This window comes from Neomoorella stamsii (assembly GCF_002995805.1).
In the GTDB taxonomy this organism is placed as follows: domain Bacteria; phylum Bacillota; class DSM-521; order Neomoorellales; family Neomoorellaceae; genus Neomoorella; species Neomoorella stamsii.
In genome coordinates, this window is the sequence record NZ_PVXL01000040.1 from 57,672 (window position 1) to 114,980 (window position 57,309).

Genomic DNA, 57,309 nt, shown 5'->3' on the forward strand with positions numbered 1-57,309 from the left:
TTTACCAGCCCCATTAGAACCGATTAAAGCCACAATTTCCTGGGGATAAAGTTCCAGTGAAACATCCCACAGGGCCTGGGCTATCCCGTAACCTGTAGAAGCATTAGTCAGGGTTACAATAGGTTTTAACTCTGTCTTAGCTGCAATCGCCATATTTCACCTTGCCTCCTTGAGCAACCCTTTATGCCGTCGTTTGCCAAGATAAGCTTCGATAACTTTAGGATCCTGGCTTATCACTTCAGGCGGCCCCTGGGCGATTAAACTGCCATGATGCATGACCAGGACCCGGTTGGAGAGCCCCATTACTGCCTTCATTACGTGTTCAATTACCAGGATGGTAACTCCACGGGCATTTAACTTTTTGACCAGTTCCATCAACCGTTCAATCTCTCTCAGGTTTAAGCCGGCCATAACCTCATCTAATAATAATAACTTCGGCCCCATGGCCATGGCCCGGGCAAGTTCAAGGTGTTTCCTCTGGGCCAGGTTTAACTCTTCTACAGGCGAATCCGCCCTGCTGTCAAGCTCTAACAAGCGGAGGGCTTCATCAACAATAGGCTTTATCGCCGAACCTTTTAAACCCTTGATGTCTGAACGAAATAATGCGCCCATCATTACATTCTCGCGTACTGTCATTCCCTGAAACGGTTTAACGATCTGGAAAGTCCGGGCAATCCCCTTGCGGGCAATGGTATGGGGTTTGAGACCTGTTATACGCTCTCCTTGAAAACGAATTTCTCCTGTGTCATTTTTAATGAGGCCTGAAATCAAATTCATTACTGTTGTTTTACCGGCACCATTGGGTCCGATAAGACCTACTATCTCTCCCTCATTAACCTCAAAGGAAACGTCACTTACTGCCTGTACGCCACCAAAAGACCGACTTACATTTTTTACTTCTAGAAGTGCCATAAAATCCATCTCCTCCATTTATCCCCTACCGGCTACCCGGGGAGGTCCGGACCATATTTAAAGCTTTATTCCGGCGCAGCGTCATTTGTCGCCATAGTCCCATAATCCCTGAAGGTAAAAATAGAGTTATTATTACTATTATCAATCCCAAAACACCCATGTGAATAAGGGTAAACTGGCTCCAGACTAATTCTGAAAGTAGTTTTAAGAAGAAAGCTCCTATCACGGGACCAAAAATGGTCCCCGCTCCACCTAAAAGTACCATTACAAAGGTTTCCACCGAAATCATAATATCAAAGACAAAGAGGGGTTCTAAGAAAGTTAACCAGTAGGCATTCAGTGAACCGGCTATCCCGGTAATTGCCGCGCTAATGCTCCAGGCCATAACTTTATAAAGGGTTGTATTAACCCCCATAACTTCAGCTGCTTCGGGTTCGGTTTTTATTGCCCTCAACCCGTACCCCAAGCGGCTGTTGGCAATCCAGTAAGTAATGGCAACGCTCACTATCAATAAAATAAACATGGTGTAATAAAAGAATAAGCCTTGTTTAACGATATCACCGGGATATAGGGGCAGGCTTATTCCTTTACCGCCTCCTGTAATCCCTATATAGGTCACAATTTCCATTACTGCCATATTAATACCGATTGTAGCAATGGCAAAGTAATGACCCCGCAGTCTTAAAACAGGCCACCCCAGCAGGAAAGCTATAGTTGCCGCTAAAAGGCAACTGGCCAGCATGGCCGGAAAAAAAGACCATCCCAGGCGGGTCATCAAAACAGCTGTCGTGTAGGCGCCGATACCAAAAAATACGCCATTACCAAAAGCTGCATAACCGGCATAACCGACAATGAGATTAAGGGCTTCGGCCATTGCACCGGACATAAAAAGCGTGGTCATCACTCTTATCCAATAGCCACGGATAAAAAAGGGCAATACAACGAGGACTATAACAGTCATTAGCAGGAAAACTACAGATACCGGAAAACGTTGCCTGGCCACAGCACTGTTGTTCATCAGATTTCTCCCCTTTTAACATTCCGAATTAAGCGCCGTAGAATTGCTTGCCCATAAGGCCCTGGGGCCTGAAAATCAATATAACTACCAGCAGGATAAAACTAACGGCATTCATCAGGCCGGGAGCAATATAGGAAGCAGTAAGAGCTTCCGTAATTCCCAAAATTAGTCCGCCCAGTACAGCACCGGATAAACTTCCAAATCCCCCCAAGACCGTAACTACAAAAATTTTGGTCATGAAGGTTCCTCCAAGGGATGGTGAAACGGTATATACCATGGAAATCAATGAACCGGCCATCCCCACCAGTGCCGCAGCCAGGCTGTAAGTTAAGGCATAGATAAATTCAGTGCGTACACCCACGAGGTTTGCGGCCAGCCTGTTCAAGGCCGTTGCCCTTATGGCGTTGCCCAGCCGTGTTTTATTTAGGAAAAAGGTTAGGAGGCCAACAAGCAATAAGGCGGCTATAAATAAAGCCAGGCGTATATAAGGAACATTGACACTACCAATGCTGAAGCCCGCCCCGCTATATGCCGGCGTCACGGAACGATAGTCTGCCGACCAGGCCACCAGCATGGCGTTCTGCAATAAAAGGTTAAGTCCATAAGTAACCACCAGCAGCATTACAAAGCCATAGCGTAATACCCGCTTAATAATCTGGCTTTCAATTAAAAATGCCAATCCGAATAAGATAAGTGCCGATACAGGTAAGGTAAGGAAAGGATCTATACCCCACAATTTAAAAAGCCAGAAGGTAATGTAGGCACCCAGCGTCAAATAGGCCCCCTGCGTTAAATCAACTATATTCATTACTCCCCAGATCAAAGAGAAGCCGACTGCGGCTAGGCCATATAAACCTCCCAGAAGTATTCCGTTGATAATCACTTGCCAGTCCACTTTATATAATCCCCCTTAAACCTGCTGAATGATTTTAAACATGAGGCGGCTCAGTTAGGCCGCCTCATGTTTTGATCCTAACATCCCTTTCTTTATGGTTTAGGGTAAAGGGGCTTATTTTGCTGTAATTCCTTGGGCCAGACGACTACAACCTGACCATTTTGAATCTGGCTTACCGCGGCACTGGAAGTACCTACATTAACCCCGCGCTCGTCAAAACGAATCGGACCCCAGAAGGTTTGAATATCCAGGCTACGCATAGCATTGCGTACCGCATCTGCATCCAGGCTACCAGCCTTTTCAATGGCTTTTTGCAGGATGATACCGCTCACCGAAGCGGCGGCGCTGTAATAAGCAGGTTCCTCACCATATTCGGCCTTGAACAGCTTGGCATAGTCTTCTGCCGACCCGAAAATATCGCCCTTCCACTTCATATTCGGGGTCCACCATTCGCCACCCATAACGCCTTCGGCATCAGCACCTAGGGACTTGCGGAAATCAGGAATGGAGGTAGCGATGGTGAAGGCCATTATCGCCGGTTTATAACCTAAATCCTTGGCATTCCGTACAGCCAGCACACCATCGGCCAGGTAGCCTGTCCCCAAAAAAATCTGGGCACCTGCACCCTTGATATTGGTTATCATCGAAGATAGGTCTTTCGTATCAGCTGGGTATTTGTCATAATAAACTACTTGAAAACCATTGGCCTCAGCATATTTTTTGGCTCCTTCGGCCACAGATAAGGAGAAAAGGGCATCCGGTGAAATAATGGCAACCTTCTTCAGGTTGGGATCTAACGTTTTCGCCAGGTCCAGGACGCCATTCAAATAGGTTGTCGCTAGAGGTAAAACACCAAAGAGGTTCTTATATCCGTGTTCATAGAGGGAAGGAGCATTGGCCAGGGGCACAATGGTCAGCTTATTATATTTCTCTGCTATCGCCGCCGTTGCTGCAGAAATACCGCTAGAATAGGGACCGAGTAAGAAGTTCACTCCCTCTTCCGTTATCAGCTGCTCGGTCAACTTGGCACTGCGCTGGGCTTCCGATTGGTCGTCTTTATAAACAATTTCCACTTTATATTTCTCACCGTTTACATTTATGCCGCCGGCGTTATTAACTGTCTTAACCCAGAGGTCGTAACCTTTTTTCGTCAGGTTGCCTTCACGGGAAAGCTGCCCGGTAAAAGATAAGGATGCCCCTATCTTTAGAACTTTTTCTCCCTTACCCTTATTGTCCTGGCTGGTCGTACCGCCGCTGCCTCCGCACCCTGCCAGCAACAATGTTATGCCTAATATAAGCGCTATTAAATAAATCAGCCGCTGGTGTTTCACTATTGATCCCCTCCAGTTTTTGTATACCTGTTTCTTGATGGTGCTAAAGGTTTCTTCCTTCAATCTGCTACCTTCTTCTCCTCAGCTCCGCCTTGCTCCCATCTTCCCCAATTTAAATTCATATCCACCTCCTTTCGTAAGCTCCGCTTTATTTTCTGGCCAGACCGACAATGTCAGCCAAGCTGATAAACCCATTCTCTTTCATATAACTCCTTATGCCTTCGATGATCTCAAGCATAACCATAGGATTGGTAAAATTCGCGGTCCCTACCTGAACAGCTTTGGCTCCCGCCAGGATAAATTCCAAGGCATCCGTCGCATTAGCAATCCCGCCAACGCCTATAACCGGGATACTTACTGCTCCCGCTACTTCCCACACCATTCTCAGGGCTACAGGTTTTATCGCCGGCCCGGACAGCCCACCAAAAATGTTTCCCAGTACAGGCCGCCGCCGCAGGACATCAATGGCCATACCGGTGAGCGTATTAGCAACAGTAAGGATGTCGGCACCTGCATCTTGAGCCTGCCGGCCCATTAACTTAATGTCAGCAACATTGGGAGACAGTTTAACGATTAATGGACGCGACGTTGCCTTCCGGATCTGTTTTACTGCCAGGTAAAGCAGCTCGGGGTCAGTGCCAAAAGGCATACCATCGCCCAGATTGGGGCAGGAAAAATTCAACTCATAAGCACCGATCCCGTTTTCTTCTTCCAGGCTACTGATAACCCGGGCAAAATCTGCCGGTGTTTCCCCGGCCACGCTGACAATCAGTACCGTATTGTATTGCTTTAACGCGGGTAAAGTATTGCGCCGGAATGCTTTTACCCCTTCAGAGGGTATGCCCACGGCGTTTAATAAACCGCAGGGTGTTTCATGTATCCGGGGCGGCGCATTGCCACTCCGGGGAACAGCGGATACGCTTTTTGTTACTATAGCCCCCAGCAATGAAGGATCAAAGGCATTGGCATCACCGCCGTAGTCGTAGGTGCCCGAAGCCGGCATGACAGGGTTTTTTAGTTTTAAACCCGGCACCAGTTCACTGGAAAGATCTAGCTGCTTCACCATATCACCTCGTTGACAAGGAAAACCGGGCCATCCTTGCACACTCTTTTATAGGTATAGCCTTCAGGTGTACTGGCATCTTTGACTTTGCAAACACAACCTTTACAGGAGCCAATGCCACAGGCCATAACCTCTTCCAGGAGAACATAGGCAGTAAAATTATACCTTGATTCCATTGGCAAAAGCCCCTTCGCCAGGCGCTTTGAACCACACGTAAAAACAGTTTTTATTTTCAACCCTTCTCTGGCAATCAGTTCTTCCAGAAGAACAGTTAAAAGGCGTCCCTCATTTTCTTCCCCGTCATCTGTCGATAAAATAACCTTGCTTGAATAGCAGTTAAATTCTCCCAGACCCAGAAGCAGTTCTCTATTTCCGGCCGAAAGAAAAGTATATACTTCCAGCCCCCTGTTAGAAGCAGTTTCTGCTATTGCCATTAAAGGGGCTGCTCCTATACCTCGCCCCAGAAGGGCTATATTTCCAGACTCCGGTAAGACAGCACCGTTACCGAGGGGACCGATAAGATTTACCTCTTCACCCGGTAATCGCCGGGATATTTCTAGAGTTGCTTTTCCTCTTATTTTGTAGAGAATATGCAGTTGCCCCTTTTCCGGGACAATACGGTATAAACTAAAGGGCCGGGGCACCACTATATCCCGGCGTTCCCACGCCTGTAACATTATAAATTGGCCCGGCCTTGCTTTTCGGGCAATTTCAGCCTGTTCAATAATAAGAATATTATATTCAGGTGCCACTTTTCTTTGCTCTATGATTTTGCCCTTAACATACATTGGTAAATCTACCTCAAATCAAAAAATCTTGTCTTTGATCAATAAACGCTAGGCTTCATCGTCATTGATTCCCGCTAAATAAACCTGTCTGCTATGCTCTACATGTTTTCGCATTAGAGTTTCGGCCTTCTCTTTATCACGATCCTTGATAGCATTTAAGATAGCACTATGTTCTTGCATTAGCCTGTCCCTTTTTTTATGCCAGGTAATACTCTCTGTCCGCACTATATAATCCTGGTACCGTTTCAAAAGACCAAGAAGGTGTTTATTCTTGGTACTGGCAAAGAGAGTTTCATTAAACTCCCTGTGTGCCTTTTGATATTTGGCCAGGTTATTATTATCAATAGCGGCCTGCATTTCATCCAACATCATTTCCATTTTTTCAAGCTCATTAGAAGAAATGTTTTCAGCCGCCAGGCGTGCGGCCATGCCCTCAAGGGCTACCATTATTGAATAAATTTCAAGCATATCTTTGGCGCCTAAATAGATAACTACAATTCCCTTCCCGAGCTCATAAGAAACCAGTCCTTCTTGCTCCAGCTTGCGCAGCGCTTCTCGCACCGGTGTCCTGCTGATTTTCAATTCTTTTGCTATTTCAGCCTCAGTTAACCTATCTCCTTTTTGATAACAACCGTCTAAAATACATTCTTTCAAATAATGGTAGACAGTATATCTTAAAGGCCGTTTCTGGCTTTCTAGTTGAACCTGAATTTCAGACAAATCATTCACATCCTTAAGGCCCTAGTCGGGATCCTGGATCCCTTTTCATTATTCTACAACGTTTGATAAAATCCTGCTGCTCCGTTAAAAAGATAAAAACCCGGTGATTTGTCAGAAAATCACCCGGGCTTTAAACCCCCAAATAAACTTGCCTTTCTGTATCCTTAAGGCATAACCGTTATTTGCCTGCTGCCGGGTTTGACGATGGGCAGCCCCTGCCGGCACAGGGGACAGTTCTCCGGCGTGTAGGTTTCGATATCAAAGGTAATGAGGGATTGAATAGGCAGTCCCAGGTCCACCCGGCCACCGCTGCGATCAACCAGAGCGCCGACACCTACCGGGATAGCCCCGTGCTGTTTTACTACCTCGATTACTTCCAGGGCAGAACCACCCGTGGTAATCACGTCTTCAACCACCAGAACCCGTTCGCCCGGTTCCAGGGTAAAGCTCCGCCGCAGGGTCATGACCCCGTTTTCGCGTTCGGCAAATAGTGCCCTTGTCCCCAGGTGGCGGGAAATTTCATAAGACATAATGATTGCTCCAATTGCCGGTCCAATGACAGTAGTAATCCCCTGGCCTTTAAACTTTTCAGCCAGCCCACGGCAAAGGAGGGTATTTTCCTCAGGATACTGCTGCACCCGGGCACACTGGAGATAGTGGGCACTATGCAGTCCGGAAGTCAGCACAAAATGCCCTTCCCATAAAACCCCTGTACGGCGAAAGATGGCCATGATTTCTTCGCGACTTAACATAAACTGCTCACCCCTTATAATCCTAGATTTACATTTGGCTTGCTCCGATCAATTCCTTGATATCTTCCACCCCCTCCTCGAGAAGATAATGTTCTAAGCCGGCAATAATTTCACATAAAGCCCCAGGGTTAACTAAACCGGCCGTCCCCACAGCAACAGCAGTAGCACCCGCCAGCAGAAACTCAACGGCGTCATGGGCGGTCATGATTCCCCCCATGCCAATTAAAGGTATTTTTACAACTTGAGCCACCTGCCAGACGGCATACAGGGCTATGGGTTTGATGGCCGGGCCGCTTAAGCCACCCACAACATTAGCCAGGGCGGGACGGCGGGTTTTAATATCAATGGCCATACCCCGGACGGTATTAATCAGGGAAAGGGCATCGGCGCCGGCATCCTCAACGGCCCTGGCTATTTCCGTTATATCAGTCACATTTGGTGTTAATTTAATTATTACCGGTAAATGGGTATGCCTTTTAACTACCGCCGTCACCCTGGCAGCCATATCTGGTACGGTACCAAATACAATCCCGCCCTCCTTAACATTGGGACAGGAGATATTGACTTCCAGAGCGGCAACACCATCTGCAGCACTTAAACGTTCCGCCAGCTCCGCATACTCATCAATTGTCCTGCCGGCAATATTGACAATCAGGGGCGGGGAAAACCGGCGTAGATAGGGAAGTTTATCGCGGATAAAAACCTCCAATCCCGGGTTTTGCAGGCCTACGGAATTGAGTAGCCCGCAATAGGTCTCCATTAAACGAGGTGGAGGATTACCAATAAGCGGTTGCAGGGTTATTGTCTTAACAACAATCGCTCCCAGGCTATTTAAGTCGATAAAAGGGGCATATTCCTCGCCAAAACCAAAGGTACCGGAGGCCGGCATTACTGGATTCTGTAAAGTTAAACCGGCCAGCTGAACTGCCAGGTTGACTCTAGGCACCTTCACAGTTTGTTCCATTTTACCTGGTCTCCCCAATACACGTTGGCTGCATCGAAAACAGGTCCACCCGTGCATACGTTTTCGTAATATATTTTGCCCCGGGCATCAAGAAGGGCTGTCACACAACCGCGACAAGCCCCCAGACCGCAAGCCATTCTTTCTTCTAAAGAAACTTCTGCCGCAATAGAAAATCTAGTCACCAGGCGGGCGAATTCCGCCAATTCGGCTCTTGGGCCACAGGCATAACTCCTGTCATAAGACCTTTCCTTGAGATAATGCTCCCATAGTTTGGTAACCGGCCCTTGAAAACCTGCACTACCATCATCCGTAGCCACGAACAGGTTAATCTTCATAGCCTTTAAAGTTTCTAACTGGTATAATCGTTCCCTGTCCTGGGCGCCATAAAAAAAGTCAATTTCATTCCCCGCCTCCAGCGCACGCCGGGCAAGAAAAAGCAAGGGAACAATACCTAGCCCCCCTGCTACTAAAGCAACCCTTTTATTGGCCGGTAAAGTAAAACCGCGGCCAATAGGGCCTAAAATATTAATTTTATTTCCTGCCCCCTGACTGGCCAGCCAGGCCGTCCCGCGACCCTTTATCTGGTATAGCAAAACTAATTCCCCCCTGTCGCCGACGTCATGGATGCTTAAAGGACGCCTCAACAGGGGATCCAGGGTCTCTGAACAACGAATATGGACAAATTGCCCCGGTTGCGCTGCTGCAGCAATTGCCGGGGCCTGCAGTTTTAAGAGAAAAACCTCCCGCCCCATCTGGTGCGAAGCCAGGATTTCCGCTTCCAGGTTCTGAATCAACAGGGTCACCCTTTACGCAAAAATCTCTAATATATTCGCCATGGATTTCGATTTTCCTGCATGAAAAAATTCTGTTTAAAAAATCGTAAGCGCTTCGTTAAAGCCGTCCAGGTATTAGATAAGCTCTTCCTCAATTTATTATTTGATAATTTGTCAATCGCTACCCTGCATGATGCCCAAAAGAAAAAGCCCCGTCACAACTAGCCGAGGCTTAAAAACTAATACCGGGGATATCTCTTACGCCTGGCCGCACTCGCCGGCCTCGCCCTTTAAGATGGCCAGGCCGTGGGGCAGGGCCGGTAGTATGGCCGCCAGGTTTTCCCGCACCCCTTTGGGACTGCCGGGCAGGTTGACAATCAGGGTTTTCCCCCGGATGCCGGCTATAGCCCGGGAGAGCATGGCCTGGGAGGTTAACTTCAGGCTTGCCGACCGCATGGCCTCCGGCAACCCCGGTACTTCCTTTTCTATCACATCCCGGGTGGCTTCGGGGGTAACATCCCGAGGGCTGAAGCCAGTGCCCCCGGTGGTGAGAACGAGATCGGCCCCCACCACATCGCAAAACTCGCGCAATTTGGCGGCCAGGAGCCGGCGCTCGTCGGGAACAACCTCATAGGCCACCACTTCGCCGAAACCCGCCACCATTTCCCGGATGACGGCCGCGCTCTTATCTTCCCGCTCCCCCCGGGAACCCTTGTCGCTGGCCGTAAGAATAGCTATCCGGAAGGCCGGGACCGGTGCTTCGTTAGCAATCCCCGTGTCTTTCACTAGCATTATCCCCCCACCGTCCAGGCAATACTCTCCTGGAAGGTATTATTCCAAAGTGTCTGGGTCTCACTCCGCTCCCGGATTAATCACTTCGATCCGGTCGCCCACCTGGACCGGCCCGCTCTCCAGGATGGCCACAAAGATGCCCTCGCGGGGCATGACGCAGTCGCCGGCCTGCCGGTAAATGGCGCAGCGGCTGTGGCACTGCTTACCGATCTGGGTCACCTCGGCCAGGACCCGGTCGCCGATTCTTAATTTCGTACCGACCGGCAGGGATACCAGGTCAATACCCTCCGTCGTCAGGTTTTCGGCGAAGTCGCCGGGACCAACTTTCAATCCTTTCGCCTTCATTTTGGTAATACTTTCCATGGCCAGCAGGCTTACCTGGCGGTGCCAGGGGCCGGCATGGGCATCACCCTCCAGGCCGTGGTTGGCAATAAGCATCCCCCGGCCGATATTCTTTTTACGCTCACCCTTGGCGGCCGAGGTGCAGACGGCTACGATGCGTCCCATGGCTCCTCACCTTCCCGCAAGAAGTGGCCGCTGCGGCCACCCGATTTTTCGACTAACCTGATGTTATCGATAACCATGCCCCGCTCCACAGCTTTGCACATGTCGTAAATGGTCAGGGCGGCCACGCTTACCGCCGTCAGGGCTTCCATTTCCACACCGGTCTGCCCGGTGGTCTTCACCCGGGCTTCGATTTCCAGGGCTCCCGTTTCCCGGTCAGGACGGAAATCGAGGCTTACCGCGCTAATTGTTAAGGGGTGGCAGAGGGGGATTAACGACCCCGTTTGCTTGGCGGCCATAATCCCGGCCACCCGGGCTACGGCCAGGACGTCACCCTTGGGCATCTGCCCCTCCAGGATGAGGTCCAGGGTGTTTCTGCTCATCAGTACCCGTCCCCGGGCTACGGCCACCCGTTCGGTAACGGCCTTGGCGCCCACATCTACCATTCGTGCAGCACCTTTGGCATCAAGGTGGGTCAGGGGATTACTCATACCCATGCCTCCATAATACACTGCTCGTTTACTTTATGCCTTTACAGATACTAACTTTTTTGAAGGAACGACCTGGTTCCCCCCACGGACATTAACCCCACCGGAGCTTAACCTGAACCAACTCCTACTTCCCATCTCCCACCTCTCACTTCTTAAACTTCAGCCGCCGATCTGGGACATGACCCGCGGCTGGCGCCAGCCGGTTTCCATATGATGTTTGGCCGGTTTCAGGCTGACGGCACGGGCAAAAATGGCCGCCAGTTCCGCCTCGGTGGCCCCGGCGCGTAAAGGCCCTTTGATGTCTATTTCCTCGTCCCAGTAAAGGCAGGGCCTGAGTTTCCCGTCGGACGTCAGGCGCAGGCGGTTGCAGCGTTGACAAAAGTGGCTAGACATGGCGCTGATAAAGCCGATACTACCTTTGCCGTCGGCCACCTTAAAGTTAACGGCCGGGCCGTTGGTTACCAGGTCTGCTAAAGGTTCCAGGGGATAGACCTGGCTGATCTGGTTTTTAATCTCATCCACGGGTACGTAATCGCTACCGGAAGCAGCAGCGGCACCAATGGGCATTAGTTCAATAAAACGGATGTGCAGGAGCTCTTCCTGCGCCAGCCGGGCAAAATCCAGGATCTCGTCGTCGTTAAAGCCGCGGGTAACGACAACATTGAGCTTTACCGGTGTAAGGCCCACGGCCAGGGCGGCATGGATGCCCTGCCATACGCTGCTGATATTGCCGCGGCGGGTGATATAGCGGTAGCGGTCTTTCTTCAGGGTGTCCAGGCTGATATTCACCCGGCTCAAGCCCGCTTCTTTAAGGGCCCTGGCCAGTCCACTCAAAAAGATGCCATTGGTGGTCAGGGAAACCTCTTTGATGGCCGGAAGTTTAGCCAGCTCCCGCACCAGGGTTACCACGTTTTTGCGCACCAGGGGCTCGCCCCCGGTAAGGCGGATGCGGTTTATCCCTGTCCTACCGGCCACCCGCGCCAGGGTGACGATCTCCTCCAGGCGCAAGATGTCCTGGTGACTCTTTAAGGGTACCCCGGTTGCCGGCATGCAGTAGCGGCAGCGCAGGTTGCAGCGGTCGGTTATGGCAATACGCAGGTAGTTTATCTGGCGGCGAAAGGTATCTTCCACCGGTCTCCCTCTTTTCTCCGGCAACGGCTTCTTCGTTATGCCGCTTTTTTATTTTAATTATAGCTACCCTTGATGGTCCTGGCTCCGGTGTGGAGTTCCTTCCAGAAGGGCTTCCCGCGGGCGCAGAAGATATACCGTCACTTCCTGGCCGGCGGCAAAGCCCTCGGCCAGGCGGGGTACTACCACAATACCGTCGGCCCGGGCCAGGGCCATGATGGTGCCGGCACCGCGGGAGGTCGGGATGGCCACCAGCCTGTCCCCTTCTCTTTCCAGGCGAACGCGGACAAACTCCTCCCGGCCGAGGGGGGAGTAAATTTTACGGGCTAGGACGGCCTGTACCCGTTCCCGCCGGGGCGGTTCCAGTCCCTGGCGGTAATAGATAACGGGTCTGGCAAAGAGTTCCGCGCACAGGGCGGCAGAGACCGGGTAGCCGGGTACGCCAATCACCGGCTTACCCTCGACTATGCCCAGGATTACCGGCTTGCCGGGCCGGGTGGCGACCCCATGGGTTAAAACCTGTCCCAGCTCAGCCACCAGGCGGGCGGTATAGTCCTCCCGCCCGGCCGAGGAACCGGCATTGATGAGGACCAGGTCGCTTCCCGCCAAGGCCTGCAACAGGCGTTCCTTTAAGAGCTGGTAATCATCAGGGGTAATGGGGTAAACCTGGGGCTCGCCCCCCCACCGGGTGACCAGGCCGGCCAGCATGGTACCGTTGGATTCCAGGATCTCGCCGGGGGCCGGATTGGGGTTGGGCGGCACCAGCTCAGTCCCCGTGGGCAGGATGGCTACCCGCGGCCGCGGCCGGACGGCCACCCGCGTGACCCCAGCCGCGAGCATCCCTCCCAGGTCGTAGGGGGTGAGGATATGGTTGACCGGCACCAGCAGCTCGCCGGCCGTGATGTCCTCACCCACCGGCCGGATATTCTGCCCTGGCACGGCCGGGCGCCGGATAACAGCCGTTGCCTTATCTTTAAAGGCTACCTCTTCAATCATAATAACGGCATCAAAGCCCTCGGGTAAGGGATCGCCCGTGTCGACAACCACTGCCTCGCGGTCCAGGGCCAGTTCCAGGGGTTCCCCCTCGCTGGCACCAAAGGTCTTTTCCGCCCGCACGGCTATCCCGTCCATGGCCGCCGCCGGGTAGTGGGGTGAGGAGATAGCGGCATAGACCGGTGCTGCCGTCACCCGGCCCAGGGCCTTGGTAACGTCTATTTCTTCAGCCGGCAGCCCGGCTAGGTAATTATTGGTTCTTAAAGTTCCCAGAAATTCCTCCAGGGCCTCCTGCCAGGGCCGGCTGGTGACAAAGACCTTGCGTGCCAATAACCAACCCTTCCTTCCCGGGTTTAATATAACTTAATTCAGCTTTCCGGACCCTCTCCGCTTTCTCGCCGCTTTCTCTCCGTTTTATGAACTATGGTATAATAAAGTAACACTTAAAATAATTTAACCTCTACCCTCGTACCGGCTTCCAGGCCCTCTTCCTCCAGGGGAATGGTTACCAGGCCGTCGGCCTGGACCATGGATGAGATCATACTCGATCCTCCCGGTACCGGTACGGCCAGGAACCCACCCGGGCCTGCTTCCAGGCGAACGCGGATATAGTCCTCCCGGCCGGGAATAGAAGTAACTGTCCGGCTTAAGATCGCCTCCACCGTCCTCCTCCCGGCCGGATGGTCGTAGCTCCCGTAGCGCAGCAAGGGTTCAATTAAGATACTGAAAACAACCATGGCTGAAACGGGATGGCCCGGCAGGCCCAGGATCATCTTATCGCCGGCCACTGCCGCAACGGTGGGCTTACCCGGGCGGATGGCCACACCGTGAAAGAGGATACCCGGCTGTCCCAGGCCAGCCAGGACCTGGACGGTTAAATCGCGGGTGCCGACGGAACTGCCGCCGGAAAGGAGCACCAGGTGGTTCTCCGCCAGGGCGGTTTTAACTATGGCTGTCAGGCTCTCCAGGTCATCGGGGGCAATACCGTAGAGGGTAACCTTGCCACCGCACTCCTGGACCAGTCCGGCCAGGGTGTAGGAATTAATATCTCTTACCTGGCCGGGTCCGGGGTCAGCCTCGGGAGGGACGATTTCATTGCCGGTAGCCAGGATGCCCACCCGCCAGGGCTCATATACAGTCACCCGGGTTACCCCCAGGCTGGCCAGCACTCCCAGGTCCTGGGGCCGCAAAGTATGGCCGGCAGGCAGGACGGTGGTACCGGCGCGGACGTCGGCACCCTGCCGCACCAGGTCCTGCCCCGGGGCCACGGGTTTAAAAACGGCGACCCGGCCCTCCGCGAGGACTTCCGTGTTTTCCACCATAACCACAGCATCAGCCCCTGGGGGCATCATACTTCCCGTAGCCACGGCCACCGCTTCGCCGGGGCCAACGGCAACTGCAGCCGGTTGCCCCATGGGCACCTCTCCTACCAGGTTCAAAATCACTGGCTGGCTTTCCCGGGCGCCAAAGGTATCGGCCGCCCGGACGGCATAACCGTCCATGGTGGCGCGGGTAAAACCGGGAACGTCGTCCTTCGCCGCCACCGGCCGGGCCAGTTCCCGCCCCAGGGCAGCGAGCAGGGGTAAAATCACTTCCTGCCGTCCCGGCAAGGGCCAGTAGCGGGCCAGCAGCCGGCGCGCTTCTGCTAAAGTTACCACCCGAAAGAGTTCCATCCATATCCCCCTGCTACTCGAAACACCCCAGCTGGCACTGGATAATCTTGATCTGCAAATCGTCGGCAGCCTGTCCCACCTCACGCATGGGCACCTGCAAACGGCGGGCCACTTCCTGGGCCACCGCGCAGGGCAGCTTGCCACCATGGTCAGCAGCCGCTTCTTTTACTGCTGCCCGGACGGCTTCCCGGTCAACCATGAAAATTCCCCCTCCAAAAAGTTTCATGCTCTATTCGCGTTGATTTATTATGGCCGGGCTTTATTCCTTTTTCGGAAAAATGTTACCTAAAAATGTATAGGCACCCGGAAGGGTGCCTGAAGTTACTAAAAACTCCTTTCCCATTCCGGGAGGCAGGCAGGTTTCCCCGCCTACCCCGTCGCTGCCTGGCAAGCAGGCAGGAGGCCAGCGGCCATAGCCTTAAAACCTTAGGCCCACTGGCTCGGAGGTATATGAGGTTATGTTTATTGTAGCATAACCATAAATAGGAGGCAAGCAGGAATTAAAACGCATTGAGCGTAGATGGTCCCTGACCTTTAGTTAATCATTTTAGCGAATATCTTATTGTATATATCTTCCGCCATCGCAATTGCTTTTTGGGCTTCATCGTTAGTTGCCTCTAGTGTATCACCCGGGTAACGTCCTTCGGTTACCCAATCGGCCAACCACTCCAGTTCCATTTCAGAAAACGCAGTCTGGTCTTCTGGGGGTAAAAGTTCAACTAGATAACTCAAGTCATGTTTATATGCAAACTTGATCCCCAACCGGATTAGAAGGGCTTTCAAGCTTTTTTCAGCGCACTGCTGTGACAGGTAGCAGGCCAAACCAAATTCGGGCTCCTCCTCGTCGTTGAAGGCCATCCTGGCCACACGCAAGTCCCTTCTTGCTTTATCCAGCCATCTTAATGCTTCCTGTTCCCTTTCCTCAGTGTTCATAGAGCACCAACCCTTCTTTGAGGGCGGGGTGGTAAACAGTCCACCAGGCGTCTTTATACTTGCTGATGTCCTCTAGATTGGCAACTATAATATCTTTCGGGACTTTAAATTCACGTAGCTCTTTTCTAATGGCTACTTGCATAGCCCGTTTTTGTTCACGACTGCAATCCATAACAATCAAAAAGTCTACATCGCTGTCCGGACCAGCTTCTCCCCTTGCCCATGAACCAAAAACGATTACTTTTTGGGGATGGAATTTCTCTACGATACGTTTAGCCATAGACTGTACTACTTCATGCATAAATGCCGACCCTCCTTTCCTGTATTATACCAAAAAATACCTGTAAATGTCTAATCTCAAAGGTCTACTTATCTTCCCTGCGGTTCTCCATTGCCACCAGGGCGCAGAGCTTCTCGGTGGCGTAGTAAGCTTCCGCCCCGGTTACTATCCCCTGGGGATCGCTTCCCGTTTTATCCAGGGGCAGGAGGCCCTTTGCCCCGGCCCGGGCCACGGCTGCCGCCGGGTCTAAAGCTGCCGTATCCTCGCCCAGGTAGGTAAGGAGGAGAAAGGCGGCTGCCCCCCGCGTTAAAGGTTTCCGTTCGAGATATGGCTCTAAGGCCGCTGCCCTGGCAGCAACCAGATCACCCCGGCCGGCTGCCCTTTTTAAGGCATTGGCCGTCATATAGTAAAAGCTTGCCTGGTTGACCGGGTCATCCAGCTTCCAGTCGTTATTATAACCGGCGACAATCAGGCCCCAGCGGTTGACGAACTGCAGGCCCACAAAGGCCCAGTGATCGCTCAAGGGGTTTTTGATGTGGTAGTCCTTCAGGTAAGCGCCGGCCTTCACCAGGAGATCCTGGATAGCCTTGATATCCCGGGAGCTGGCCGCCAGCTCCCGGAAATTCTTATTAACCTGCAGGGAATAAGCGGCTGCCACTCCGGCAGCGTCGCCGGTTGCCATGCCGATGGGTACCACCCGGGCGCTGCCGGCAGCCAGGTGGGTATAGCCGGCCGAGCGCCCAACTACCAGGAGGTTGTCAACCCCCTGGGGTACCAGGGAACGGAAGGGGATGCTGTAGACTTCCGGCCGGCCATAGACGTAACCCGTATCCTGGGGTGAAGTCGCCTGGACATCCACCGGGTAGGACCCCAGGGCAATGGCATCGGGGAAATAGCGGTTAAAGAGGACGTCATTCAGGTCCAGCTGGTAAAGGGCCTTGATGTGGCGGGTTTCCCGGACGTAGAGTTCCGGCGCCGCCCCCAGGAGCCTGGCCCCGGCAAAACCGGGCAGCCGGGAGCGCAAGAAGTCAGTAATAGCCGGCAGTTCTTTCCGGGCCAGTTCCATGGCTTCAGTTTTGGCAGCCTCGCTCAGTCCATCGACACCAAAGATCTGCAGGGCGTTAATGAGGATGGTGCCGTCATTCTGGCGGCCGATATTTAAGCCCCGCAGCCGCAAGCGCGAGGTGGAGGGCTGGTACGCCGCGCCAATGCTGGCAAAGCCCCAGGCAGCTCGGTCGGATATCTTAGCGTCTTTGATCCGGCCTCCTTTGACGGCCTGCTCCAGGGCCGCCCAGTCGATTCCCCCCAGGTGAAAGACCAGGGTCACAGCCTGGCGCCGGTCTTTCTCGCCCATGTCCTCGGCGCCTACCGTATAAGGAACGCCGGCCGCAGCGGCAACATCGGCATCCTGGGTGGCGTCGATGATCCGGCCGGCGTAGAAAGCCATTTCCTGGCCGTCCTTGACGGCTCTGATGCCCACCAGTTTATTGCCTTCCAGGATGGGCGCTTTAAAAGCAGTATTCAGGCTTAAAGCCAGGTTGGGGTAACGTTCAACCATGTCCAGGAAGACCTTTTTAGCCTCGGCGACATCAAAAATGCTGCCTCCTACCTGGCGGTAGAAATCAAGAAAAGTACCGCGTGTCAGCAGTTCGTGTTTCGGCCCGTAATTCATGTCAATAAAGTTCAGCCAGCCGTAAGTAAAGAGGCCGCCCAGGCCGTCGCGCCTTTCCACCAGCAGGACCTTCGCCCCCTGGCGGGCGGCAGAGATAGCCGCAGCCACTCCTTCCGGCTGCCCACCTACCACTAGTACGTCGTAACTCGCCCCGGCAACCGGCGGCGGCGCCGGCGGGAAAGTAGCCGGGTCGGGTGCCTGTTGGGCAACTACCTGCCCGGCCCAGGCCCGCCATATTGTTAAATAATACCTGGCCCGCTCAAAAGCAGCTACCCGACCTGGCCAGAGGCGCCACCCCATCAGGGCCGCTAAAAGCAAAATGAAGCTCAAAAAAAGAAACAATTTCCTTTTGCCCAGCATTAATTAAGTTCCACACCTTTTATTGGGGCTATTTTAGGTCCCGCTACTAGACAATTTAGAAATGGAACGAACGCAAACAAAGCCTGCCTACCGCGGGACCACCGCCTGGAACCGGTAGTGGGGATCCTGCAGGCCTTCCTTGTAGGCCGCCAGGCTCCGGGGCGAAGAATCCAGGTTGTAAAGCCACTTGCCGTCCACCTGGTTAAACCACACGGCAATCTTTATATTGGGGTAGCGTGTCGCTAGGCTCCGGAAACATTCCCGGATCCAGGCCGCCTTGTCGCCGCCCACTTCGTTGCTGGAGAACTCGGTAATCATGAAGGGTTTCTTCCCGAAATAATACATATACTCGCGGTACAGGGGCTCATAGATTTCATTAAACCCGCGCCAGACGTCGGCGGCATGGCTGGTGCCGTTGTTGTAGCCCGTCAGGCCGATCCAGTCGACGGTTTGATCCCCCGGGTAATAGAGCAGGTAATTATTCCATTTAAAATTGGGAAAGGAGCGGTCGTGGGGGTTAAAGACAAAAAGGACGTTATTCGCTCCCTCCGCCTTGAAGAGGCGATAGACACGCTCCCAGGCCATTTTAAAAATATCCGTATCCTTGCCGTAGTACCAGGCCGACCAGGTGGACCAGTCGCCGTTCATTTCGTTGCCAAAACGGACGAAAACAGGGTCCTCCAGGGCTTTAAACTGCCGCGCCCATTCCCGCAAAATATGGTCATACTTGCCCTGGATGAGGTCGATGAGGGAGGTATCATCCTTTTTGCCGTACCACCAGGGCTGGAGGGCAACCATCAGCACGCGGTTATCATCGTAGATTTTCTTTAATTCTTCAAAGTTGAAGCGGGTATCAAAGGCGGCATAAGTAATGAGAAATTGAAATTTAAAGTCCAGCTCTTTTTCCAGGGGCAAGAGCTTGGTAAAATACTCCAAGCGCCCCAGCTTGTGGGGGTTAAGGATGCCCCACAGGGTTTTATCTGCCGGGATCACCAGGCGGTGACGCCGGCCTTCGATTGCGATATCCCGCTGTACCGGCGGGGCTGCCGGCAGGGCAGGTACACCTTGCGGCGGCAGGGGTTTAAAGGTCTGGATAATCCGGTTTAAATCCCGCGCTGCGGCCGTAAAATTGGCCTGGTTGCTTTTGAGCATAAAAGTATAGACAGTTTTGCCGGCGACCAGGTCATACTCGAAGTAATAGTTTAAATCCCCGGCGTCCAGTTGCTGCCGCGTCCACTCAAACCGCCAGGTATGGTAGCCCCGGATATTTAACTGCTTCTGGCCCTGGAGCTTAATGCTGCCCCACCCCTCCTGGAGGCTGCGGTTGCTGTAAAGGACGTATTCCTCGGCACTGATTTTCCCTAAGGGTTGGGCGAAGATAGATAATTTGGCGTAAGCGGGTTTGGCCAGGATGGTTGCTACCCCCGGGATAATCTCCTGCTGCCAGCCGACAGGATAGTTTAAACTGAAACCATCATAAGTATTTACTAGCTCCTGCCATTCCTGAGTATCATTATCTACCGGGGTCATACTCAAGTTACCAGGAATATTGCCGGCAACCTGCGGCTGTTGCTGCAGGCGCCCGCTACCCATGGCCAGGAGAAAAAGAACCAGGAAAACAAGCCAGGTCCAGTTGCGCACCAGTTTCCTTCCTTTCGGGGAGTGTTACTCGCACCGGCCGCCAGCCCTACATATCCTCAGGGCTCAATAATTTCCGCATCGGTGATAACCATATCCACCGGCCGATCATGGGGCTCGGGATAAACGTCAGGGACAATTTGCTCGGCAAAAGCCAGGGCAATGGTTCTGGCCCCGGGCCTTAAGAATGCCAGGAAACGGTCATAATAGCCGGCGCCGTAACCCAGGCGGTTGCCGCCCCTGTCAAAGGCCACCCCTGGTACTATGACCAAGTCGATCATTTCTGGTGCCAGGGGGCGTAAGCTTTCCGGTTTGGGTTCCAGGATACCCCAGGTGCCGGGCTCCAAATCGACCGGGAAAGCCAGGACTTCCGAAGCAATAAGACGCCGCTCTTCCCGCACGCATAAGGGAACGGCCACCCGTTTTCTCCCGGCCAGGGCCGCTTTAATCAGGGGCGGGGTAGCCACTTCACTGCCAAAGGAGACATAACTCATAATTATGCCGGCCTGCTGCCAGGCAGGTAGTTCCAGGACTTTTTTAACGATAATCTCGCTTTTAGCTTCCCTGACTGTTGCTGCCAGGTCGTTACGCCTGGCTAGAATCTGCTGCCTTAACTGCTTTTTCAAGGTTACACCCCCGGCCCGGCAAGCTGGCCTTTAGATATTAGACATAAAAGCGCCAGATTCCTTCCCTGACTCTAAGAAAACAGTCCCAGGACTTCTTAATAAAAACACCGTCCCAGCCTGTATCCACAACCTTTCCACATGTTAATACCTTGAAAATCAAGCCTTTCAGCCAGTTATCCACATTCTGTGATTAACTTAGGGCCGGAATGATTTCAAATTTATCCACAGCAAGGGAGGCCTTAATTCCCGGTTAGTCACAGATTTATACACATTATCCACAGGCTAAATCATCCACAAAAACAGCCGTTCAGGTCCCAAAAAGGTCCCAGGACGGTCCCAGGAAGCTGTTAATAAAGGGGTAAATCGTGGATACCTTTAAACCTCGGAAAACGCTTTTGGTCATAAAAATTATTCTCATGCCAGTCCAGGGCCAGCCAAAAAATTGAAAAGTATCTATATTCCTTGGCTGACTGTGCGTCACCCATTTCTGCCGCCGCTTCTTGGTTTCGGGGTCACGGGGCAAGCTCCCTGGACCTCTATCTTACCGGCTTACCGAGGACCGCCGGCTTTCCAAAAACTCTCCCCCTGCTCCAAAAATATGGTATAATGGTATCAAGAAGAAGGTGATCCCTTGCCGGAAAATAAAGGGCAACCACGGTTTCCCCACCACCCCCACGACAAGGGTTACCGGCAGCTCCTGGCCGACAAGAGAGTTTTCCTGGAACTCTTAAAGACCTTCGTCCGGGAAGAATGGGTGGCGGCCATCGACGAAAACGACCTTATCCTGGTGAATAAATCCTACGTCCTTCAGGATTTCAGCGAGAAAGAAGCCGATGTCGTCTACCGGCTCAAGACCAGGGATAAAAACGTCATCTTTTACATCCTGCTGGAGCTGCAGTCAACGGTAGACTATCTGATGCCCTTCCGCCTTTTGCTATATATGGTTGAAATCTGGCGGGAAATCTACAACAACACCCCACAGGGCGAACGGGAGAGCAAAAATTTCCGCCTGCCGCCCATCATACCGGCAGTGCTCTATAACGGGGCTAATAACTGGACGGCGGAACTATCCTTCAAAGAAATGCTAGACGGTTACCAGAATTTCAGCGGGCATCTGCTGGACTTCCGCTACCTGCTGTTTGACGTCAACCGTTACAGCGAAGAAGAACTCGTCAAAGCTGCCAATGTAATCGCTAGCATATTTTTACTGGACCAAAAAGCCAAACCGGAAAAACTGATGATACGCCTCCAAAAACTAGCGGGAGCAATAAAGACCATGACGCCCGAAGAGTTCCGTCATATAACAACCTGGCTGAGGCACGTTATCAAACCTAAAATGCCAACCGGCATACAGGCAAAAGTTGATTGCATCCTGGATGCCAACAAACCCTGGGAGGTGGAACAGATGATTAGCAACCTGGAAATAGCTCTGGATGAAATGAGGCAAGAGATTTTATTGCAAGGAAAGTTAGAAGGAAAGCTGGAAGGAAAGTTGGAAGGAAAGTTGGAAGGGAAATTGGAAGGGAAACGGGAAGTGGCCCGGAACCTGCTTTTGCTTAACGTCGACATTGATACAATCATCAAAGCCACAGGGCTTGCCCCGGAAGAGATAAACGCCCTGAAGAAACAATTGGAGCAGTGATTTTTGGCTGGCCGTAAGTTCAGGAAAAAGCCCGCCTTATCCACCGGGGCGGGCCTTTTTATTATAATTTGCCGGAGCCGTGCGGCCGCTTGCCGGGAATTATGCTCACGTCTTCCTGGCCGGACACTAAGGGATATATATCTTGAGCCTGGCTCTTTTTAAAACCACTTTAGAGCCCCAGTCAGCGGCAGAGGTTCTTCGCTCTGCCTACCACCAGGAATTTCCCTAGAGTTATTTCCCGGACATTTGATTTCATTTGCTAACGGACTATTTCCCGAAGCCTTGAAATCACTAAGTTTTTAGCTGGTTTATTTTAGACTTCCTTATTTATCAAATACAGTCCAACCTGAATTTTACTAGGTTTTTGCCCCCAAACTGGCGAGACTCTTAATTAATAAGGGGTAAATCGGGGATAGCGTTTAAATCCAGGGGGGCAAAATCCCGGCGCAGGTACTGGTAGTAGGCGGCGCAGGCTATCATGGCGGCATTATCGGTGCATAAGGCAGGTGACGGACAAAACACGGGCAGACCTGCCTCCCGTCCTGCCGCCGCCAGCTCCTGGCGTAAAGAGCTATTGGCCGCCACACCCCCGGCAAGGAGGATGGAACGGGTAGCCATGCGCCTGGCTGCCTGGATGGTCTTCGTTACCAGGACCTCGACCACCGCAGCCTGGAAGCTGGCCGCTACATCGGCTAGGTTAACCTCCGTACCGGTTTGCCGGGCATGGTGGAGGTAATTGATTACCGCTGACTTCAGGCCGCTGAAGCTAAAGTCCAGGCTACCTTCTTCCAGCCAGGCCCGGGGGAAATTGATAGCCCGGGGATTGCCTTCCCGGGCCAGCTTTTCTAGCTCAGGGCCACCCGGGTAGGGCAGGCCCAGTACCCGGGCCACTTTGTCAAAGGCTTCCCCGGCGGCGTCGTCCCGGGTAGCCCCCAGGATGCGCCGGCAGGTATGGCTTTCCAGGTACACCAGGCTGGTATGGCCGCCAGATACCACCAGGCAGGCGGCCGGCAGGGGTAAATGGGGGTACTGCAAAAAGCCGGCATAGATGTGGCCCAGCAGGTGGTGGACACCGATGAGGGGTTTATCCAGGGCATAGGCCAGGCTTTTAGCGTAGGCCAGGCCCACCAGCAAAGCCCCCACCAGGCCGGGCCCATACGTAACCGCCACGGCATCCAGGCCGGTGAAGGAAAGGCCGGCGGTGGCCATGGCTTCGGCCACTACCGGGACGATATTTTCCATATGGCGGCGGGAGGCAATCTCCGGCACTACCCCGCCAAAGCGACGGTGGGTGGCAATCTGGGAAGCAATGATATTGGCCCGTACCTCAGTACCATTAATAACGATGGCTGCCGCCGTCTCGTCACAGGAAGTTTCAATGGCCAGAATAGTAGTTGCTGGTTCCAAGGCCATTCTCCTCAAAGAAATGTTTCCACATAATGATGGCGTCTTCGCGATTATCGTTATAATAACCTTTACGTACCCCGGCGCGGAAGAAGCCAAGGCGTTCATAAAGGCGCTGGGCCGGCCGGTTGGAAACCCTTACCTCCAGGGTCATCCTGTCGGCGCCCAGACGCACGGCCTCCTGCATCAGGACCTTGAGGAGCAGCTCCCCCAGGTGCCGGCCGCGGTAGTGGGGGTGAACGGCCACATTGGTAATATGGGCTTCATCAAGGATAATCCACATCCCGGCATAGCCGATAACCTGCCGGCCGGCCAGGGCTACATAATAATAGGCGAAATTGTTGTTATATATCTCATTTAAGAAGGAGTGGCGCGTCCAGGGGGTAGGAAAGGAAACCCTTTCAATGGCCAGCACCCCGTCCAGGTATTCGCTGGTCATGGGCAGGATTTGCACTTCAACTGGGCCTGCCTCTCCGCCGGTGACGGGCGGAGGTAAAGTGGCTTTAACTGGAAAAGGTCGTCCTCCTTCCCGGCCAGGAGGCGTTCCCGCCCCAACCTGGCTATCTGCGCCGCCCGCGGCAAGGTGCTGGTGGAGGGAAGAAAGCGGGCCCTGGTGCCCAGCTGCTGCCATACTTCCCAGTAGGGTGCTACCCCATCGCCTAAAAAGTAGACCGGCATAGTGGAGGATTTTAATGAGTCGACCAGCGAGTAAGGATCCAGGGCCTGATATGGCGTTAAACGGCATAATTCTCCCTCCTGCCAGCGGTAAAGGGCCGTATATACCTCCTGGCGGCGCGCATAGAGCACCGGACAAACCAGCCCCGGTACCTCCCAGGCGTTCCAGGCCAGGCCATCCAGGGTGGGGATACCGGCCACCGGTTTTTGCGCCGCGTGGGCCAGGCCTTTGACTGTAGCCAGGCCAATGCGTAAGCCTGTAAAGGACCCCGGCCCCAGGGCCACGGCCAGGCCGTCAAGATCGGCAAGTTTCACCCCGGCCTCACGGAGCAAGGTAGCGATCATGGGTAACAGGCGCTGGGAGTGGTTTTTGCGGGTATTGAAAAACAATTCGGCTACCAGCCGGTCGCCATCGATTAAAGCCACCCCGGCAACCTGGGTGGCACTGTCAAGCCCCAGGACCAGCAATTTGTTTCAACTCCTCCAGGATACGGGCATAACGCTGCCCCCTGGCCGTCAGGGTGGCGCGGCGGCCTGCCGTGGCATCATACTCCAGGCAAACCTCCAGGTACTCCGGGGGTAAAAGTTCCCCTAGGCGCTCCCCCCACTCAACCAGCGTCACTCCCTGGCCGTAAAAATATTCCTCCAGCCCCAATTCCAGGGCAGCCTCCGGGTCTTCCAGGCGGTACACATCAATATGATAAAAGGGAAGGCGGCCCTGGTGTTCCTGGATCAGGGTAAAGGTGGGACTGGTAACCGTACCGCTCACCCCCAGGCCTTGAGCCAGGCCCTGGGCCAGGGTGGTCTTGCCGGCTCCCAGTTCCCCGGTGAGGATAACAACATCTCCCGGACCTAAAAGCCTGCCCAGGACCCGGCCCAGCTCCCTGGTAGCCCCGGCATCCTTTAACCGTATTTGCACAGCAGTCACCATTCAGTCATTCTATTGCGAGTCTCGCCCGTTCACTGCTCAAACTCCAGGGACAGTTGTTCCGCCTGCAAGGCGCGGTAAACGTCCCGCAAACTTTTAAAATCCTCCCAGACTGGCCGTTTTTTTGCAGCATCCCTAAGCAGGGCTGCAGGGTGAAAGGTGGGCAGGTAACGAATACCATCCCTGGCAATCCACCGGCCCCGCAACCGGGTGATGCTGGCCCCGGGGGCAATTAAAGTCCGGGTGGCCACAGCCCCCAGGCAGACGATAATTTTAGGCTTAATAAGTTTAATCTGAGCCTCCAGGATTGGCCGGCAGGCCTGCACTTCGGAGGCATCTGGCTGGCGGTTACCCGGCGGCCGGCATTTAACGACATTGGTTATATATAATTCTTCCCGTTTAAAGCCAGCAGCAACCAGGATGCGGTCGAGAAGCTCTCCGGCAGGGCCGACAAAGGGTCGCCCCAGTTCGTCCTCCTGGGCCCCCGGGCCCTCCCCCACCAGCATTAAGCCGGCCCGGGGGTTCCCCTCACCAAAAACCACCTGCCTGGCCCCCTGCCTTAAGCTGCATCCCCGGCAAGCCAGGGCCTTCTGTCGCAGGGCTTCCAAGTCCATCAAGCAACACCCAATACCTTACTTCTATCTTTCCGGCGATAATCCTGCCACGTAATTACTATTCCTGGCTGGCCTGGCACTGCCGCACAGCATCTATATACGCTAGTGCCGGGCCCGCCTCACGGCGGCCAGCAATTCCCGGGCGGCAGCGGCCACGTCCGGGGCACCGATAACTGCCGAGACGACGGCCACGCCGTCGGCTCCAGCCGCAATAACCTCAGCAGCGTTGTTGCTATTGATGCCGCCTATGGCGACAAGTGGCACAGTGACTGCAGCCCGGATGGCCTTTAATCCCGCCAGGCCGATGGGCTCGCCGGCATCTTCTTTACTTCTAGTAGCGTAGATGCTGCCAACTCCCAGGTAATCCGCACCATCCACAACTGCCTGCCGGGCCTCAAGTACCGTCCCCGTTGATACCCCCAGGATTTTTCCCGGGCCCAAAAGCTCCCGGGCTACCTTGGCCGGCAAATCCTCCTGGCCGATATGTACGCCGTCGGCCTCTACGGCCAGGGCTACATCCAGGCGGTCGTTAACGATAAAGGTAGCCCCCGCAGCACGGGTAAGCTGCCGGATCTCCCGGCCCAGCTCTACCTGTTCCCGGGCCGGCAGGTCTTTCTCCCGCAGCTGAATGGCTGTCGCCCCGCCGGCCAGGGCTTGGCGCACCAGTTCCAGGGTTGGCCGGCCCCCGCCCAGGTTGGTAGTAATAATGACGTACAGGTCCCATGGAGCCATAATTTTGTCCTCCTCCAGGAAGTCTAAAAGCCACCTGCCGTAATACGCAGGCGGCTTTTATACTTCGTTATTACGGTGCCAATTTCCTGCAATCCGGTTCTTCCCCGGGTAAGAGTGTCCTCACCCTGGCTTTTAATTCTTCCAGGTCAAAGGGCTTGTAGATAAAATCACTGGCCCCCAGGTGCCAGACTTCCGGTAGCGTCGCTGCATCAACGTAAGCCGACATGATAATTACTGCTGTATGCGGGGCCAGGGCCTTGATCCGCGGCAGGGCTTCCAGCCCGCCCATGATGGGCATCCTGACATCCATCACCACTACATCCGGCCGCCAGCGCTCTACCTGGCGCAGGGCATCCCGCCCGTTAACGGCCGTAGCAACCTGGTAGCCTTCTTCCTGAAAAGCAAGCTGCAATAAGGTACGCACTCCGTGCTGGTCATCAACAATGAGTATCCTTGGCAAGGCCTATGCATCCTCCGGCTTACATGGAAAATTACTTCCCCTATTATTAATTTATTCGACAGGTAATGACCTATTTCCTGCAACTATGGAAAATAATGTGTTAGATGTTATTGCCCCGGGCTTGTTCGACAAAATTTTCAAACAGCTCTTTTTGCCGCCGGTCGTAACAAAATAAATCCTCAGGGTGCCACTGGACGCCAATTACCGCTACCTCCCCCTCACCTTCCAGGGCCTCGATCAGGCCATCAGGTGCCACGGCACTGACCCTTAAACCCTTACCCACCCGGCGGACTGCCTGATGGTGCAGGCTGTTGACCCGCGCCGTAGGCCCGAAAATTCCCGCCAGCCTGGTGCCTGGTATAACCTTCATATCATGGCAGGGTTGCTCTCTAGGCCCGGCCTGGTTGTGTTCCAAGGCACCTGGAACTTCGCTTTTGATATCCTGGTACAGGTCACCCCCGGCAGCTACATTAAGTACCTGGATGCCCCGGCAAATGGCGAGGATGGGCATTCCCGCCGCCAGGGCGGCACGGGTAAGGGCCAGCTCAAAGACATCCCGTTCCGGCAGGACTTTATACAGCGTGGCTTCCGGCCGGGCGTTAAAAAAAGATGGCTCAATATCCCCGCCACCCGTTAAAAGCAAGCCATCGATTATTGCCAGGTAACCTGCCGCCAGTTCCGGGTTTACCGGCGGTAAGAGCACCGGCAAGCCCCCGGCGGCAGTAATAGCCTGGAGGTAGGCCGCCCGTAAAAAAACGCGTTCTCGGTCACGCTCCAGGTCACAAGTAACCCCTATTCTCGGCGCAGCCATAAATCTTCCCCCGTAACTTCCTCTCCCCAAACTATAGCTCTATCAAACCCAGGCTGATTTCAATAGCCCGGTTGACCTTCTCCAGGGTTTCTTCATCAAGGACAGCTACCTTTTGCTTGAGGCGGCTTTTATCAATGGTGCGGATTTGTTCCAGGAGGATAACCGAATCCCGTTCTAGGCCGCTCCTGGCAGCGCTGATTTCCACGTGGGTAGGTAGTTTGGCCTTAGCAATCTGGGAAGTGATAGCGGCGACAATGGTGGTAGGGCTGTACTGATTGCCAATGTCATTCTGGATGATGAGTACCGGCCGGGTTCCTCCTTGTTCGGAACCGACCACCGGATTTAAATGGGCATAAAAGACGTCTCCACGACGAACCAACATTTTATTTACACTCCGCCAGCCTGTCATCGTAGTATCTCTGGGCTTCATTTTCTACATCATAGTTTTCCACCGCAAGGGCCAGATTGATTGACGCCATTTCCTGGTAGCCCCGTTTCATTTGCTCCCGGATATTGCGGCGTTTACGCTCGGTAATATATAGTTTCATGGCTTCGCGAATAAATTCACTCCTATTACGCCTTTCCAGGGTCGCCAGGCCGTCAACCTCGGCCAGGAGGCTTTCCGGTAGACTGATCATGATCCGCTTGACACCCGGCAAGAAAAGGCACCCCCTATATTGGATGTGAGAAATGAGAAGTTAGAGATGGAGAGGCAACTAAACTTTTCAAATAATATTGCTGTCATGATATAACCAATTATAGCGGTAAAGGATTACCAGCGCAAGGCCGGGAGAAATCATTTTAGTGGCCATTTTTTAACTTTGCTTATATACCCGCGGTACCCTCCCGGAAATCAGGCAAAGGATCTCATAGTTGATCGTTCCCATCCAGGCAGCTACTTCCTCCACCGGTAAAAGCTGCTCTCCCTGGCGGCCGAAAAGGACAACTTCATCACCGGCGCGGGCTTCTGGTATAGCCGTGACGTCTATCATACACTGGTCCATGCAGACCCGGCCAATGACCGGCGCCCGCCGGCCCCGGATTAATACTTCCGCCCGGTTGGAAAGGAGGCGCGAGTAGCCGTCAGCGTAGCCCACCGGCAAAGTCGCTACCCTGGCGGGGGCAGGCGTACAGTAGGTGCAGCCGTAGCTAATATACGTCCCGGCCGGCACCTCCTTCACCAGGACGACCCTGGTCTTCAAGGTCATGGCCGGTCGTAGAGCCAGACGCTCCCTCCGGACCTCCAGGGAAGGATAATGGCCATAAAGGATAATGCCCGCCCGCACCAGGTTGAAATGGGTTTCTGGCAGGTCGATAATGGCCCCGCTGTTGGCCGCATGGCGCCAGGGGAAGGTTATACCATGTTGCTCCAGGTCGGTAATTACCCTTTGAAACAGGGCCAGTTGCCGCCTGGTATAGGTTTTATCGGCTGCATCGGCAGCGGCAAAATGGGTAAATATGCCTTCCAGCCGGACGTGGGGCAATCCGGCTATGGCCAGAGCCGCCGCTACGGCCTGGCCGGGCAAAAAACCCAGCCGTCCCATGCCGGTATCAATTTTTAAATGCAGCCGCGCCCGGGTACCAGCAGCAGCGGCGGCTGCATCCAGGGCCCGGGCCTGTTCCAGGCTGAAGACCGTCTGGGAGAGGTCCGCGGCCACCACCCGGCTGGCATCTTCGGCCGGGGTATAGCCTAAAATAAGCAGAGGGGCTGTAATCCCATCCTCCCGTAAAGCCAGGGCTTCATCGAGCGTGGCCACTCCCAGCCAGGTGGCCCCGCTGGCCAGGGCCGTCCTGGCTACCGGTACGGCCCCGTGGCCGTAAGCGTTGGCCTTAACAATAGCCATGATCTCTGTTTGGGGGGCCAGTATTTTTTTAATGGCGCGGACATTGTGGGCGATCGCATCCAAATCAATCTCGGCCCAAACTGGCCGTGACACCAGCCTCCACCTCCAAATTGCGGAAAACCGCTGGTAAAAAGTTTAACAAATCTCCCGCCAGGAGAGCATGCTGGCCCAGGCTAGCCCGCGCCTCGTCCCCGGCCGCTCCATGCAAGAAGGCCCCCAGGGCCGCAGCCACCCCGGGCTCCAGCCCCTGGGCCATAAAGCCGGCTATAATCCCCGTCAGGACATCACCGCTGCCGGCGGTAGCCATGCCGGGATTCCCGGTAGGATTAATGTAGGCCTGCCCGTCAGGCCAGGCGATGATGGTCCGGGCGCCTTTAAGGAGGAGGATCACCTGCCATTCCCGGGCGTACTTCCTGGCTATCTCCAGGCGGTCTTCCTGGACTCTGGCTGCCGTTGTCCCCACCAAGCGGGCCATTTCCCCCGGGTGGGGTGTCAGGACCAGGGGACCGTGGTTCCCGGTAAGGATGCCGGTATCCGTTGCCAGGGCATTGAGAGCATCGGCGTCGACCACCGCCGGAGCTTTAAGGCGGGGAAGGAGTTCCTTTACCAGTTCCACAGTTGCCGGGTCCCGGGAAAGGCCGGGACCAAGGGCCAGGACGTCACACGCCGCCAGGCGTTCCAGGATGGGGTCCAGGGCCTCTCGGCTTAAGTATCCGCCAGGTGTTTCCGGCAAGGGACAGGTCATGACTTCCGTCGTCTTCATTTCCAGGATCCCGTGGACACCGCGGGGTACGGCCGCCGTTACCAGGCCGGCCCCGGCCCTTAAAGCGGCCGTGGCCGCTAAGGCAATGGCCCCGGTCAGGCCCGGTGCACCTCCCACGGCCAGGACATGGCCGTAAAGGCCCTTGTGACCGCTGGCCTCCCGTTTGGGCAAGCGAGAACGGCACCAGGCCGGCGTCAGCAGGTGCAGGTTAAAGCGCTGGCTGTCAATGAGTTTCTGGGGGATGCCTATGTCGGCCACCTCCAGGCGGCCGGTGTAGCTCGCCCCCGGCTCGACGACCAGGCCCAGTTTGGGCAGGGCAAAGGTTACGGTCCAGGTAGCCTGAATGCAGGGGCCAAAGGCCCGGCCGGTATCGGCTTCCAGGCCGGAGGGCAGGTCAACGGCCACTGTATCCCGGTGGGCTTTATTGATCATGGTAATGACGGCTGCCGGTAAGCCCATGGCCGCTCCCTTAAAACCGGTACCAAAAATGGCGTCTACCACCAGGTCGGCATAAAGGAGGGCGATGTCAGCCCGCTGGAGGTGGCTTTCCCCCAGGAGGGGGAAGATACGGCCACCCATTTTTTGGTATATCTCTAAATTGGTGCGGGCATCGCCGCGCAGGTCTTCCGGCCGGGCCAGGAGGAAGACCTTGACCTCCGCCCCCTGGTTTAAAAGATGGCGGGCCACCACCAGGCCGTCGCCACCGTTATTACCTTTGCCGCAGAAGATTAACACCCGGCGGTTCTTCACCCGGTCTTGAAAATGGCGCCGGATGGATTCCACTACCCTCAAGCCCGCATTTTCCATGAGCACAATGCTGGGCACCAGGTACTCGCTGGAAGCCAGGCGGTCCAGCTGCCCCATTTCCGCGGCCGTTACCAGGTACATGGCTCATCCCTCTTTCAAAATAGCTTCTGCGCGGGCCGACTTTGTTTTCGTCCGCTCCAAACTAAAGCCAGCCCTTAATTTTCATGGTTTCGTGGTTGGGGCGCCAGCCCCGCGGGACTAGTCTTTCAAAGCCAGGGCTACTGCCGCGGCATAAGCCCGGCAGTGGGACAGGCTAACGATTATGGTGCCAGCTCCCACCTCGCGGGCCAGTTCCCCGGCCCGGCCATAGAGCACTACCCGGGGCCGCCCGCCCTCTTCCCGGCTAATCTCAATGTCCCGGAAGGAACAACTACCCAATCCCACCCCCAGGGCCTTCATTACTGCCTCTTTGGCGGCAAAACGCGCGGCCAGGGAAGCCCCGGGACGGTGCCGGCTGCTACAGTACTCCTGTTCCGCTGCCGTAAATAACCTGGCTAACAAACGCGGGTGGCGCTTTAAAGCCCTTTCCAGGCGCTCAATTTCAATAATGTCAATGCCAAGGCTTGCCATAGTCCCATCCTAACCATTTTACTGCTGCTTAATTCCCTTTTGCTTTATTCGGCAATAATGGTGAAAAACCTCCTGCAAATTTTGCCCCTTTTTTCCCAAAGCTGCTTAAACCTCTTTGCCTACCACTAAGACCGGCGAGACGACCTTTGGCGCCCAAAGCCTTTATTTTTCTTGCTTTCCCGCTTAAGATAGAAACACAGGAAGGGAGTGAAAACCATGAGTAAAGACACCAGGACCATCGAAGCGCTGTTAAAAGAAAACCGCACTTTCCCTCCCCCGCCGGCCTTTGCCGCTGTAGCCAATGCCAGGGACGCCGGAATATATAAGGAAGGCGAAGATATGGAAAAATTCTGGGCCAGGGAAGCTGCTCAACTCCACTGGTTCCGGCCCTGGGACCGGGTGCTGGAGTGGGAATATCCCCTGGCCTGGTGGTTTAACGGGGGCACCCTTAACGTTTCGTACAACTGCCTGGACCGGCACCTGGAAACCTGGCGCCGCAATAAGGCGGCCCTTATCTGGGAAGGGGAACCGGGGGATTCTGTCGTCCTTACCTACCGCGACCTCTACCGGGAAGTCAACAAGTTCGCAGCGTGCTTACGTTCCCTGGGGGTCAGGCGGAATGACCGGGTAACCATCTATTTACCCATGATCCCGGAGCTGCCAATTGCCATGCTGGCCTGCACCCGCATTGGCGCTGTCCACAACGTGGTTTTCGGAGGTTTCAGCGCTGCCGCCCTGCGGGACCGGATTAATGATATAGGCGCCAAAGTGCTGATCACCGCCGATGGCGGCTTCCGTAAAGGCAGGGTAGTTGCTTTAAAGGAACACGCCGATACCGCCCTGGCCGAGACCCCTACTATCGAGAAAGTCATCGTTACCAAACGCACCGGGGAAAGGGTAAATATGCAGCCGGGCCGGGACCTCTGGTGGCATGAACTCATGGCCGCCGCTCCTCTCTATACCCCGCCGGAACATATGGAGGCTGAAGATCCTCTCTTTATCCTGCATACAAGTGGCACCACCGGTAAACCAAAGGGAGTTGTCCATACCACTGCCGGTTACCTGGTAGGCGTAACCACTACCTCCCGTTACGTCTTCGACCTTAAAGATGAAGACGTCTACTGGTGTACTGCCGATATCGGCTGGATTACCGGCCACAGCTACGTCGTCTACGGTCCTCTGGCCAACGGGGCCACCGTTCTCATGTATGAGGGCAGCCCCGACTACCCCCAGCCGGACCGTTACTGGCAGATTATTGAAAAATACGGTGTTACCATTTTTTATACCGCTCCCACGGCCATCCGCTCCTTTATGCGCGCCGGCCCGGCCTACCCGGCCCGGCACGACCTCTCCTCCCTGAGGCTACTGGGAACAGTCGGTGAGCCCATTAACCCCGAGGCCTGGATGTGGTACTACAACTATATCGGCCACCGCCGCTGCCCCATTGTCGATACCTGGTGGCAGACGGAAACCGGGATGATCCTCATCACCCCCCTGCCGGGCTTGACCCCCTTGAAACCCGGCTCAGCCTTCCGACCCTTCCCGGGGGTAGAAGCAGCGGTAGTCGACGACCGGGGCGAACCGGTACCACCAGGTAAAGGCGGCTACCTGGTCATTAAAAAACCCTGGCCGGCCATGATGCGCACCATCTTCAACGACCCCGAACGCTATGTCAACCAGTACTGGAACCGCATCCCTGGCTATTACTTTACCGGCGACGGCGCCCGCGTAGATGAAGACGGCTACTTCTGGCTCCTGGGCCGGGTGGATGACGTCATTAACGTCTCCGGCCACCGCATCGGCACCATGGAAGTGGAAAGCGCCCTGGTGGATCACCCTGATGTTGCCGAAGCGGCCGTCATCAGCCGGGAGCATGAAATCAAGGGGCAGGCCATAGTGGCCTTCGTCACGGTCAAGGACGGCGTCGAGGCTACTCCCCGCCTGGCCCAGGAACTGAAGGAACATGTGGTACAAAAGATCGGCGCCCTGGCCAGGCCGGAAGCAATTTTTTTCACCGCCGAATTGCCCAAAACCAGGAGCGGTAAAATCATGCGCCGCCTCCTGAGGGATATTGCCGAAGGCCGCGCCCTGGGGGACACCTCCACCCTGGCCGACCCGGCAACGGTAGCCAAACTGAAAGCCGCTTACGCCGAGGAAGCGTAGTCCCCAGGTCAGAGGCAGGAAGTCGGCGGTCGGAAGCTCGGAGGAACTAGCTGCTAAAGCCGGTTCCACATCGAGAAGGGAGAGCCCGTGAACAGAAGGGTTCTCCTTTTATATTTGGGGCAGTGCAGTTATAGATGTCCCTGATTGACAAAGAAGCCAGTTCGTTGTAGCATGGAATTAACAAGGATTAGTACCTGCTTTCTTAATTTTCTTGCCAGCAGATGGGAGAAATGGCCATGAATTATATATTTTACCTCCTGTTTATTGCTTTGACCCTGGTAGAAACCATAGCCGCAATCATCCTTTTCCAGGCTTCACCCTTCCTGGCCTTCCTGGCCTTCGGGGGATCAAACGCCCTGGGGTTAGGGGCTTTAAAAGCTTTCCAGGGGCCCCCTTGCTCATTAACCCAGTCTCCGGTGGAAGAAGAGGATGAGATCGGCGGGACGGAAGGTATTTTCGCTTCTACCCTGCAGATTGCCCATGAGACTCTGCCGGTATTACGCGGGGGGTTAAATGAAGCAACGGCCGCCAAGACGGCCGAAATCATCCAGAATATCACCGAAGTCCCGGCCATAGCCATCACCGACCGCGAACACGTCCTGACCTTCCTGGGGGTAGGCTGCGACCAGCACCGGGCCGGTGACCGGATCTTAACGGAAGCCACGAAAGAAGTCATCGCCACGGGCAAGTTGAAGGTGGTGCATACCCCCCAGGGGCTCTGCTGCCCCAGGTATAATATGGGCTGTAACTGCCCTTTAAAAGCAGCCGTTATCGTTCCTTTAAAATGCCGGGAGGAAATTGTCGGCGCTTTAAAGCTCTACCAGACCCGGGAAGGGGTCTTCCCGCCCCAGATCATCCGCCTGGCCATTGGCCTGGCCGATCTTTTGAGCCTGCAAATCGAGCTGGCCGAGCTGGACCGCCAGCGCCAGCTCCTGACGGAAGCCCGGCTGGAAGCATTGAACGCCCAGATCAACCCCCACTTCTTCTTTAATACCCTGAATACCATTATCAGCTTCAGCCGTACCGACCCGGAGCGGGCCCGCCGCTTGCTGATCCGCCTGGCCAGCCTCTTCCGCCGCACCTTAAACCGCCGCGGTAGCCTGACAACTTTGCGGGAAGAGCTGGAATGTGTCCGTACCTACCTGGTCCTGGAAAAGGCCCGTTTCGGTAGCAAATTCCGCTACTTCCAGGACGTACCGGTAGAATTGTTGGATTATCACATTCCCGTCCTCAGCCTGCAGCCGCTGGTAGAAAACGCCATCAACCACGGCCTGTTGCCCAAAGAGGGGCCCGGGATGATCAAAATATCCGGGCGTCTGGCAGGTAATGAGCTCCATTTAACCGTAAAGGATGACGGTGTCGGTATCCCGCCTGAGAAAATCCCCCTGGTTCTCCAGCCAGGATACGGGTCTGGTAACGGTGTCGGTTTAAGTAACGTCAACCTGCGCTTCCAAAACCTTTACGGCCCCGATTACGGTTTGCGCCTGGATAGCAACGCTAACGGCACGACAGTTTTCCTGCGGGTGCCCGTTATCCGGCCGGCAGTTGTAAAAGACGCCTCAGCAAAGGAGTTGCTGGTTAATGAAGCTTAAAGCCCTGATTGTCGATGACGAATACCCGGCCCGGCAGGAACTGCGCTTTATGCTCCAGGAGTTCAAAGATGTGGAAGTAGTGGGAGAAGCGACCAATGCCCGGGAGGCTTTGAATCTCGTCAGCGCCCTTGATTACACGGTGCTTTTCATGGATATCAATATGCCCGGGATGAACGGCCTGGAACTCTCCCGGGCTATTCAAAAGCGACCCAACCCGCCCTTCATTATCTTTGTCACGGCCTATGAGGAGTACGCCCTGCAGGCCTTTGAAGTCAACGCCGTCGATTACCTTTTAAAGCCCTTCGATGAAAAACGCCTGCGCCAGGCTATTGATAAAGTCCGCCGCCTGGTGGAACAGCGCCAGCAGCAGCCGGCAACTCCTGAAGCAGGTCCCGGCAGCGACGGCAAGGGCCGCCTCAACCGCCTACCGGTAGAAAAGGATGGCAAGACCATCCTCCTGGATCAAAACGACCTGATCTATGCCTGTACCCAGGGGGATAATGTTTATTTAAAAACATTAAATGAACAATACCTAACCCGTTTTACCCTCAAAGAACTGGAAAACCGCCTGGATCCCCGGGTTTTCTTCCGCTGCCACCGCTGTTATATCGTCAACCTGACCAGGGTGCGGGAAATCGTTCCCTTCTTCAACGGCACCTACACCCTGATAATGGCCGACAAGCAGCAGAGCGAGGTGCCGGTGAGCCGCAACCAAGCCCGCAAGCTGAAAAGCCTCCTGGGCATCAATTAAAATATTTTAAGCGGGCCAGCACCCGAAAATCAGAAGGGGAAAAAGTAACCCAGGTAAGACCAAAGTAAGAAGTGGGAATTTAAAATAAGAAGTGGGTATTTGAAAAGAGGCAGGAAGCTGCCTCTTTTTTGAGCCATATAGTTTAGAAACCGTACCTGCTTGTTAATAAAACAGTTATTATTATAGCAATGGCGCTTATAATCACACCGGCTAAAGTATTCCTTTGACTCCTGCTGTACTCATGTAATTCCTGATGCAGTAAATTCAGCCTTTCCTCAAACCTGCTATATATTTCTCCCATTTCCTGGCGTAATCGGTTTGATTTGCTCTCCAAACGGTTAAGATCTTCTTTCATTTCCTGGCGCGACTGATTCAGTCTGCCTTCCAGGCCGTTAAGCCCGTCTTTAGTTTCCCGACGCACCTCATTGAATCTGTCTTCCATGCTGTCCAGTCTTTCTTTCATTTCCTGGCGCGTTTGATTCAATCTACTTTCCAGGCCGTTTAGACTTTCTTTCATTTCCTGCCGGGATTGATTTAGATTGCCTTCCAGCCCGTTTAGACCTTCTTTCATTTCCTGGCGTAAATTATCCAGTTTTACATCGATTTTCTTATCCAATTCGGCTACTTTTATATCTATTCTTTGGTCCAGGGCTGCTATCTTTCCCTCTAAACTATCTTTTATCCCATCGATGCGCTGGGATAAATTGTCTATCCTCAAGGAGAGGTTGTCCACCCGCTGGGCAAGGTGATAATAACCGAATTCCGCTATCTTAGGTTCCACGCCTTCCGAAGTCGCGGCAATCTCTTGCCTGGCGCCTTCTATTATCTCTTTTTCCGACATGGCCATCACTTCCCCTCTCCTTTCTGCTATTATTTTAACACTTTCCGGAGGGACCAACAAGCAAAATTTACCTGCCTGGTTCCTCGCAGGGTAATATGTCAAAAGGGAGGCAAATGCTTACTGCCTCCCTTTTCCTCTTCATTTCCCGTCTTATTTCCTGTTTATTTCCTCCTCGGTACAGCTCCATAGTACCGCCGCTGGAAGCTCAAGGCCACGTTCACCAGGCCGATCATCACCGGCACTTCAATCAAGGGCCCGATAACCGCCGCGAAGGCCTGGCCGGAATTGATGCCGAAGACGGCCACGGCCACGGCTATGGCCAGCTCAAAGTTATTGCTGGCGGCCGTAAAGGAGAGGGTGGTGGTTTGCTCATAGTTGACCCCCAGCCGCATGCTGAGGAAAAAGGAAATTAAGAACATAAGGACAAAATAACAGATTAGGGGAATGGCTACCCTGACCACATCCATGGGTAGAGAGACGATATACTGCCCTTTCAGGGAAAACATAACGACAATGGTAAATAACAGGGCGATTAGAGCCAGGGGGCTAATTTTGGGGACAAAGGTTTTCTCGTACCATTCTTTCCCCCTGGCTGGCATGAGGGTAAAGCGGGTGATAACGCCGGCCAGGAAGGGGATACCCAGGTAAATGGCCACGCTGGTGGCCACCTCGCCGATGGAGACGTGGACTTTCATACCCTGCAGGCCAAGCCACGTAGGCAGGAGGGTGATGAAAATATAGGCATAGACCGAATAAAAAATGACCTGGAAAATGGAATTTAAAGCCACCAGGGCGGCAGCGTACTCGGCATCACCCCGGGCCAGGCTGTTCCAGACAATGACCATAGCAATGCATCGCGCCAGGCCGATCAAAATGAGGCCGGCCATGTATTCCGGGTAATTGTGTAAAAAGATAATGGCCAGGATAAACATCAACACGGGGCCAATAATCCAGTTCTGAATGAGGGACAGGGCCATTACTCTGCCGTTGCGGAACACCTTGCCCAGTTCCTCGTACTTGACCTTGGCCAGGGGCGGGTACATCATGATGATCAGGCCGATGGCGATGGGGATGGAAGTTGTTCCCACCGACATCCTGTTAAGGACATCCGCTACCCCGGGCACCACATAACCCAGGACCACGCCGAAGGCCATGGCCAGGAAGATCCACAGGGTCAAAAAACGGTCCAGCAGGGATAACCTGGCCACGGGCTGAAAGTTATTTGCTGGTGCCATGATTTAAATCCTCCTCATGTTATTAGAGGTGAGAGGTAGAAAGTGCGAAGTGGGATCATCTGATCTCTTTCCCTAACGGTCACCGTCTTTACTACCCCTCTTCTGGGGCGGGCGGCAGGCAACCTTGGGGTTCTCCAGTAGCTGCAGCAGCTTATGGTAGTCGGCAGTAAACTCTTTCTTTTCCGCCAGGGGCACATCCAGATAGGCCAGCCAGCCCTGGAGGACAGCGGCCAGTTTTTCTTTATTAAGGTGGTAAAATACCCACTGGCTCACTTTTTCCTCCCAGACCAGGTCCGCTTCCTTCAGGACCCGCAGGTGCTGGGAGATGGCCGGCTGGGTGATGCCCAGGATCTCTTCCAGCTCGCAAACGCATAGCTCCTGTTCGGCCAGCAGGGCAATAATCCGCAGCCGCAGGTGCTGGCCCAGGGCTTTAAAGGCCTTTTCCCACTCCTTTAAAGTCACCCTCTTCACCCCCTTGGATAAGTCATTAGTTATATAATATTGGGCTAAAAGAACTTTGTCAAGTAGATTTAAGCGTCAAGCTTAATTTTATCAGTCGGTGGCCAACCCGAAAGAACAAAGCAAAGGAAAACATTCTCCATTTTTATAGATCGTGGAGGGGGGCGTTAGCCCCCCTTAGGGGGCTCATTTAAAAATAGGCTTTTGCTATCATTTTCATCCACCGTGGGTGCCACCAGCCGGCGTGAATGCCTACTGATGTTCCTCTCTGCCCTATAAGGCCTCAAAACCTTACCCATCCCCTCGCCAAAGCTTCATTTAACAATAAGCCCACTACAAAAGCCACTCCCATATTCCACATCGCAAAACCCGCCGTGACCAGCGTAACGTAAAATTCCTGCCTGCTAGCAGAATCAGGTTTCGCCGTTAAAGCCAGCTCCGCCCCAGCAAAAAACAAAATCACGCCCAAAATGGCCGGGGGGAACAGCTGAAAAAGTATATTTACCCCATGATTAAAAAAGAGGGCAACTACAATAACCAGGGAGCCCAAGATAACCAGGGCTCCGCCGGTCCGGGCACCGAAACGTACGTGGCCGGCCATTCCTCCCGCTCCATGGCACATGGGTACCCCGCCAAAAAAAGGGGCCAGGAGGTTCATTAAGCCCGTGGAAATGGCAATTTTACCCTCGGTGATACGCCTCGCAGGAAAGAGCTCGTTATTTTCCGCCACGATAGCAATAACGGCATTACCCAGAGTCAAAGGGACTTGCGGTAAGGCAAGGAGCAACGAACCCCTGACCAGTTCGGGCCAGGTGAACCGGGCCAGGGTGAATTGCGGCAGGGATAAGCCTATACTTTTCTTTAAATCTACTATTAGCACCGGGTTAGCTGCAAGGCTGGTGCCAATTCCTAACGCCAGCAACAAAAACATGACCGGAAATTTACGGTTACCCAGCAAGGTAAAGGCCACAATTAGCGCCACAGCCGCTAAGAAGTAATTTGTAGCCATGGAACGGATGCCTTCTACCATAAATGTCAAGCCCAGGCCTAGCACAATACCATGGACAACTGGTTTTTTGGCCAGGGCCGCCACCCGGTCAATAATGCCCGTCAGCCCCAGAAATAACCATACCAACCCTGTAAAAAACCCGGCACCCCATACGGCTGCGGGTGTAAAACCTCCGGGCTGGGCAACAGAGCCAATACCGATGGCCTTCATGGGTTGAATGGGTATAGGCGTCTTATAAAAAAAGCCGGTAATGATCTTGGCCAGGCCAAAGGCAAAAAGAAGGCCGGCAGGATCCATCTTTAAAATGGTTATGTAGGCCAGAACAAAGGGAATAAGGGTACCCAGGTCACCAAAAGCGCCAGCCCACTCAAGCAAATCATAGCGATTACCGGCTAAAAAGGAGGCTGCTTCTTTTTTTATGAGAAAGCTTGCCTTTGCTTTTTGAAAACCCATTGCTAAAACACCTCCAACAAGACGTTATGACTAAATAAACATATCGCTAATAAAATCATTCGCCTCTATAAACGTAATATCCTTCCTCAGGTGCCTTTTTTGCCCTTTATATCCAGCCTTGCAAATAAACCTGTAGTTCTTTCATCAGACAAAGACACCGTTGACAATTACATCCTGGAGGTTGTATAATATAATTAAACTTATATATGCCAACGACATATATAAGCTAATTACAGCATGGGGGGGATTAAATATGTGCCAGTGTCACCACAGTCATGGCTATTACTATGGAGGCCATAGCGGTCACCAGGGCGGGTGCTGCTGCCATGGCCATCACCCCGGGGGCTTCCACCGTCACTATCTAACTGCAGTGGAGAAAAAAGACCGGCTGGAAGCATACCTTAAGGAACTACAGGCCGAAGTAAAAGCCGTGGAGGAAAGGCTGAAGGAACTGGGCGAAGGGGCTTAATACCCCTTCGCCGCATCCGTGTCGTGCCCGCTAAAAAGTTTTTCATATCGCGCCAGGAAAGTTTCCAGGGCGGCTTTATTGCGCCGGATGGTCACCGCCCAGTCATGGAGGTAATCTACCCCTTCCGGGGTTATCTCATACCGGCGGCGGGCCGGTCCCGGGCCGCTGGTCGACCAGTGGGACCGCACCAGGCCTTCTTCCTCCAGGCGGCGTAAGTGGCGGTAAACGGCCCCGGCATCGGGAACGCCTTCCCATAATCCCAGGCGGTTCATGCTTTCCATCAGCTCGTAACCGTGGGTGGATTTCTCATAGAGCAGCAACAATAAGCAGGGCTGCAAAAAGCCTTCCATGCGGGCACCGCGACAATCGCAGCGACTGTGATGCCCGCCTCGTTCATAACCGCACATAGATACACTCCCTATCTGCTATTTACATATGTGTGTTAATATCCAGTAATAGGATAAACCAATAATTCCATCCCGTCAACAAGTTGCTTAACAGATAAAGGAGAGATAACATGTTTACCCTGCTTCTTTACCTGCTGGCTCTGGGTGGGCTGTTAATTTCTTTTGGGAAAGACCGTCATAAAACCCAGCTGGCTTTAATGAAAGGCTGGAAGGCCTTTACCAACATCTTACCTGACTTTGCTGTCGTCCTGGCCCTGATAGGGATCATGCTGACTTACCTGTCACCTCATACCATTGCCGCCTTGCTGGGCAAAAACAGCGGTTTCCCGGGCATGCTGGCCAGCTCCATAGTCGGCTCCGTTACCCTTATTCCCGGGTTTGTCGCCTTTCCCCTGGCCAAATCTTTGCTCGACCGGGGCGCTGGAATCATGCAGATGGCTGTCTTCGTTTCGACCTTGATGACGGTGGGCGTCGTCACCGCTCCCCTGGAAAGCAGGTATTTTGGTAAAAAAGAAACTATCCTCCGTAATTCTTTGTGCTATGTCTTTTCCTTTATCGTGGCTATTATCATCGGGATGGTGGTGGGAGCATGAACTTACTTAATTTAATTAAAACTTACCGCTACTTTTTATTAATCATTCTCTTTGACGTGGTAATAGCCTTCTTTCATCCAGGCACCGGCTATACAATTTTTAAATACACCGCCGGTAACTTTGCCGAGATGCTCTCCATTATCCCGCCGATTTTTCTTCTCCTGGGCCTGCTGGATGTTTGGGTACCGCGGGAAACGATTATCCGCTACCTGGGTGAAGGCTCCGGCCTAAAGGGCATTGTCCTAAGCATAGTCCTGGGGGCGGCCGCCGCCGGACCCCTTTACGGCGCCTTTCCGGTGGCCGCGGTCATGGCGAAGAAAGGCACTAAATACAGTAACATTATCATTTTCCTCTGTTCCTGGTCGACTTTAAAAATCCCCATGTTCCTGTTTGAAATGTCTGCCCTGGGCATAAAGTTTGCCCTGACCCGCTGGCTGGTCAACATCCCCGGGATACTGGCGATTGCTTATATTATCGACCGCCTTATAGGTGCGGAAGACAAAGCGGAATTCTACCGGCGCCAGATGGCAAATCCATAGCGGCTTACCCCAGCAACCCCTGCAAAGCGTTAAACCGTTCACTATTTTCCTCCTCCGCCAGGGGCGGGCAATCCGCCAGGGCGTTTTCACCGCTCAGCAACCTGGTGGCAAAAGCCAGGCAGGTTAACTGGCCGCACCGGCGGCAATTGGTCCCGGGCAGCCATTTATATATTTGCAGCGCTGTAGGTCCTTCCTTCTCCAGGGTTTTCAAACAGCGCCAGACGGCATTATGTTCCATAGCCGTAGTAATGACATGATCGCCGGGGTTCAACCAGCCCTTGAGGACCAGGTTGATTGCCTCGGTGGCGTTGGTGGCAAAAACGATGCGGGTGGCGTCATTAATGTTAAATAACTTCCCCAGTAGCCGCCGGCACTGGAAGACTATCTCTTCCGCCGCCAGGGCGCGGCGGTAGCCGCCCCGGCCGGCGCTGGCTCCTATATTCTTCATAAAATGCTCCATAGCCTGCCAGACTGCTGCATAGCTTTCACTAAAGCTACAACGTGAGAACAGGGCTACGGGCAGCATAGCAACCCGTGACCCCGCCATTAATATCCCAGGGATTCTTTTACAGCCTGCACAACACGGTCCAGCTCTTTGCCCGTCCAGTTAAACTCATGATTCTTCTGGATTCCCAGCCTGGTCACCATAACATAGTCCGTCACCGGAAAGCCGGCATGCTCCACAGTTGCTTTCGCACAGCCTATAGGGCAGCCGTCTATCGCCACAATCCTCCTGGCCACCTTGGTGGACTCAACAATGCTCTGCACATGACCGCCCAGCCCGGCCAGGCAAAACAACTTGCCCGCGCCTTCTTGATCCAGCTTTACCGCCGCCTGGTTGGCCAGCTGGCCTACGTTCGAACCTCCCGCGCAGGGAAAGAGCATAATTTCCGCCGGTTCGCAGGTGCATTTCGCCATTACCAGCTCATCTCCCGTTTACTGGCTTATTTCCTCCTGGATCCATTTCTTGATCTCTTCTTTGTCGGGCACCCGGCCGAACACTTTGAGCTTGTTGTTGACCACCAGTCCTGGCGTCATCATAACCCCATAATCGGTTATCTTGTTGAGGTCCGTCACTTTTTCCACATTAGCGGCCACACCCATTTCCGCCAGGGCGTTCATCACGTTTTGTTCCAACGCCTTGCACCGGGCACATCCCGTACCTAAAACTTTGATTTCCATGACCATCCATCTCCTTTTTCAATTTTTTACTTTAATTTTAGCCAACCAGGGCTCCAAATACCATCCCCGTTAAGGTGGCCATGATGACTACCAGGGAAACGTAGGCAAAGGTTTTCTTGAACCCCAATACGCTGTTGATAACGAGCATATTGGGCAAACTCAAGGCCGGGCCCGCCAGCAGGAGGGCCAGGGCCGGCCCCTGGCCCATCCCGGACCCTATAAGTCCCTGGATTATCGGTACTTCCGTCAAGGTGGCAAAGTACATAAAAGCGCCGACAATAGAAGCGGTAAAGTTGGCTAACAGGCTGTTGCCCCCTACTACCATGGCGATATATTTAGCGGGGATAATACCGCTATCGACGTTGGGCCTGCCCATCAGGAAGCCGGCCACCAGCACGCCCCCAAAAAGGAGGGGCAGGATTTTAATGCTGAAATCCCACGTAGAATCCACCCAGGCTGACAGTTCTTCCCGCTTAAACCAGGCCTTTAAAATCACCGCCAGGGCTAAGAGAAGAGCGAAAACTAAATACCATTTGACACTGTATACCGCATACCAGAAGCCCGCTTGTTCTGCCGGCTTGCCCCAGGCGGCAAAGACAAGGATTAAAATCAATACCAGGAAATAGATAACCGTCTGCCCGAGGGTCCGGGGTGGTTCTTTTTCCTCCGGCATGAGCAACCCTTTGGCCCGTTCCTTTTCTTCGCCCCGGAAGAGAAGAGCCATAATTAGGCCGATGACAACCGAAAAAACAACCGCTCCCAGGGCCCTGCCCAGGCCGATCTGCCAGCCGAGCACCCGGGCCGAAAGGATAATGGCCAGGACGTTAATGGCCGGCCCGGAATACAGGAAAGCTATAGCCGGTCCCAGGCCGGCGCCGCGCTTATATATCCCCATGAACAGGGGTAAGACGGTGCAGGAACAGACGGCGAGGATTGCTCCCGACACAGCTCCCACTCCATAGGCTGTAACCTTGGGGCTTTCCGGTCCCAGGTACTTCATGACAGCCTGGGAAGAGAGGAAATTGCTCATGGCCCCGGCGATGAAAAGGGCGGGTACCAGGCAGAACAGCACGTGTTCCCTGGCGTATTCCTGCAGCATGTAGAAGGCTTCCAGGATGGCACCCTGCATCCTGGGATGCTGGAAGGGCAGGAAGTAAGCCGCCAAAAACACAGCGACAATTAATAGCAATTTTGCCTGCTTGCTCATAGAATACATCTCCTCTTATGTTATTCTATTAGTTTATTATAATTTAACTATATATTAGTTTAGAAGCAACTAATGGTTTTGTCAAGAAGGAACAAAAAAAGCGGGGAAGGGCTCATCGCCCATCTCCGCTTCTTAATGAGGAACTTTCTTATACTTTCTCCACTTTAACCCGCGTATCGTAGAAGGAGGCGCTGCCGCCGATGGGATCGGTCAGGCACGTGGTTTTCATACGGGTGTCGAGGAGCAGCACCGGGTTGGTGCACAGTCCACCCCTGCGCCGGGCGTCGCCTTTAATGACTTGGCCGTCGATAACTACATCCCGGGCGCCGTAAGCCCAGTGGCCGTAATGCCAGGAAGCAGCAATGACACCCGGTCGGATGCCCTCGATAAGTTTAACCTTACCCTGCACCGCCTCGACGCCGGCCGGGCCCAGGTCAAGTTTACCGTCTGGATTGGTTCGGGAAATAAGTTTTACCATATCGCCGTCGCGTAGACCCAAGCGCGCACCGTCAGAGCGGTGCATCAAGATAAAGTTTTCCGGTAAAAGGGCTACCTGTCCCCAGTAATTGCCGATAGTCCGGGATTGCCCTCCAAAAATTTCTTTAAAGGTAATGAGCTGCAGGGGATAATCCGCATCCTTTACCGGCGTTCCGTCGCTGTTGCTAACCGGCTCCAACCGGGGCACGCCGCCGAATAGGCGGCCCGTAATGCTATCCCGCGTCGTTGCCACGGGCTCGACATAAAGGTTTATTAGTTTGCCGAAGGGATGCTCGACGTATTTGCCGGCAGAGCCAGTGCTCTCTTCAAAACGGCCCCCGCGGTTGAGGACATAAACGGTTTTGCGCCAGCGGTCTTCGCCCACCGCCCGCCGCCAGGCGGCTTCATTAAAGACGGCCGGCGGCAAATGGCGGCGTGCTTCTTTAAATAACGCCAGTTCGCTATCGTCGGCATCGGGGACTTCATCGCCGGGCTTGTCGCCGTAGGCCACGTTGGCCGCCGCCTTGAGATAATAATCTTCCGGTCTTTTAAAGTCCCAGCCAGGCGCAAAACCGTCTTTGCCATAACCCGGCAACCCTAAAGCCTCCGCTATGGCCAGCATCACCGCTTCCACAGAGATCGGCATCTCCTCCCCGAAAACCCTTACCGTTTCCGGTATGGGGGCGGCGATGGGCTGGCGCAGCTTGGTGGTTTTGGTAGTCGTGGAGGGCGGAGCCCCCAGAAAGGCCCAACGCTCAAGATAAGTGAGGTCAGGGAAGATATAATCGGCATACATGGAAGTCTCGCCGATGACAATATCGTCGGCGATAAATAACGGTATGCGCTCGGTATCGCATAAAATTTTAATCTGTTCCGCCCCGGCCGGCGCCGCCAGGACCGGTGTGCCCATATGCAGCCAGAGGATTTTTATGGGATAAGGATAACCCGCCCCGGCCGCCGGGATTATTTCCTGATACACGTCGGAAGTCAGGGGATACCATGGCCTTTCCGCCGGGAAACCGTTAAACAAAGTGCTGCGGTCGTAATAAGCGCCTTCACGGGTAAGCTTGATCCCCCAAGGGGTTATCTTCCCGCTGTGCATCTTACCGAGGTCAAAGGGTTGACCCGGCTTGCCCCCGCCGGCAGCCCAGGAACCGCCGCCGGCAGTCAGCCCGCCACGCCAGTCCATATTGCCGATGAGGAGGTTAAGGATGATAATCGCCTGGGCGGTGTAATAGCCATTGGTGTGCTGGACGGCCCCGCGGTAGAAGTCAATGGCGGCCTGTTTGCCGTAGCTAGTAAATTCCCTGGCGAGATTAACGATCGCGTCGGCCGGTACACCGGCCTCGGCAGCCAGTTCTTCTAGGGATTTGGAGGCGGCTTGTTCTTTAAGGATCGTCAAGGCCGATTTGACCTTCATGCCGTTAACCTCGGCGGTAACAAAGAGATCGCCTTCCACGGGATTGTCTTTGTTCTCGGGATCAACGGCTACCAGTTGACCGTTACGCGATACAACGAAGAGATTCTTACCCTTATCGCCGTCAACTAAACCGGCCTCATTTGCCCGCAGGAAGGCTCCCGGTTGGCCGTCTTGGTCGATTTTGACCAGCCAGGTGGCGTTGGTCCACGATTTTTCCCCGTCCTGTTCCGCAGCGGCCCGGTTGGCATTGGCCAGGGCTTTGCCGTCGTAACGCTCGTTAGCCAGAATCCACTGGATCATCCCCAGGGCCAGGGCCAGGTCTCCGCCCGGCTTGACGGGTATCCACCAATTGGCGTGGGCGGCCGTCTTGGAAAAACGCGGGTCGACGACGGCTATTTTTAGACCCTTTTCTGCCAGGGCGCGGGTAATTTGCTCGGCCATGGGCGTAGGACCGAAGTTGGCCTCAAAGGCGCCGGTACCCCAGAAGATGACAAACCGCGACCAGCGAAAATCAGGTTTCATGTGGTTCGGTCCCGGCGACCATTTGCCGTCGCTGTACTGGGCCGTGGCCCATTTATATGCCACGTGATGGCTCTGCTCGCAGATGGTGGTATGTTCGAACCAGTTAACCGAACCGAAGCTGTTGAGGACAAAACGTTTGGTCCAATCGCTGCGGCCCGGCTCAATACGGCCGGCCATAAAAATGAATTGATTGTTTTTCGGTCCCAGGTCCGGGTGGTCTGGATCCACGAGGAGATCGAGATTGGCGGCGTGTTTGCTTTTAAAATCGGCCAGGGACATTTCCTTCCCGGCCACTTTCGCCGCATCTTCGGCCAGGGTTTTAAAGACGGCCGCGTCTTTAGCCACAAAGACGTCCTTAAAACCGGGAACGACTCGATCTTCGCCGATATCGGAGAACAGTTTACCGCCGTTCACAATCTCTTTAACGGCCTGCTCAAAGGAAATCGTCTTCCATTTATTAGAACCGCGGGGGCCGTTACGTTTAAGTACTTTGACAAGGCGATAAGGATCATAGAGGGTTTGGACGCCCGCCTGCCCCTTGGGACACAATTTGCCGTCGACTTTCGCTGCCGTTTCCGGTGGCGTGTTATAAGGAAGCTGGGGAAAACAATTAATGGGGCTATAGGGGTTGCCGTCCAACTTAACCACAAGGCCGTTGCTGATTTTGCCCTTGATAGTACATTGGGTATTGCACTGCAGGCAGACACCGTAAATCATATTTTTCGCCTTGGCCAGTTGGTAATCTCCCTCGCCGGTATCCTGCCCGGCCGCCGCCGCAGTTCCGCTGCGGCCCGTTAACATAGCTCCTTCCGCCGCCAGCAGGGTGGCACCCCCCAGCAGGGCGGTAGTTTTTAAGAATTCCCTCCGTCCCATTTTAGGGCTCATCGACCACACCTCCCGTTCTTTTGCCTGGCAGCGCCTGAACCTTGGTTACCGGTAGAATTGCTATTCCCAGCAAGAAAATAGCCGTCCCCAGAGCTATAGTAAAGAGCGTCACCAGCCACTCATTCAACGTCGGTGCATAAATATAGTTCAATTTGGCTTCAATATAAGCCTTGGGCAGGGTAGGAAAGAGGGGCACTTCCAGGCCCGGGATGACAATGTTATAACGCACCCCCAAAAATCCCAGGACGATCAGCAGGGCACCCCACCCGATTCTGTTGGCCGATGGGTTTTTACCTGTAAGAAGCACTATAGGAATAACCGCACCGATTAAAAGATGCACCAGCCAGAAAACCCACCAATTGCGACCAAAAAGGATTAAATGGTACGGTAGAGAATGGGCCGGAGCGGTGGCATAAGTTCCCACTATAAACTCGGCCAGTTCGAATAACAGATCGATAAGCAACAAGCCGACGACCACGCGCGCCAGGAATTTTAAGGCACCCTTAAATTTCTGGGAAGTTTTGTCCGGCCAGACAAATGCCACAACAAAGGTCAGCAAAGCCGAACCGGATGACAGAGCGGAAACCAGGAAAAGAATAGGAAAGAGGGAAGTATTCCAGTACGGCCGCGCCTGGACCACGGCGAACAACGTGCCAACACCGCCGTGAAAGGTGACGGCCAGGGGTATGCCGATAATGCCTAAAATCTTGAGTATCCTTTTATCTCTGGCGCTCATTTCCTGTGAAGGGTTTGCAATCAAGTCACCGCGTAAGGCGAAAAACAGTTCGGCCAGGAGAAGCAAAAAATAGGCAGTATAAAGCCACACCATCCAGGCCATAGCCGAATGGAAATTGGGGCTGGCAAAAACCCGCCAGAAACGCCCCATCTGCCCCAGGTCAAGCCAGATGGTGACCAGGGCGGCGATTAAAGTGGCCAGAGCAGTCAATAATGCCAAACGTCCCAGGGATTCGATTTCCTTGATACGAAAAACATAAACTAGCGTCGAGAGTAAAAAAGCGCCGGCCGAAAGTCCTATTAAGAAAATATAAGTAGCCACCCACAAACCCCAGGGAATGGGACTGGAGTAACCAGCAGCCGCATGACCGAAAGCCAAGCGTTGATAAAGACCGATGCCGCCGACAACTAAAGCCGCAACCACAAACAACCACGTGGTCTTTTTCACCTTCATCACCACCTGTCATGTTAAATAATAAACTTTAGGTTCGGTGCCGAATTCTTCCTTTAAGCGCATAACGCCTTCCCTGGCCAGCAGTTCCGCCACCAGGCTGCCGGGATCGTTAAGGTCGCCGAAATTAGTTGCGCCGCCAATGCAGGTGGTGACGCAGACCGGTAAAATACCTGCCTCGAGGCGATGCAGGCAGAAAGTGCATTTGCGGGCATTGCCGATGGGCGAGTGGCCGTGACGTCGCGGCCATAGTTTGCCATATTCCGGGGAGGGGTCGCTTTCATAGGGTTCCATACGTGGCGTGTCCTCGGTATAGAAAAGGCCGAAATCAAAGGAGCGAGCTCCATACGGGCAGGCCGTCAGGCAGTAGCGGCAGCCGATACATTTGTTATAATCGATGGCGATAATACCATCAGGCCGTTTATAGGTGGCTTTTACCGGGCACACCGCAACGCAGGAAGGTTCTTCGCACTGCATACACGGGCGCGGCAGGAAATTGCGCCGCACATTGGGATAACTCCCCCCTTTTTCCTCCATAACCGGACGGTAGACAACCCCGGGAGGGAGATGGTTTTCGGCTTTACAGGCCACGGTGCAGGCCGCACAGCCTACACACTGGCGAAAATTGATGACCATGCCCCACCTGCGCTGTTCCACCGGCTTGGCTAGGGCCCGTTGCAAATCTGCCTCCATGCGGAGAATTTTATTTTGCCATTCGCCCTGCTGCGGCCATGTCTTAACACCTCCCACGTTACTGCCATCACCAGCGGGTAAAGAAGTCGCCGCCTCGGCCTGCACCGGTTTGCCATTAGTTACACCTAACAGGACGGTGCCCAGGACCGTCGCCGCCACCGTGCTTTTGATCATTTCCCGGCGACTTATTTGCCTGTCCGCCTTTGTTCCATCATTAGCCAATATTGTTCCTCCCTTCCGTTAGTACTCCTAAAGTTCGGTGTTGCTGTAATCTCTATCACAATTGTCTTTCATCTCCTTGCCGAGGCCAATCAGTACCAACCCTGAAATTAAAAAAGCCTAAGGATTTTCCCTTAGGCATAAAACTTCACCTTTATATTTTATTCCCTGGGTATCAGCCCCTGCTGCAAGGCATAACGGACCAGTTCCGCCCGGCTGTTGCAATTGAGTTTCCTGGTCATATTCATTTTGTGAGTTTCTACCGTTTTTACACTTAGGGACAACATTTCGGCGATTTCCTGGTTGGTATGGCCTAAAGCCACAAGGCGTAAAACTTCTATCTCCCTTTGGGTTAGATTATTGCCCTTCCTCGTCAGGTGAACGCCTTCGTGGGCCCCACCAGCCTTCGTTCCCTTTTGCAAGGCCTCGATTAAAGTCCTGGCCACTGCCGGATGGATGAAAACGCCACCGGCGTTTACTACCCTGATGGCCTCGATTAAGTCATTATCGGCAGCTCTTTTGATAATATACCCAGAAGCTCCAGCCTTCAGGGCCTTTTCTACATATTCGCGCTCTTCATGCATTGAGAGAATGATTACTTTAATCGAAGGCATTTCGGCGATAATTCGCTGGACCACGGTAAAACCGTTGCAAAAGGGCATGCTGATATCCAAAAGGAGTATATCCGGCATAAGCTTCCTGGCCAGACGCAGTGCCTGGTCACCGTCACCGGCCTCTCCTACCACCTGCATATCCGGTTCGGCATTGATTAAAAATCGTAAACCGGTCAAAACGACGTTGTGATCGTCGGCTATGAGCACTCGGATCTTTTTAACAGGTTCCATTTCTATCACCTCCGCTCCGACCTGCAACCGGAAGTGGGATATCCACATAGACGGCGGTGCCCCCGCGCACCACTCCCAATTGGCCACCCATGATAGGGACGGTCGCTTGATGAATTAATCCCTCATCGGTAGCCAAAATTTTCTGGTTTTCTATTTTTGTCGCCACTGCTGGGTTGTATGCCAGCAAATCTATGGGAAAACCGCCTACGAAGGTATGGGACAAGACCCTTCCCCAATTATCCTGGATGAAAATATAGCGAATATCCTCGCCGCTGGTTTGCATATCCCGCAACATTTGATGCAAGGCGTAAAGGTCACCGGTTAAAATAAGTTCGGTGCTTTGGGCCGCTACAGCCTCGGCCGTGGTCAGGGCCCGCTGATCAAGCTGCCGACTTAAAGAACCCGCCAGGATGACTCTGGTTTGCACGGTCATGGCCAAACCCATAAGCAAGATTATCGTCAAAACTAAAAATAACACTTTATGATGAAAACTGCCGCCTATTTTCGCCCGGAACACCCTCACGGATAACCCACCTTCCGGGCAATCTCGCGAACGGGATTATAGGCTTCATCCGTAATGGCCACAAAACGTTCAATGCCCAGTTCCGCCAAAATCCTGCGACCTGCCTCTGTTTCATGCATTTTTAAAAAGGTCGAGGTGATTTTTTCTTTAAGCGCCGGGTCTAGGGTCGGTCGCATCACCACCGGCGGTGACATGAAATCTTCCGATCGTTGCACAACCTTTACTTTGGCAATAATTTCGGGATGTTTTTTGGCAAATGCTGCAAACACAAGGCTGTCGACGGCGGCTCCGTCAACCAAGCCGTCAGCCACGGCCCGGATGGACTTGTCGTGGCTGTAGGTAAAAATATAGTTCCGGAAAAAGGTTTCCGCAGTCTTTCCCCTTTGCGTTATATAGTATAAGGGTACCAGCCGCCCGCTCATGGACATGGGATCGGAAAAAGCAAAGCGCTTACCTTCAAGATCGTAAAAATTCTTGGCCGGACTGGAAGCGGGAACAATAATGTACGAAGCATATGCCGCCCGTCCGTCAAATTCCGGAGCCGCCACCAGTTCCATGCCGAAATCGCGCTAGCCCTTGACGTAAGCATAGGTGCATACAAAGGCTACATCAATGTCCCCTGAATTCATCAACAAGTTTACTTCCGCATAGGTGGGACGGGTAACAAATTCAACAGGATATCCCAAGCGCTCTTCTAAATATCCGGCTAAATCAGTATAGGCCGGGTATCCTTCTTCCGGAGAAATCACAGGAGCGGCGGCCAAACGTAGGGGACGTTGCAAGTCTCCCGGTTGGGCAGAACCATTGTAACTGGCTCCCGGATAGTCGCTGCGTAAATCGTTGAGTTTTATTATCCCTTCACGGTTTGTTTTAGCGCATCCTGATAACAGTAATATGAGCAAAATAAACGCCAGGAATAAAATTAACTTTGACCGCCCGGTGGACATCAGTACAGCCGCCCCCCGATGCAACTTTAAAACAATTATAGCATAATTAATAAATCTGTACCTCTCTCCCGTCGATAAATAATCATTTTCCCTGGACCGGCGGTTTTAACGCCGGACGGCCAGAGGTGGCAAATGTTAAGCCTGTTCCGGCGGGACAGCCTTGCCGCCATACCACAGTATCCTAGTGGCGTTGAAGATAGCTGCTAGCGTGACGCCTACATCGGCAAAAACGGCTTCCCAGATGGTGGCCACGCCAAAGGCTCCCAGGATAAGAAAGAATCCTTTGACGCCCAGGGCCACGGCCACATTTTGTTTCACGATCCGGGCTGTATGCCGGCTAATTTCCACAGCCGTGGCCAGTTTGAAAGGGGCGTCCTCCATAAGGACCACATCGGCGGCCTCGATGGCGGCATCACTCCCCAAGCCGCCCATGGCCACCCCTATGTCGGCCCGGGTAATAACCGGGGCGTCATTGATGCCGTCGCCCACGAAGGCAATTTTCCGGCGGCGGTCAGGCAGAGCGGCCTGCAATTCCTCTACTTTCGCCACCTTGTCTTCCGGCAGGATCTCGGCAAAATAAGCGTCGACGCCCACTTCTTCAGCCACCCGGCGGGCCACCGCCTCCTCATCGCCGGTAAGCATCACTATTTTCTTTATACCCAGCTCCTTAAGCCTGGTAATAGCCTCCCTGGCATCGGTTTTCACCTCATCGGCAATGACGATGTAGCCGGCAAAGGTGCCGTCAATGGCCACGTGAACACCGGTGCCTGCCACGCTGCATACATCGTGCGCGATCCCTTCCCGGTGCATTAAACGATCGTTACCGGCCAGGACCCTTTTCCCGTCGACCACGGCGCTGATGCCGTGGCCGGGAATTTCCTGGTACTCGCTGACCCTCTCGGAGTCAATCTCCTGCCCGTAGGCCACCCGGATGGACTGGGCGATGGGATGGCTGGAGTAGACCTCGGCGGCAGCAGCTGCTGCCAGGAGTTCATCTTCCTGAAAACCGTTGGATGGAACCACCTGCGTAACCCGGAAAACTCCTTTCGTCAGGGTACCGGTTTTATCAAAAACCACGGTATGCAGCCCGGTCAGGGCGTCCAGGAAGTTGGCGCCCTTGACCAGGATGCCCTGGCGCGAAGCCGCGCCGATGCCACCGAAGTATCCCAGGGGGATAGAAACTACCAGGGCGCAGGGGCAGGAGATGACGAGTAAAACCAGAGCCCGGTAGACCCATGTCGAGAAGGTAGCCCCGGGCAGGACCAGGGGCGGGATGACCGCCAGGGCCAGGGCTCCCAAGACCACTGCTGGGGTGTAGTAACGGGAAAAGGCAGTGATAAACTGCTCCGTCGGGGCTTTACGGGCCGCGGCGTTTTCTACCAGCTCCAGGATACGAGCCACAGAGGATTCGCCGAAGGGCCTCGTCACTTTGACGGTCAGGAGGCCCTGGCCGTTAATCATCCCGGCCAGGATTTTTTCACCCTTTTCCACCTTCCGGGGCACGGCTTCCCCCGTCAGGGCCGAGGTGTCGACAAAGGAAACGCCCTCCACCACCTCGCCGTCCAGGGGCACTCTCTCGCCCGGCTTGACAACAATAGTTTGACCCACCTCTACCTCCTCCGGCCGTACCTGTTTTGTTTCCCCGTTTAGCTTCAAGTTGGCGAACTCCGGCCTGATATCCAGCAGGGCGGCAATGGAACGGCGGGAGCGATTGACAGCCCGCTCCTGGAAATACTCGCCTACAGCATAAAAGAGCATCACCGCTGCCGCCTCGGGTAGCTGGTGAATGGCAATGGCGCCAATAGTGGCAATGGTCATCAGGAAGTTTTCGTCAAAAAACTGGCCCCGGGTCAGATTGCGCACCGCTGTCGTAAGCACCCGCCAGCCTACCAGGAAGTAGGAGGACAAAAGAATCGTATACTCGGCCCACGAATAAGGAGTGCGATGAAGCGATTCGTTAAAAATAAATCCTACCGCCAGGAAAAAACCTGCGGCTATAAGGAGATAGAGCTGTCTTTTCTCTTCCCATGCTGCTTCCTCCTCAGCCACAGGCCTCTGGTTGGTAATATCTATAATATTCACGCAGGGTTCGACCCGGGCGATGACCTCCCGGGCCGCCGGGAGCAGTTCCGGGGGCAGGTCTAAGCTCTGGTTGGCGAAGTTAACGGTAACCTTTTCTAAGCCTTTAACTTTACGCAGTTCTCGCTCAATCCTGGCAGCGCAGCTGGCGCAATCCAGTCCCTCCAGGGTGTAACGCATACCTTGGCCTCCTATCTCCCCTCAGCAAAGTGGGCCTGAGCCTCACGGATCAGGTTTAAGATGTGCTCATCATCCAGCGAATAATAGACCATCTTGCCGTCCCGGCGATACTTGACCAGGCGTAAAGCTTTCAGCAGGCGCAGGTGGTGGGAGACGGCAGGCAAACTCGTGTCCAGGAGCGCTGCCAGATCACACACGCAAAGTTCCTGGTGGGCCAGCAGATAGAGGATTTTGGTCCGGGTTTCGTCCCCGAGGACCTTAAAAAATTCCGATAAACCGGCTACATCCAGCACCTTGTCCTTCAGGTGCTCAAGGTGGCCGGAAGGACAGAAGCTATCACAGAGGTCATTATTAGGCAAGGATAATCACTCCAAACGATTAATCAATTGTTTAATTGTAGTATATTTATCTACTCCTTCAATGTCAAGCTCAGGAAGTTCAATTATCGCACTACGTTTTATAATTCTTGGAGAAAATAGAAAAGGAAGCTTATAGCTTCCCCCGCTACATATCTTTTGCGGTAGTTACCCGCACCAGGGGTTGCAGCCCGGTCTAACTTCCCTTCCTTTCATCTTTACCCTGTAGCCCCTGCAGTTCCGCCATGGTGGTGGCTATCTCCTGGGTCAAAATACCGCCCACCAGGTCCAGAACCTCGAAGATTTCTGGGTGCTTGACCCGGTAGAGAACCTTTAAACCTTCTTTGCGGGTAATGACAATGTCCTCCTTGCGCAGCACGGCCAGGTGCTGGGAGATATTCGGTTGCTCCAGTTCCAGGTCTTCTATAAACTCGCAGACACACTTCTCCCCCTGGCGCAGTTGTTCCAGGATCCTCACCCGGGTCGGGTGGGCCAGGGCTTTAAAAAATTCCGCCTTCAGGCTGTAGAGTCTCTCAGCCAATGAATGTCCTCCTTATATGCGAATTCATGCATATATTAGTTTATGCTCTAAAATCTGGTTTGTCAAGGACCAGGGTCCAGCCGGGTGGTAAACAGGCTTCCGGCAATTTACCGAAAAAAGAGGCCTTCTGGCCCCTTCTACTGACCCTACAAACGGGCGTTATGTCTTCACTTAGCCTCTGGCCACCTGGCAGCCGCAGCGGTTGGAGACGGTCATGACCAGGACTGCCTCGTACCGGTCCGCCGCCACCTGGAAAAGCTGCCGGGCCGCCCGCCAAACGGCCTCCTCCTCACCGCGGATAATGGTGCTCATGGCATTGACCTCTACTTCCACCCCGCTCTGCTCCAGGGCCGCTACCGCTTCCTTAATTACCGGCGTATAGGCGGCCGTCCCCAGGGGGTAGAGGGACAGCTGGCAGGCAAGGAACATAACCTCAGCCTCCCTTCAATTGTGGCTAAGTACCAGGCTTCCTTTACACTCAGTTAAATGTAACTAAAACAGGTAACCGGCCTATCTCCATACCCTCTCCGCTTATACTCCGATTTATGAACCATTGTATCATAAAGTCGGATTTAATGCTACTTGTTAGAGAAAATAACACTAACACCTGAACGACAGAGCTGTTCCGCTGAGGGTTACAAGACCAGATACGCGGCGACAGCTACCGCCAGGAGTGCCGCCTCCGGGCCAACCATCATCCTGAGCACCTTGCGCAGGTCGGCCTTGAAGAAGTCCACGGTGAGAGCCAGGCAGAGGTGCATGGGGGTTAACATGTTCCCGGTAAAGCCGGCTATAAAAATGAATACCGTCAGGGGCAGGCTCATCTGGCCGCCCACAGCAGCCATGACAATGGGAAAGGCAATCCCCACATAGGCTACCGTCAGGCCGGTCAGCATGCCTACCAAGAAGCTTATGAGGCCGAAAATCACAAATTCGGACACCGGCAGCATGGCCAGTAAAGAAGGCAGGCCATCGACCGCCCGGGTATCTACCAGTACCTCCTTGAAGAGCATTACTTCCCACACCAGCAGGAGGGTCTTTACGGCTATGGCCTCCCGGCACAGGTGCCAGAATTTCAGCGGTGTATAGCGGTGCCGCACCAGCAGGAAAAGGAGTACTACTCCCACCGCCAGGCCGACCTCCACGTGGAAAACCAGTACCAGGGCCACCACCACCAGTACCGGCAGGATGCTGAGGAAGAGTTCCCGGGCCGGGGTGTGGTGACCGGCCGGTACTTCTTCCCTTACCTCATCCTCCGTTTCTATCTTTATTCGCCTGAGGGCCGGGATACCCAACAGGATTACCAGCACCCCATAAGGAGCCAGGGCAGCAATCAGGTGGGGTAAAGGGATCCCGCTGAGGCGGGAGGCCAACAGAACCCCGGGGTAAAGGGGTAGGAAGTACTCCCAGATATGACGGTAGTAGTAATTAATAAAGCTCTTTTCTTCGGCAGCTATAGCAGTACGCGCCGCCGCCTGCCCCACCAGGGGAGCGGAAAACAGCGCGCCCCCTGCCGAAGGCATAAGGCCGATAAAGGCCGGCAACAGGGCCATCACTAGCCGCCGGTTGCGTATGAGGCCCCGCAGCCCTTGCAGCATCCTCTCCAGGTAACCCTGTTCACCCAGGAGGTGTTCAAAAAGCATGATGAGAGCCAGGATAATCTCCAGCTCCAGGGTAGCGGGGCTTTTGGTGGCCTGCCAGGCCATGCCCAGGAAAGCAACTGGACCGGTGTGGTAAAGGGCGGCCAGGAGGAGCGAGCTGCCAAGCATCACCGGTCCCAGGGGCGCCCGCCGACCCAGGAGCACCATCATTATCCCGAACACCAGCAACAGCTTGAGTCCTTCCAATGTTGTCTCCTTCCCCGTACAATCAAGTTATCACTAATGATAATCACGCCGCAACAATAAATCAAGGGGTATTACTCCCAGGGAGTAGGATATTCCGGGCACCTGTCAAGGGAAGAAACCCTCATGAATGGCG

General features: G+C 54.0%; 62 protein-coding genes, 1 pseudogene and 1 riboswitch (1 of these 64 cut by a window edge). Of the genes and pseudogenes, 7 read left to right on the forward strand and 56 right to left on the reverse strand.

Annotated elements, in window-relative coordinates; genetic code table 11:
- The 23 genes from MOST_RS06580 to MOST_RS06690 all read right to left on the reverse strand — a co-directional run.
- Positions 1–153, reverse strand: the start of a protein-coding gene (locus MOST_RS06580; protein ID WP_170067051.1) for an ABC transporter ATP-binding protein. Its footprint begins 591 nt before the window's first position; the window shows 153 of its 744 coding nt (coding positions 1–153); it begins with the start codon at positions 151–153; its stop codon lies beyond the left edge, outside the window.
- Between the two features lie 3 nt (positions 154–156).
- Entirely contained in the window at positions 157–912 is a 756-nt protein-coding gene (locus MOST_RS06585) for an ABC transporter ATP-binding protein (RefSeq protein ID WP_054938209.1), read from the reverse strand.
- A gap of 25 nt (positions 913–937) precedes the next feature.
- Positions 938–1,930, reverse strand: a complete 993-nt coding sequence (locus MOST_RS06590; RefSeq protein ID WP_054938085.1) for a branched-chain amino acid ABC transporter permease — start codon at positions 1,928–1,930, stop codon at positions 938–940.
- 28 nt (positions 1,931–1,958) lie between these two features.
- Positions 1,959–2,825, reverse strand: a complete 867-nt coding sequence (locus MOST_RS06595) for a branched-chain amino acid ABC transporter permease (RefSeq protein WP_054938086.1) — start codon at positions 2,823–2,825, stop codon at positions 1,959–1,961.
- A gap of 92 nt (positions 2,826–2,917) precedes the next feature.
- Complete coding sequence (locus tag MOST_RS06600) at positions 2,918–4,156, reverse strand: amino acid ABC transporter substrate-binding protein (RefSeq protein WP_161952811.1); 1,239 nt, start codon at positions 4,154–4,156, stop codon at positions 2,918–2,920.
- Between the two features lie 148 nt (positions 4,157–4,304).
- Positions 4,305–5,222: a dihydroorotate dehydrogenase gene (locus MOST_RS06605; RefSeq protein WP_181950170.1), complete on the reverse strand. Its 918-nt coding sequence runs from the start codon at positions 5,220–5,222 to the stop codon at positions 4,305–4,307.
- The gene (locus MOST_RS06610) at positions 5,216–6,007 is read right to left on the reverse strand and encodes a dihydroorotate dehydrogenase electron transfer subunit (protein WP_054938089.1); all 792 of its coding nucleotides are present in this window, start codon (positions 6,005–6,007) and stop codon (positions 5,216–5,218) included. Before MOST_RS06610 ends, MOST_RS06605 begins: the two co-directional genes overlap by 7 nt.
- Positions 6,008–6,055: 48 nt before the next feature.
- Positions 6,056–6,727, reverse strand: coding sequence for a GntR family transcriptional regulator (locus MOST_RS06615; protein ID WP_161952812.1), 672 nt, complete (start codon positions 6,725–6,727; stop codon positions 6,056–6,058).
- Positions 6,728–6,891: 164 nt separating this feature from the next.
- Positions 6,892–7,479, reverse strand: a complete 588-nt coding sequence (gene pyrE, locus MOST_RS06620; protein ID WP_054938090.1) for an orotate phosphoribosyltransferase — start codon at positions 7,477–7,479, stop codon at positions 6,892–6,894.
- A gap of 28 nt (positions 7,480–7,507) precedes the next feature.
- Complete coding sequence (locus MOST_RS06625; protein WP_054938091.1) at positions 7,508–8,443, reverse strand: dihydroorotate dehydrogenase; 936 nt, start codon at positions 8,441–8,443, stop codon at positions 7,508–7,510.
- Positions 8,428–9,237: a dihydroorotate dehydrogenase electron transfer subunit gene (locus MOST_RS06630; RefSeq protein WP_054938092.1), complete on the reverse strand. Its 810-nt coding sequence runs from the start codon at positions 9,235–9,237 to the stop codon at positions 8,428–8,430. The genes MOST_RS06625 and MOST_RS06630 overlap by 16 nt, the downstream gene beginning before the upstream one ends.
- Positions 9,238–9,474: 237 nt before the next feature.
- Positions 9,475–10,008, reverse strand: coding sequence for a MogA/MoaB family molybdenum cofactor biosynthesis protein (locus MOST_RS06635; RefSeq protein WP_054938093.1), 534 nt, complete (start codon positions 10,006–10,008; stop codon positions 9,475–9,477).
- A 60-nt stretch (positions 10,009–10,068) separates the two neighbouring features.
- On the reverse strand, positions 10,069–10,515 hold the full coding sequence (locus tag MOST_RS06640) for an MOSC domain-containing protein (RefSeq protein ID WP_054938094.1): 447 nt from the start codon (positions 10,513–10,515) through the stop codon (positions 10,069–10,071).
- Entirely contained in the window at positions 10,500–11,003 is a 504-nt protein-coding gene (gene moaC / locus MOST_RS06645; protein ID WP_054938095.1) for a cyclic pyranopterin monophosphate synthase MoaC, read from the reverse strand. Before moaC ends, MOST_RS06640 begins: the two co-directional genes overlap by 16 nt.
- Before the next feature lie 159 nt (positions 11,004–11,162).
- Positions 11,163–12,134 (reverse strand): GTP 3',8-cyclase MoaA, encoded by a 972-nt coding sequence (gene moaA, locus MOST_RS06650; protein WP_054938096.1) that lies wholly within the window; start codon positions 12,132–12,134, stop codon positions 11,163–11,165.
- A 63-nt stretch (positions 12,135–12,197) separates the two neighbouring features.
- The gene (locus MOST_RS06655) at positions 12,198–13,454 is read right to left on the reverse strand and encodes a molybdopterin-binding protein (protein ID WP_054938097.1); all 1,257 of its coding nucleotides are present in this window, start codon (positions 13,452–13,454) and stop codon (positions 12,198–12,200) included.
- A 113-nt stretch (positions 13,455–13,567) separates the two neighbouring features.
- On the reverse strand, positions 13,568–14,797 hold the full coding sequence (locus tag MOST_RS06660) for a molybdopterin molybdotransferase MoeA (RefSeq protein WP_054938098.1): 1,230 nt from the start codon (positions 14,795–14,797) through the stop codon (positions 13,568–13,570).
- 13 nt (positions 14,798–14,810) lie between these two features.
- Positions 14,811–14,996: a hypothetical protein gene (locus tag MOST_RS06665; protein ID WP_054938099.1), complete on the reverse strand. Its 186-nt coding sequence runs from the start codon at positions 14,994–14,996 to the stop codon at positions 14,811–14,813.
- 116 nt (positions 14,997–15,112) lie between these two features.
- Positions 15,113–15,255: riboswitch (molybdenum cofactor riboswitch) on the reverse strand.
- 76 nt (positions 15,256–15,331) lie between these two features.
- Positions 15,332–15,730 carry a HEPN domain-containing protein gene (locus tag MOST_RS06670; RefSeq protein WP_054938100.1) on the reverse strand — a complete coding sequence of 133 codons (399 nt, stop codon included), beginning with the start codon at positions 15,728–15,730 and terminating at the stop codon, positions 15,332–15,334.
- The gene (locus MOST_RS06675) at positions 15,720–16,031 is read right to left on the reverse strand and encodes a nucleotidyltransferase domain-containing protein (protein WP_054938101.1); all 312 of its coding nucleotides are present in this window, start codon (positions 16,029–16,031) and stop codon (positions 15,720–15,722) included. The genes MOST_RS06670 and MOST_RS06675 overlap by 11 nt, the downstream gene beginning before the upstream one ends.
- A 64-nt stretch (positions 16,032–16,095) precedes the next feature.
- Positions 16,096–18,012 carry an FAD-dependent oxidoreductase gene (locus MOST_RS06680; protein WP_244267251.1) on the reverse strand — a complete coding sequence of 639 codons (1,917 nt, stop codon included), beginning with the start codon at positions 18,010–18,012 and terminating at the stop codon, positions 16,096–16,098.
- A gap of 117 nt (positions 18,013–18,129) precedes the next feature.
- Complete coding sequence (locus MOST_RS06685; RefSeq protein WP_054938103.1) at positions 18,130–19,683, reverse strand: glycoside hydrolase family 26 protein; 1,554 nt, start codon at positions 19,681–19,683, stop codon at positions 18,130–18,132.
- 56 nt (positions 19,684–19,739) lie between these two features.
- On the reverse strand, positions 19,740–20,306 hold the full coding sequence (locus MOST_RS06690) for a 5-formyltetrahydrofolate cyclo-ligase (RefSeq protein WP_054938104.1): 567 nt from the start codon (positions 20,304–20,306) through the stop codon (positions 19,740–19,742).
- Between the two features lie 631 nt (positions 20,307–20,937).
- On the opposite strand from MOST_RS06690, the gene MOST_RS06695 reads away from it, so the two are divergent.
- On the forward strand, positions 20,938–21,948 hold the full coding sequence (locus MOST_RS06695) for an Rpn family recombination-promoting nuclease/putative transposase (RefSeq protein WP_054938105.1): 1,011 nt from the start codon (positions 20,938–20,940) through the stop codon (positions 21,946–21,948).
- A gap of 387 nt (positions 21,949–22,335) precedes the next feature.
- Here MOST_RS06695 and tsaD read toward each other — a convergent pair whose 3' ends face one another.
- The 13 genes from tsaD to acpS all read right to left on the reverse strand — a co-directional run bounded on the left by tsaD (position 22,336) and on the right by acpS (position 31,556).
- Positions 22,336–23,355, reverse strand: a complete 1,020-nt coding sequence (tsaD, locus tag MOST_RS06700) for a tRNA (adenosine(37)-N6)-threonylcarbamoyltransferase complex transferase subunit TsaD (protein ID WP_422879875.1) — start codon at positions 23,353–23,355, stop codon at positions 22,336–22,338.
- Positions 23,324–23,791, reverse strand: a complete 468-nt coding sequence (gene rimI, locus MOST_RS06705) for a ribosomal protein S18-alanine N-acetyltransferase (RefSeq protein WP_054938211.1) — start codon at positions 23,789–23,791, stop codon at positions 23,324–23,326. The genes tsaD and rimI overlap by 32 nt, the downstream gene beginning before the upstream one ends.
- A complete protein-coding gene (tsaB, locus tag MOST_RS06710) occupies positions 23,788–24,495 on the reverse strand; it encodes a tRNA (adenosine(37)-N6)-threonylcarbamoyltransferase complex dimerization subunit type 1 TsaB (RefSeq protein WP_054938107.1) in 708 nt (235 codons plus the stop codon). Before tsaB ends, rimI begins: the two co-directional genes overlap by 4 nt.
- Positions 24,476–24,955, reverse strand: a complete 480-nt coding sequence (tsaE, locus tag MOST_RS06715; RefSeq protein WP_244267254.1) for a tRNA (adenosine(37)-N6)-threonylcarbamoyltransferase complex ATPase subunit type 1 TsaE — start codon at positions 24,953–24,955, stop codon at positions 24,476–24,478. Before tsaE ends, tsaB begins: the two co-directional genes overlap by 20 nt.
- 32 nt (positions 24,956–24,987) lie before the next feature.
- Positions 24,988–25,569, reverse strand: coding sequence for a uracil-DNA glycosylase (locus MOST_RS06720; protein ID WP_054938109.1), 582 nt, complete (start codon positions 25,567–25,569; stop codon positions 24,988–24,990).
- Between the two features lie 102 nt (positions 25,570–25,671).
- Positions 25,672–26,301 (reverse strand): thiamine phosphate synthase, encoded by a 630-nt coding sequence (thiE, locus tag MOST_RS06725; RefSeq protein ID WP_054938110.1) that lies wholly within the window; start codon positions 26,299–26,301, stop codon positions 25,672–25,674.
- Positions 26,302–26,371: 70 nt separating this feature from the next.
- Complete coding sequence (locus tag MOST_RS06730; RefSeq protein ID WP_054938111.1) at positions 26,372–26,761, reverse strand: response regulator; 390 nt, start codon at positions 26,759–26,761, stop codon at positions 26,372–26,374.
- Between the two features lie 100 nt (positions 26,762–26,861).
- A complete protein-coding gene (locus tag MOST_RS06735) occupies positions 26,862–27,572 on the reverse strand; it encodes a gamma-glutamyl-gamma-aminobutyrate hydrolase family protein (protein WP_054938112.1) in 711 nt (236 codons plus the stop codon).
- 31 nt (positions 27,573–27,603) lie between these two features.
- Positions 27,604–27,954, reverse strand: coding sequence for a type II toxin-antitoxin system PemK/MazF family toxin (locus tag MOST_RS06740; protein ID WP_054938113.1), 351 nt, complete (start codon positions 27,952–27,954; stop codon positions 27,604–27,606).
- Position 27,955: 1 nt separating this feature from the next.
- Positions 27,956–28,231 carry a CopG family ribbon-helix-helix protein gene (locus MOST_RS06745; RefSeq protein WP_106007067.1) on the reverse strand — a complete coding sequence of 92 codons (276 nt, stop codon included), beginning with the start codon at positions 28,229–28,231 and terminating at the stop codon, positions 27,956–27,958.
- A gap of 156 nt (positions 28,232–28,387) precedes the next feature.
- Positions 28,388–29,509: an alanine racemase gene (gene alr, locus MOST_RS06750; RefSeq protein WP_054938114.1), complete on the reverse strand. Its 1,122-nt coding sequence runs from the start codon at positions 29,507–29,509 to the stop codon at positions 28,388–28,390.
- Entirely contained in the window at positions 29,481–31,067 is a 1,587-nt protein-coding gene (locus MOST_RS06755; RefSeq protein WP_054938115.1) for an NAD(P)H-hydrate dehydratase, read from the reverse strand. Before MOST_RS06755 ends, alr begins: the two co-directional genes overlap by 29 nt.
- A 117-nt stretch (positions 31,068–31,184) precedes the next feature.
- Positions 31,185–31,556: a holo-ACP synthase gene (acpS, locus tag MOST_RS06760; RefSeq protein WP_054938116.1), complete on the reverse strand. Its 372-nt coding sequence runs from the start codon at positions 31,554–31,556 to the stop codon at positions 31,185–31,187.
- Positions 31,557–31,772: 216 nt separating this feature from the next.
- Here acpS and acs point away from each other — a divergent pair, with 216 nt between their 5' ends.
- From acs to MOST_RS06775, 3 genes are all read left to right on the forward strand, one after another.
- On the forward strand, positions 31,773–33,719 hold the full coding sequence (gene acs / locus MOST_RS06765; RefSeq protein WP_054938117.1) for an acetate--CoA ligase: 1,947 nt from the start codon (positions 31,773–31,775) through the stop codon (positions 33,717–33,719).
- A 236-nt stretch (positions 33,720–33,955) separates the two neighbouring features.
- Positions 33,956–35,311 (forward strand): histidine kinase, encoded by a 1,356-nt coding sequence (locus MOST_RS06770; RefSeq protein WP_054938213.1) that lies wholly within the window; start codon positions 33,956–33,958, stop codon positions 35,309–35,311.
- Positions 35,301–36,062: a LytR/AlgR family response regulator transcription factor gene (locus MOST_RS06775; RefSeq protein ID WP_054938118.1), complete on the forward strand. Its 762-nt coding sequence runs from the start codon at positions 35,301–35,303 to the stop codon at positions 36,060–36,062. The genes MOST_RS06770 and MOST_RS06775 overlap by 11 nt, the downstream gene beginning before the upstream one ends.
- Before the next feature lie 142 nt (positions 36,063–36,204).
- Here MOST_RS06775 and MOST_RS06780 read toward each other — a convergent pair whose 3' ends face one another.
- The 4 genes from MOST_RS06780 to MOST_RS06795 form a co-directional block, all read right to left on the reverse strand.
- Positions 36,205–36,909 (reverse strand): hypothetical protein, encoded by a 705-nt coding sequence (locus tag MOST_RS06780; RefSeq protein ID WP_054938119.1) that lies wholly within the window; start codon positions 36,907–36,909, stop codon positions 36,205–36,207.
- A gap of 155 nt (positions 36,910–37,064) precedes the next feature.
- Positions 37,065–38,138, reverse strand: a complete 1,074-nt coding sequence (gene arsB / locus MOST_RS06785) for an ACR3 family arsenite efflux transporter (RefSeq protein ID WP_054938120.1) — start codon at positions 38,136–38,138, stop codon at positions 37,065–37,067.
- A gap of 72 nt (positions 38,139–38,210) precedes the next feature.
- Entirely contained in the window at positions 38,211–38,600 is a 390-nt protein-coding gene (locus tag MOST_RS06790) for an ArsR/SmtB family transcription factor (RefSeq protein ID WP_054938121.1), read from the reverse strand.
- Between the two features lie 280 nt (positions 38,601–38,880).
- On the reverse strand, positions 38,881–40,059 hold the full coding sequence (locus tag MOST_RS06795) for a putative sulfate/molybdate transporter (protein WP_083476828.1): 1,179 nt from the start codon (positions 40,057–40,059) through the stop codon (positions 38,881–38,883).
- A gap of 253 nt (positions 40,060–40,312) precedes the next feature.
- On the opposite strand from MOST_RS06795, the gene MOST_RS17060 reads away from it, so the two are divergent.
- Positions 40,313–40,528, forward strand: a complete 216-nt coding sequence (locus MOST_RS17060) for a DUF5320 domain-containing protein (RefSeq protein WP_153018183.1) — start codon at positions 40,313–40,315, stop codon at positions 40,526–40,528.
- Here the strand turns inward: MOST_RS17060 and MOST_RS06800 are convergent.
- Positions 40,525–40,935, reverse strand: coding sequence for a PadR family transcriptional regulator (locus tag MOST_RS06800; protein WP_054938122.1), 411 nt, complete (start codon positions 40,933–40,935; stop codon positions 40,525–40,527). The two genes, MOST_RS17060 and MOST_RS06800, sit on opposite strands and share 4 nt — an antisense overlap.
- Before the next feature lie 110 nt (positions 40,936–41,045).
- Here MOST_RS06800 and MOST_RS06805 point away from each other — a divergent pair, with 110 nt between their 5' ends.
- Together MOST_RS06805 and MOST_RS06810 are read left to right on the forward strand one after the other, a co-directional pair.
- The gene (locus MOST_RS06805; RefSeq protein WP_054938123.1) at positions 41,046–41,528 is read left to right on the forward strand and encodes a permease; all 483 of its coding nucleotides are present in this window, start codon (positions 41,046–41,048) and stop codon (positions 41,526–41,528) included.
- Positions 41,525–42,067 carry a permease gene (locus MOST_RS06810; RefSeq protein ID WP_054938124.1) on the forward strand — a complete coding sequence of 181 codons (543 nt, stop codon included), beginning with the start codon at positions 41,525–41,527 and terminating at the stop codon, positions 42,065–42,067. The genes MOST_RS06805 and MOST_RS06810 overlap by 4 nt, the downstream gene beginning before the upstream one ends.
- Positions 42,068–42,071: 4 nt before the next feature.
- Here the strand turns inward: MOST_RS06810 and MOST_RS17910 are convergent, their stop codons facing one another.
- The 15 genes and pseudogenes from MOST_RS17910 to MOST_RS06890 form a co-directional block, all read right to left on the reverse strand.
- Positions 42,072–42,593, reverse strand: a complete 522-nt coding sequence (locus tag MOST_RS17910) for an aminotransferase class V-fold PLP-dependent enzyme (RefSeq protein WP_083476829.1) — start codon at positions 42,591–42,593, stop codon at positions 42,072–42,074.
- A 20-nt stretch (positions 42,594–42,613) separates the two neighbouring features.
- Complete coding sequence (locus tag MOST_RS06820; RefSeq protein ID WP_054938125.1) at positions 42,614–42,985, reverse strand: putative zinc-binding protein; 372 nt, start codon at positions 42,983–42,985, stop codon at positions 42,614–42,616.
- Positions 42,986–43,003: 18 nt separating this feature from the next.
- Positions 43,004–43,249 (reverse strand): thioredoxin family protein, encoded by a 246-nt coding sequence (locus MOST_RS06825; protein WP_054938126.1) that lies wholly within the window; start codon positions 43,247–43,249, stop codon positions 43,004–43,006.
- 37 nt (positions 43,250–43,286) lie between these two features.
- The gene (locus tag MOST_RS06830) at positions 43,287–44,456 is read right to left on the reverse strand and encodes a permease (protein WP_054938127.1); all 1,170 of its coding nucleotides are present in this window, start codon (positions 44,454–44,456) and stop codon (positions 43,287–43,289) included.
- Between the two features lie 148 nt (positions 44,457–44,604).
- Positions 44,605–47,760 carry a molybdopterin-dependent oxidoreductase gene (locus MOST_RS06835; protein WP_054938128.1) on the reverse strand — a complete coding sequence of 1,052 codons (3,156 nt, stop codon included), beginning with the start codon at positions 47,758–47,760 and terminating at the stop codon, positions 44,605–44,607.
- Complete coding sequence (gene nrfD / locus MOST_RS06840; protein ID WP_054938129.1) at positions 47,750–48,943, reverse strand: NrfD/PsrC family molybdoenzyme membrane anchor subunit; 1,194 nt, start codon at positions 48,941–48,943, stop codon at positions 47,750–47,752. The genes MOST_RS06835 and nrfD overlap by 11 nt, the downstream gene beginning before the upstream one ends.
- A 15-nt stretch (positions 48,944–48,958) precedes the next feature.
- Entirely contained in the window at positions 48,959–49,864 is a 906-nt protein-coding gene (locus MOST_RS06845; RefSeq protein WP_422879879.1) for a 4Fe-4S dicluster domain-containing protein, read from the reverse strand.
- Positions 49,865–50,019: 155 nt separating this feature from the next.
- A complete protein-coding gene (locus MOST_RS06850; protein ID WP_054938130.1) occupies positions 50,020–50,703 on the reverse strand; it encodes a response regulator in 684 nt (227 codons plus the stop codon).
- Positions 50,690–51,226, reverse strand: a complete 537-nt coding sequence (locus MOST_RS06855) for a hypothetical protein (RefSeq protein WP_054938131.1) — start codon at positions 51,224–51,226, stop codon at positions 50,690–50,692. The genes MOST_RS06850 and MOST_RS06855 overlap by 14 nt, the downstream gene beginning before the upstream one ends.
- A pseudogene (locus tag MOST_RS17915) lies at positions 51,223–52,173 on the reverse strand (substrate-binding domain-containing protein). Before MOST_RS17915 ends, MOST_RS06855 begins: the two are co-directional and overlap by 4 nt.
- Before the next feature lie 135 nt (positions 52,174–52,308).
- Positions 52,309–54,432: a heavy metal translocating P-type ATPase gene (locus tag MOST_RS06870; RefSeq protein ID WP_054938134.1), complete on the reverse strand. Its 2,124-nt coding sequence runs from the start codon at positions 54,430–54,432 to the stop codon at positions 52,309–52,311.
- Positions 54,433–54,443: 11 nt separating this feature from the next.
- Entirely contained in the window at positions 54,444–54,791 is a 348-nt protein-coding gene (locus tag MOST_RS06875) for an ArsR/SmtB family transcription factor (protein WP_054938135.1), read from the reverse strand.
- A 193-nt stretch (positions 54,792–54,984) separates the two neighbouring features.
- On the reverse strand, positions 54,985–55,329 hold the full coding sequence (locus tag MOST_RS06880; RefSeq protein WP_054938136.1) for an ArsR/SmtB family transcription factor: 345 nt from the start codon (positions 55,327–55,329) through the stop codon (positions 54,985–54,987).
- A 171-nt stretch (positions 55,330–55,500) separates the two neighbouring features.
- Positions 55,501–55,758 carry a YkoF family thiamine/hydroxymethylpyrimidine-binding protein gene (locus tag MOST_RS06885; RefSeq protein ID WP_054938137.1) on the reverse strand — a complete coding sequence of 86 codons (258 nt, stop codon included), beginning with the start codon at positions 55,756–55,758 and terminating at the stop codon, positions 55,501–55,503.
- Between the two features lie 206 nt (positions 55,759–55,964).
- Positions 55,965–57,176: a DUF401 family protein gene (locus tag MOST_RS06890; protein WP_083476831.1), complete on the reverse strand. Its 1,212-nt coding sequence runs from the start codon at positions 57,174–57,176 to the stop codon at positions 55,965–55,967.
- Positions 57,177–57,309: the final 133 nt, after the last annotated feature.

Coding starts and splice junctions, on each gene's coding strand:
- MOST_RS06585 (WP_054938209.1), bottom strand. CDS start 912: ATGGCACTTCTAGAAGTAAAAAATGTAAGTCGGTCTTTTGGTGGCGTA.
- MOST_RS06590 (WP_054938085.1), bottom strand. CDS start 1,930: ATGAACAACAGTGCTGTGGCCAGGCAACGTTTTCCGGTATCTGTAGTT.
- MOST_RS06605 (WP_181950170.1), bottom strand. CDS start 5,222: ATGGTGAAGCAGCTAGATCTTTCCAGTGAACTGGTGCCGGGTTTAAAA.
- MOST_RS06610 (WP_054938089.1), bottom strand. CDS start 6,007: ATGTATGTTAAGGGCAAAATCATAGAGCAAAGAAAAGTGGCACCTGAA.
- pyrE (WP_054938090.1), bottom strand. CDS start 7,479: ATGTTAAGTCGCGAAGAAATCATGGCCATCTTTCGCCGTACAGGGGTT.
- MOST_RS06625 (WP_054938091.1), bottom strand. CDS start 8,443: ATGGAACAAACTGTGAAGGTGCCTAGAGTCAACCTGGCAGTTCAGCTG.
- MOST_RS06635 (WP_054938093.1), bottom strand. CDS start 10,008: ATGCTAGTGAAAGACACGGGGATTGCTAACGAAGCACCGGTCCCGGCC.
- MOST_RS06640 (WP_054938094.1), bottom strand. CDS start 10,515: ATGGGACGCATCGTAGCCGTCTGCACCTCGGCCGCCAAGGGTGAGCGT.
- moaC (WP_054938095.1), bottom strand. CDS start 11,003: ATGAGTAATCCCCTGACCCACCTTGATGCCAAAGGTGCTGCACGAATG.
- MOST_RS06660 (WP_054938098.1), bottom strand. CDS start 14,797: ATGGAACTCTTTCGGGTGGTAACTTTAGCAGAAGCGCGCCGGCTGCTG.
- MOST_RS06665 (WP_054938099.1), bottom strand. CDS start 14,996: ATGGTTGACCGGGAAGCCGTCCGGGCAGCAGTAAAAGAAGCGGCTGCT.
- MOST_RS06670 (WP_054938100.1), bottom strand. CDS start 15,730: ATGAACACTGAGGAAAGGGAACAGGAAGCATTAAGATGGCTGGATAAA.
- MOST_RS06675 (WP_054938101.1), bottom strand. CDS start 16,031: ATGCATGAAGTAGTACAGTCTATGGCTAAACGTATCGTAGAGAAATTC.
- rimI (WP_054938211.1), bottom strand. CDS start 23,791: ATGACCAGCGAATACCTGGACGGGGTGCTGGCCATTGAAAGGGTTTCC.
- MOST_RS06720 (WP_054938109.1), bottom strand. CDS start 25,569: ATGGACTTGGAAGCCCTGCGACAGAAGGCCCTGGCTTGCCGGGGATGC.
- thiE (WP_054938110.1), bottom strand. CDS start 26,301: ATGGCTCCATGGGACCTGTACGTCATTATTACTACCAACCTGGGCGGG.
- MOST_RS06735 (WP_054938112.1), bottom strand. CDS start 27,572: ATGGCTGCGCCGAGAATAGGGGTTACTTGTGACCTGGAGCGTGACCGA.
- MOST_RS06740 (WP_054938113.1), bottom strand. CDS start 27,954: ATGTTGGTTCGTCGTGGAGACGTCTTTTATGCCCATTTAAATCCGGTG.
- MOST_RS06755 (WP_054938115.1), bottom strand. CDS start 31,067: ATGTACCTGGTAACGGCCGCGGAAATGGGGCAGCTGGACCGCCTGGCT.
- acpS (WP_054938116.1), bottom strand. CDS start 31,556: ATGGCAAGCCTTGGCATTGACATTATTGAAATTGAGCGCCTGGAAAGG.
- acs (WP_054938117.1), top strand. CDS start 31,773: ATGAGTAAAGACACCAGGACCATCGAAGCGCTGTTAAAAGAAAACCGC.
- MOST_RS06770 (WP_054938213.1), top strand. CDS start 33,956: ATGAATTATATATTTTACCTCCTGTTTATTGCTTTGACCCTGGTAGAA.
- MOST_RS06775 (WP_054938118.1), top strand. CDS start 35,301: ATGAAGCTTAAAGCCCTGATTGTCGATGACGAATACCCGGCCCGGCAG.
- MOST_RS06780 (WP_054938119.1), bottom strand. CDS start 36,909: ATGGCCATGTCGGAAAAAGAGATAATAGAAGGCGCCAGGCAAGAGATT.
- arsB (WP_054938120.1), bottom strand. CDS start 38,138: ATGGCACCAGCAAATAACTTTCAGCCCGTGGCCAGGTTATCCCTGCTG.
- MOST_RS06795 (WP_083476828.1), bottom strand. CDS start 40,059: ATGGGTTTTCAAAAAGCAAAGGCAAGCTTTCTCATAAAAAAAGAAGCA.
- MOST_RS17060 (WP_153018183.1), top strand. CDS start 40,313: ATGTGCCAGTGTCACCACAGTCATGGCTATTACTATGGAGGCCATAGC.
- MOST_RS06800 (WP_054938122.1), bottom strand. CDS start 40,935: ATGTGCGGTTATGAACGAGGCGGGCATCACAGTCGCTGCGATTGTCGC.
- MOST_RS06805 (WP_054938123.1), top strand. CDS start 41,046: ATGTTTACCCTGCTTCTTTACCTGCTGGCTCTGGGTGGGCTGTTAATT.
- MOST_RS06810 (WP_054938124.1), top strand. CDS start 41,525: ATGAACTTACTTAATTTAATTAAAACTTACCGCTACTTTTTATTAATC.
- MOST_RS17910 (WP_083476829.1), bottom strand. CDS start 42,593: ATGCTGCCCGTAGCCCTGTTCTCACGTTGTAGCTTTAGTGAAAGCTAT.
- MOST_RS06820 (WP_054938125.1), bottom strand. CDS start 42,985: ATGGCGAAATGCACCTGCGAACCGGCGGAAATTATGCTCTTTCCCTGC.
- MOST_RS06825 (WP_054938126.1), bottom strand. CDS start 43,249: ATGGAAATCAAAGTTTTAGGTACGGGATGTGCCCGGTGCAAGGCGTTG.
- MOST_RS06830 (WP_054938127.1), bottom strand. CDS start 44,456: ATGAGCAAGCAGGCAAAATTGCTATTAATTGTCGCTGTGTTTTTGGCG.
- MOST_RS06835 (WP_054938128.1), bottom strand. CDS start 47,760: ATGAGCCCTAAAATGGGACGGAGGGAATTCTTAAAAACTACCGCCCTG.
- MOST_RS06850 (WP_054938130.1), bottom strand. CDS start 50,703: ATGGAACCTGTTAAAAAGATCCGAGTGCTCATAGCCGACGATCACAAC.
- MOST_RS06870 (WP_054938134.1), bottom strand. CDS start 54,432: ATGCGTTACACCCTGGAGGGACTGGATTGCGCCAGCTGCGCTGCCAGG.
- MOST_RS06885 (WP_054938137.1), bottom strand. CDS start 55,758: ATGTTCCTTGCCTGCCAGCTGTCCCTCTACCCCCTGGGGACGGCCGCC.